The following is a 57,671-nucleotide window of genomic DNA, read 5'->3' as shown; positions in this document are numbered from 1 at the left end:
AGGATAACAAGAGCAGGGCAACAAGCTTTTGAAGCCGTTAAGGCAAACCAAATCCGAATCGCTGAAAGGGGTTAACCACAAATGATCTCAAATGCTGCATTGAAATGGATTCCGGACAAGTTCGAAAGATTCGCACGCTACGGGCAGTTCCAAGGCCCAGGTGAATTGATTACAAACGAGGACTACAAAGCCCGTGTTGAAATAGCCAAGAAAAAAATAGCGGACGAAGGACTGGATGCGCTGATCGTCTTCGGCGACTGCTACCGGATGTCAAACATCCGCTGGCTGGTCAATTACCGGACCATCGACGGCGTTTATCCGCAGCCGATGTTGCTGTACATCGTGCCTGACCGCGATCCCGTATTCTTCCTGCCGATGAGCGAGATTCCTTCGGCGCACACCAGCTCGGCGATGTCGGTGCTGGGCGGCGACATCCGCGAGATCCGCAAGGACTGGGCGCCGTTCCTGAAGGAACGCGCGGCGAAGGACAAACCGAAGAAGGTCGGTATCTGCGGCTACACGTACATGGATCTGGAGTTCTGGTTCCCGATCAACGAAGCCTTTGGCGACAGCGTAACCCGTTCGATGATCATCGAGCAGCTGAAATCGAAGAAAAACGAAGCGGAAATCGCCTCGATGAAACGCGCGGCTAAAGTGTGCGACGCCGGGATCGAAATGCTGATGGATCTGCTTCGTGACAGCGAAGGCATCACGGAGCTTGAAGCGACCTCCCTTGTATACGCTGCCATGTTTGCCAATGGCGCCCACGCCATCGCTTATGACATCATGATCCAATCCGGCGAGAACACCGAGGTCCTCTTTAAGCGGCCGACAGAGCGCCCAATCAAGCGCGGCGATCTGGTGATGATGGACTACGGCATCCGGGTCAACGATTACGCGTCCGACAATGCGCGTACGATCTGTTACGGCGATGTAGGGAAAGAAGCGCGGCATCTGATGGAAGCGTGCTCGATGGGATACGAGGACTGCCTGCAGAAGATCAAAGCCGGCATGACCGGGATCGAAGCGGATCTGATCATCCGTGAGGCCTTCCGCAAATACGATGTGGAGCAGTACCTGGTGGAAGTAAGTGAAGGGCGGACCGGCGCGCATGCGACAGGGATGGACCCTGAGGAGGATATTCCGGAAATCGGCCCGGCCTGCGACAACGTGCTGGAAGAAGGCCAGACCTTTGCCTACGAATTGTCCCTGATCGTTCCGGGCATCGGCGGTGTTCGTACAGAAGACCAGGTGGTTGTGCGCAAGAACGGACTGGAGCCCTTCCATACCTTCAACCGCTTCCTGTATGTTGACTAGTTGCTGATTTGAAACAATATCCGCGTCTGCCCTGCTGCAAGAAACCGGCAGGGCAGATGCTTCAGATGATTTGGATGGGAGTGAAGGAAAACACATGGAAACGGCAGACGATCAAGTCCTTATCTCGCTCAGCGGAATTACGAAGAGATTCCCCGGTGTGCTTGCGCTTGAGAATGTCTCACTGGATGTGCGCAAGGGAGAAGTGCTGGCGCTGGTAGGAGAAAACGGCGCAGGTAAGTCCACGCTGATCAAGATTCTTTCGGGTTTATACCAGAAGGACAGCGGCGAGATCACCGTAAAAGGCCAATCTGTAGAAATTAACAGCACCAAGGATGCGCAGTCGCTGGGCATCAGCACGATTTTTCAGGAGCCGTCACTCGCTCCGCATCTGAACGCCGTACAAAATGTGTACCTCGGGCGGGAACTGCTGAATCAGGTAATGGGGAAAGCGCTGCGGTCGTTGAACGAGAAAGCAATGTACCAGGAAACGGCCAGGCTTTATAAGAAGTTTTTCCCTACCGTAGAGGACCTTGTGAAGCCGGTCAGTGAATTGGATGCGCTGAAAAATCGTGTCATCGAAATTGTGAAAGCGCTATCTATTGAATGCTCGGTCGTGATTATGGATGAGCCGACCGCAGCTCTGGCCGAACACGAGCGGGAAGTTTTGTTTGACTTCATCCGGCTGCTGAAGGCGCAGGGCGTATCGATCATTTACGTCTCGCATCACCTGCGTGAACTGTTTCTGTTGGCTGACCGCATCACCGTCATGCGTGACGGGAAAAACGTCGCTACCGTAAATAAGGATGATACCAATATCGACCAGCTCGTCTCCATGATGGTTGGCCGTGAATTGTCGAATCACATCGTGAAGGAAAAGGTGGCGCTTGGCAAGACGGTGCTGGAGGTTGCCGATTTGAACCGCGACGGCTATCTGCGTGACATCAATTTCCATATCCGACAAGGGGAAATCGTCGGCATTGCCGGACTGGCCGGATCAGGAAGAACGGAGACGGTCAGGGCGGTGATCGGTGCGGACCCGAGCTCGGGAACCGTAAGGGTAGATGGACGGGCGCACCGGATCCGGTCGCCGCGGGATGCGATCAAAGCGGGGATCGGCCTTTTGCCGGAAAACAGGAAATTGCATGGCGCACTCATCGAGCTGTCGGTCGCGAACAATATTACGATGGCTGCTATGGACCGCGTGGTAAGCAATAAGCTGGTGCTGAAGAAAAAGAAAGAATCGGCAATCGCCGAGGATTATGTGGAACGGCTCGGGATTAAGACTCCGCATGTGAATCAGAAGGTCCGATTCCTCAGCGGCGGCAATCAGCAGAAGGTTATTTTGGCCAAATGGCTCTTTACACAGCCGAAGATACTGATCTTCGATGAACCGACGCAGGGTATTGACGTAGGGGCCAAAGTAGAGGTTTACCACCTGATCGCAGAATTTGTGCGAAATGGAGGGGCAGTGCTGATGGTATCCTCGGAGCTGCCTGAGCTGATGGGACTTTCCGACCGTATCTATGTCATGCACAAAGGGAAATTTGTTCATGAGTTTTCACGTGAAGAAGCGACTGAGGAGAATATTATGATGTACGCTTCGGGAGGACATGAATGAGCACACAAACCAAAAAATTAGTAAGGCTAAGCTCCCGTGAGGGACTGGGTGTAACGCTTATCCTGGTCGTATTGTTTGCATTTTTATCCCTGTCGTCACCGTACTTTCTGACCGTCGAAAATGTAACGAACCTGCTGATGCAATCCGTGTTCGTCATGATTGTGGCCTTGGGAGTGATGTTCGTACTGTCGATGGGTGGCATCGATCTGTCGGTCGGTTCGGTACTGGGCCTCTGCGGAGGGGTTACCGGCTGGCTGATGATGAACGGTATGAACATGTGGATTTCGATGCTGGCCGGATTAATCCTGGGTGCCGTAATCGGTATGTTTAACGGGTTCATGATCACCAGGCTGCAGATATCGCCCTTTCTGGCAACCTTTGCGATGCTCTATATCGCTCGCGGCCTGCTGCTCCTGCTTACGATCAAAGAGCCGATCCGGGATTTTGCAACACCGCAATTTAAATTCATTGCACAGGGGTATTGGCTCGGTATCCCGATGCCGGTCTGGATTACCCTTATCATCTTAATCATTTGCTACTTTGTATTCAATTGGACCCGCTTCGGACGTTTTGTGATCGCCGTAGGCTCCAACAAAGAAGCATCGCATTTATCTGGCATTTCCACGAACAGCATTAAAATCCGTGTGTATGCGCTCTCGGGATTACTCGCTGCGGCAGGCGGTGTTGTGCTGACCTCGAGGTTAACGGCCGTACAGCCGCTTATGGGAACATCCTATGAGCTCGATGCGATTGCGGCGGCCGTCATCGGCGGAACAAGCATGTTCGGAGGCAAGGGAAGCGTAGTCGGCGTTGCTATCGGCGCCATCATCCTTGCGCTTGTATCGAACGGGCTGGATCTTCTGGCGGTAAATCAGTTCTACCGATTAATTATCACCGGCTTAATCATCATTATCGCGGTGGGCGTCGAGCGTTACACATCCACAAGAGCGAAGTCGGCCTAATGCTAACCTGAATCCATGCAGCCGCTTCTGAAGGAGGCTATGAAATTGGCTAATCAAAGTCCAGAACCGCTCGTCCAATCGCATTCTGATGAAAGTAAGGAGTTACGTTTACCGCTGAGATTCGATCGGCAAGTTATTGGCCTGATTCTTTTCCTGGCGGTCATCATTATCGGGATGTCCTTTGCTTCAGAGCATTTTCTAAGCTACAACAACCTGTTAAACGTTCTGCAGCAGTCGGCATTTGTTATGATCCTCGCTTTTGGAATGACCTTTGTTCTCTCTACAGGAGGTATCGACCTGTCCGTCGGTTCCATCGTCGGGATCTCCGGCGGAATGACGGCGTGGCTGCTCTACAATGATGTGAATATTGTGCTGGCCATCATCGGCGGAATGATCGTCGGTACGGCAATCGGCATTATTAATGGACTTGTCATAACCAAGCTTGGGATCTCTCCCTTTATCGCGACTCTGGCTATGATGATTATGGCGCGCGGCGTACTCTATGTCTGGACGCGAGCGATTCCATTCCGGGAGTATATGAAAAGTAATTTCGATTTTCTCGGTCAAGGACGCATTTTGGGTATCCAGTTCCCTGTCATTCTTGCGGCCGTGCTTTTGCTCATCCTCCTGTTCGTTTTCCGCCGCATGAAATTCGGCCGTCACGTTCTGGCGCTGGGCAGCAGCGAGGAAGCTGTCCGCATCTCAGGGATCAAGGTCGACCGGCTGCGCATCAAGGTGTACGCTTTGTCCGGACTAATCGCAGCCATCGCAGGCATTCTTCTGGCTTCCCGGCTTACGACCGTTCATCCGGAGATGGGCAAAAATTATGAGCTTGAAGCCATTGCTGCCGCGATCATCGGCGGAACAAGCTTAACCGGCGGTAAAGGAAGTCTGGTCGGAACAGCCCTTGGAGCGATTATTTTGTTCATGATCAAAAATGCGATGAATCTGCTCAATGTGCATCCGTACTGGGAAACCATCGTTGTCGGTGTCATCATTCTTGTCGCCGTGTCCATCAATAACTGGGGCGGCATAAGCAAGCCCAGGCTGTTTACCCGTAAGTCATTAAAGGAGGTGAAGCAAGAACTAACTTGAAATCTGCATGAGGAAGGCAAGGGAGCGCCGGTTATACCGGAAGCATCGCAGATAGAATGCATGAACATTTCGAGGAGGTCAAACGTATGTCACGTACAAAAAAGGGTCTGAAGCTTGTATTATTTGCAGTCCTCGCCGCGGCATTAACCATTACCGGATGCAAAAACAGCAATAATGCGTCAACAGCGACAGCTGAAAATGAAACGACAAATGTCGTGCAAAAAGGCTCATCCACCATCTACCAGTGGGGTGACCAAAATTTCGAGCAATTCGTAAGAAAAGCGGCTAATGGACGTACATTAAAAATCGGCTTTACACCTCCGGCAGCTTCGGAATTCTATGACATTATTGAGCATGGTGCCAATACGATGATGAACGAACTGAGCGATCGTTTCGGCGTGAAGTTCGAGTTCGAGATGTCTGCGCCGAATGAACATCAATCCGTTGAATCGCAGGTTGCAACGATTGAGAACTGGACGGCCAAAAAATACGATGCGATTATGGTATCTTCCGCCGGTGATTTCGATTCGATGAATGCCGTCTACCAGAAAGCGATGGATGCGGGAACGGCAATCTTCATGTTCAACATGCCTGCCGAGATGTGGGAAGAACACGAGCTTAACGCTGTGTCGGTTATCGGCTATAACAACAATACGCAATCCGGTTATATCGTAGGCAAGTATGCGGCCGAGAAGCTGCATGGAAAAGGAAAAATCCTCTTGGTCTGGGGCCTTCCAGGACACTGGTCCACTTCCCGTAAAAACGGTTTCCTTGATGCCATCAAGGAGTACCCGGATATGCAAATCGTCGGCGAGCAGCGCGGGGACTATGTACGTGACAAAGGAATGCAGGCTGCCGAGAATCTGCTTCAGGCCAATCCCGATGTTAACCTGATTTATGGTGAGAACGAAGAAATGGCGCAAGGTGCAGTGCAAGCAGTCGAAGCGCAGGGTCTGAAGCTGTGGGATGGTACGGACGGTATCATGGTCATCGGTGCAGACGGACTTAAATCAGGTTTTGATTCGATCCGCGACGGCAAGCTTACAGCTACCGTTAACGTGGGGGCGGTTGATATGGGACGCGAATTCATTAAATCGGTATTCATGAGTGAAGTGCTTGGCTACACCGTTGACAAAATTATTAACGTACCGACTACCGTCATTGATAAAGAAAATGTGGATGTCGCTGCCGCCTATACGGACTGGGCTCTTGGAACGAAACGAAAATAAGCGTAACGCTTCCTTTATCTCTAATTTTCGTTGGAGATTAAACAGTTTATCATTCATCTAATACTTAGGAGGTACTACTCATGATCTCAAATGCTGCATTGAAATGGATTCCGGACAAGTTCGAAAGATTCGCACGCTACGGGCAGTTCCAAGGCCCAGGTGAATTGATTACAAACGAGGACTACAAAGCCCGTGTTGAAATAGCCAAGAAAAAAATAGCGGATGAAGGACTGGATGCGCTGATCGTCTTCGGCGACTGCTACCGGATGTCAAACATCCGCTGGCTGGTCAATTACCGGACCATCGACGGCGTTTACCCGCAGCCGATGTTGCTGTACATCGTGCCTGACCGCGATCCCGTATTCTTCCTGCCGATGAGCGAGATTCCTTCGGCGCATACCAGCTCGGCGATGTCGGTGCTGGGCGGCGACATCCGCGAGATCCGCAAGGACTGGGCGCCGTTCCTGAAGGAACGCGCGGCGAAGGACAAACCGAAGAAGGTCGGTATCTGCGGCTACACGTACATGGATCTGGAGTTCTGGTTCCCGATCAACGAAGCCTTTGGCGACAGCGTAACCCGTTCGATGATCATCGAGCAGCTGAAATCGAAGAAAAACGAAGCGGAAATCGCCTCGATGAAACGCGCGGCTAAAGTGTGCGACGCCGGGATCGAAATGCTGATGGATCTGCTTCGTGACAGCGAAGGCATCACGGAGCTTGAAGCGACCTCCCTTGTATACGCTGCCATGTTTGCGAATGGCGCCCACGCCATCGCTTATGACATCATGATTCAATCCGGTGAGAACACCGAGGTCCTATTTAAGCGGCCGACAGAGCGCCCAATCAAGCGCGGCGATCTGGTGATGATGGACTACGGCATCCGGGTCAACGATTACGCGTCCGACAATGCGCGTACGATCTGTTACGGCGATGTAGGCAAAGAAGCGCGGCATCTGATGGAGGCGTGCTCGATGGGTTACGAGGACTGCCTGCAGAAGATCAAAGCCGGCATGACCGGGATCGAAGCGGATCTGATCATCCGCGAGGCCTTCCGCAAATACGATGTGGAGCAGTACCTGGTGGAAGTAAGCGAAGGGCGGACCGGCGCGCATGCGACAGGGATGGACCCTGAGGAGGATATTCCGGAAATCGGCCCGGCCTGCGACAACGTGCTGGAAGAAGGCCAGACCTTTGCCTACGAATTGTCCCTGATCGTTCCGGGCATCGGCGGTGTTCGTACAGAAGACCAGGTGGTTGTGCGCAAGAACGGACTGGAGCCCTTCCATACCTTCAACCGCTTCCTGTATGTTGACTAGCTTTTAAACGAACCATTTTACAGGACCTGATGTTGAACCTTAACGTCAGGTCCTGTTTTATGGATGGGCAAGGGGAGAGACATTATGGGGTGGATCTATTTATTTCTGGTCATCGTTACGAATGTAATGGCGGTAGTATCCTTTAAGCTCTATTCTTTACAGGCCAATTCTTTCTTTTTTTATTTAGGGTATGCCCTAACCGGAATCTGTTATTTCTGCCTGTCCTTAAGTATCAAACATCTGGGCATGACCTTGCCGTATGTGGTATGGTCCGGCGCAGCGATCGTGCTGGTGGCCATTTTAGGCTTTGTTTTTTTTGATGAATCGATGTCGGCCATGAAAATAATCTTTGCTTCCCTTATTCTGGTTGGCGTGGTCGGGATGGTCGTATCAGAGTAACAACTCCCTTATACTGAAAAATTGGGATTAAATGAAAGGGGTTCCAGTTCTTCGCCATACAAGGGAAAGCCCTTCTGAGCTAAGATAAACGTAGAGTTGTTCAAATATGAGGAGGATACTTGTCGATGAAACTAGTGAAATGGTTCGGTTATGCAGGGCTTGTTATTGTACTGCTTATTACGGTTGCCTGCCGCAATTCCGGCAGCACTCCGAACAAGAACACTAATGCAAACATTCCTCCGGGAGCTGCTGCGGATATCTCAGCGAAGATCGATTACGGATTGTTTTGCGGTGACGGCTGTCAAGAGGTACTAACACTGGAGGCTCCGCGAGAATCCATTAAAGGCAAGGTCGGCGTCGTTGCTTCAGGGACCTTTCCGTATGGCTCGGGGACGATGAGAATGGCGGAGGAAGCGGCGAAAAAGTATTTTCCGAATATGGAGGTCATCATCGGCAACGGTAAGAGCGATCCGGTCATCCAGAGTTCGGTCATCGATGATTTTATTGCCCAAAAAGTGGATGTACTGGTCATCGACCTCGTGGAGAAGGACACCGTTGATGCGGCGCTTAAGCGGGCTAAGGCGGCGGGCATTCCGATTATTCTGATCGACCGCTGGACCAGCGTGGAACCGCTTACGCTGATTAAAGCCGAAGATGTCGAGGTGGGCAGAAAAGCCGGTCAGCAGGTGGTGGCCTTGCTGGGCGGCAAAGGCAATGTCGTTGAAATCAAAGGCACGGCGGCTTCGACGACGACGATTGACCGTAATAAAGGAATTCTGGAAGCGTTCGAGGGTTATCCGCGGATTAAGATTATAGAAAGCATGAATGCCAATTTCGATCAGGGAATGGGCTTTAAAATGATGGAGCATGTGCTTCAGCGTTTTCCTTCCGGAGAAATCAGCGCAGTCGTCTCCCATGCCGACGTAATGACGATGGGAGCAATCGAAGCGATAAAAGCGGCCGGGAGAGAGGATGAAATCATCGTTGTAAGCGTAGATGCGCAGGAAACGGCTCTGGAAGCCGTGGAGAAAGGAGAAATTCATGCTACGGTAGCTTACCCGATCGTCATGCCGATGGGCCTCATCGCTGCGGCCAAAACAATCGCCGGCGAAAGCATGCCGAAATTCATAGAGCTGGAGGCACCTATCGTGACCAAAGAAAATGTTTCGAAATATAAGGGCATTACAGGTTATTAGGAAGGAGGGGAGTTGATGGCAGTCATCTTGGTTTCGAATGTAATAAAGGCATATGGAACTCAATATATGTTCCGTTTCCCTCAGAACTATCAATATGGTAGTAAGCCTGCTCGCCAAATACGATAATAAATCGGCGATATGCGTTATAGATACCCGTGTGTTGATGGAAAAAGGGGTCGGTTGTCTCACCACGGCTTTCAATCATCTGATGAAGCTTGTCCAGGACTTCCGCAGGCATGCTAATTCCCGTATTGTGAACACTAACACGTAAATAGTTTTCGTTCACCAAGGTAACGTGCACCTTTAAAAGAAATTCCTCGTTACTCATAGACGGACTCCAGCCGTATTTAATCGCATTCTCTATATAAGGCTGGATGCTCAGTTTCATCACCGGTACACTCATGGTGTCAGGATCTATGTCAAAATCAGCCCTCACATTCTTACCGTTACGGTAGTAGTGGATAGACATAAAGTTTCGGATGTAGTCCATTTCCTCTTTTAACGAAGCCCAACCGCTGTCATTCCGCACGGTGTATCTCATCATACGCGATACGGATTGCACCATTTCGCCGACTGCCTCGCCATTATTGCGGATGGCATAGGATTCGATCGTTTCCAAGGTGTTGAACAAAAAATGGGGATTGATCTGAGCCTGAAGCTGTAGAAGCTCCCGTTCCTTTTCATTCATTTTGGACTGGTAAACCTCAAGCTCCATGTCTTGCAGCTTGATTAACATCTGGTTATAGCTATGGATGAGGAAACCGATCTCATCGTGGCGGTTGGTCAAGAGAACTGGGACGTAAAGGCCTCGCCCCAGATTTTTCATCCCTTTATGTAAGCTGTAAAGGGGCTGAAGGATCTTGTTCATTACCGGAAAGGCCATAATCAGCGCTATGCTTAAGCTAACGGCCGCAATTAGAAGGGTCAAATAATAGGTTTGGGTTACTCCCGCTTTAATCCGGCTTAGGGGGGCCGTCCATATTAATGCCCACTCCGAGTCAGAGAGCTCCGTGTAGCTTGCTTCATATTCGATCTTGTCAGAACTAAACAAAAAATGGTTCTGCCCTTTTGGTTGAGTTTTCTGTGATTTCTGAAAATTCAGTAGCAGGGTTTGATCCACTGGCTCGCTCGATACAGCGCTTCCGGACGTTTTATTATATAACGTAAGTTGACCGCCTGCTTCCTTTTTACCGCTGCTGAGCATGCCGGTTAATTTATCCTCCCGAATCTCGATAATAAACCAGGACATGGCCTCCCCGGTATTGATGTTAATGATCGGACGCACATAGGAGAAAACAGGATCCTTTGTGTATGAGATATACTGCATCGGATGCGGAGACATAAGCTGTGGAGTTCTTATGGACAATAAGGACTCATACAGCTTATTGCCGGTAAAAGAATAGGTCGGGTCCAGGCTTTTCTGGTATGACTCGAAATATACTTTGCCCAATCGGTCCAGATAAAGGGTGCCAAGCACTTCGGGGTGGAATTGAAGCGAATTCTGAACGATAGAACGAAATTGAATGATATTATCAGCTTGATCTGCCAAATGATCGGCAGGTGTATTTACATACTTTTGAAATTGCTGATTGGTGAACAAATTATCAAAGGATTGATTCAGACTTTGTAAATAATTAGACATTTCTCTTGAAACAAATTGGGTATACTGATTAGAAATCTGCGCCGAATAGCTTGTGCTGGAGCGAAACATTAAATACTCAGAACTGGTACTAACCAGAAAAATGGGGATAATCGAAAGAAAAATGAGAAGAATAAACAGTTTGAGCTTTAAAGATAAATGGGTTAGTATTCGTTTTAGGGATTCCAAGAACCGCAATATCGTGTCCCCCTTACAAGATTATCCAAACAAGTCTAGTGGCTTGAAGGAGATGGAAGTATATGAAAATATGTGTGGCCGATGATGAGCTGGAGGTCAGGATCAGCATTATTCAGAAGTTGAAAGTCCTGTTTCCTCACGAGCAAATTTTTGACGTCGGGTTTGGCAGGCAGGCCGTGGAACAAATCACCTTGCTTCAGCCCGATTTGGTATTTCTGGATATCCGCATGCCTGAGCTGGATGGAATTGAAGTGCTTCGTTTACTAAGACAGACATATCCCCAATTATCTGTAGTAATTATATCAGGGTATGATGATTTTGAATATGCACGGAAAGCGCTTCAATATGGGGCGAAAGATTATCTCCTGAAACCAGCGGACCGTGCTAAGCTGTATGAAATTGTGGAAAAGGTAAAGATAGAGCGTGTCTCTGCTTTTCTGAATGAACTGGAAATGCTTATCACAAAAACGCCGAGAGCGCGTGCTATTCTTAAAGATATACATCCCGTCAACGTAAGTTCATGGTTTGATGAGCGGGAAACTAAGCGCATCATTATTGGAGATGAGCTTGCCGCAGATGAGGAGTCTCCCCAGAATATTTTGTTTACGTTCTCTACGGATGCCGGAGTGCAGGGAAAGGTTGTTCAAATAAGCCTGGATCATGGACAAGGATGTTTCTGGGACAGGGATTCGTTTGTGGATGCCCTGCTGGTTGAGAATCAGCGGCATAAGCAGCTCCGCTTTTTTCAGAATACCCATTTTGTAACAACCGCTAGTCCCAAGGAGCAGAAGGAAGCGGGGAAGCAGGCTGCTGAGTTGCGGCGGGATATGGTAGTCCGTGCAAGACTCGGTGATTTTTCGGGATTGGAGCTCTATCTTGAGCAGTGGTTTGGGTGCCTGGAGCGTGCAGGATATGAGGAGATGCAGAAGGAATGCGGCTATCTCATGTCTTTGCTGGACGAAGGGCTTAGTAAGCAAGATGTCATTTATCTCGAAGAAGATACCTTATATTATTGGGCGGATTGGGTATCGAAGTATCGTACCTGGGATGAGCTTAAGGGGAAAATCGAAAAAATCGTTCTTGGCGGAGTAAAGGCTTTAAAAAGTCTTGAGCAGCAGCCGGAGCAGCAGATTTCGGGTTCCCAGCATTGGTTCCAGCAAGCGCTTCAACTGATTGAAGCTTCCAATGATCCAAATCTAAGTCTGGAATCGGTGGCGGAGGCTGTAAATGTACATCCAGTTACTTTGAGCCGAATTTTTAAGCAGCAGACGGGTGTGAATTTCGTGCGCTACTTGACTCAAAAGCGGATGCAGCTGGCTCAGACCTTGCTGCTGCACACGAATAAAAGAATAATTGAAATTGCGGAAGAGGTAGGATACTCGGATTATCCCTATTTTCGCAACAAATTTAAGAAGGAATTTGGATTATCCCCGTCTGAGTTCCGAAAGAGTCATGGTCTTGTAACGGAATAATTCCAACATAATGATTCCTGGGAGAAGGAGGAATATATGAATAAAAACACTTGGTTGCGCTTACTATTGTTAATGCTCGTATGCGGTGTGATCGGAACAGGGTGCTTGAATCGTTGGATTCAACACCCTGAATCGGAGAATGCGGACAGTCATTCCCAGGAACAAGTACTGCACGTGCTGTACGCAACCAATGAAGCTGGCTCGGAGGCCATTATCGCCGCCACTCAAAAATATGAACGGCAGACTGGTATCCGGATTGAATTGGACGCGCTGCCCTATAATAATCTTCAGGAGAAAGTATTTTCAGAGCTCGCGCAAAAAAGCGGACACTATGATTTGATGGCTGTGGATACACCGTGGATGCCAAAGATCATTCAACATTTGGAGCCGCTGGGTTCCTACATTCAGAATACGGAACGGCCGAAATCCATTCAGTTGGACGATTTTATTACCAAGGTTTTTTTGGACACCTCTGTTTATAAAAAGGATAATCCGCAAGAGGATCCGCCTCGGTTGAAGTCTATTAATCAGAAAGACATTACAGCAGCCGGTTATGATATATGGAGTCTCCCGATTCAATCGAATATCTTAACGGTCAGCTATCGGAAAGACTTGTTTCAGGATCTCAACTATCGCAAGGAATTCCGGGAACGGTATCATCGGGAGTTAGCCATTCCGCGTACATTCGACGAATACGTTGAGCTTGCTCAATTTTTCACTAGAGATACAGACCATGACGGGGAAACGGATTTGTATGGAACGACTTTGATGGGCAGCAAGCATGAAGCAAACTTTGTTGATTTCAAGTCGTTCCTCAATTCATTTGGCGGCCGGTTGTTTGATGATAAGCTCGAACCTGTTTTTCAAAATGATAAAGGAGTACTGGCTCTTGAGACATATGGGGGATGGATTCATCAATATAAGGTTACTCCGCCGGATGTTCTAAGCTACACTTGGGATGAGGTTTCCATTCGGTTCGAATTTGGTCAGGTGGCTATGGGCATGAACTACCACAACATGAAGCTGAATCCAGGAGTTGGTGGGGAAGTAGGCTATTTCATGTTCCCAGGATCCATTGTAGGCGGCAACCTGGTTCGGGGTCCTCATTTTGGTTCTTGGGGAATCGCTGTAAATCATTATTCGGGGCGTAAAGCGGCAGCTTACGACCTTGCGGAATATTTAACGAGCCCTGAGGCACAGCGTGAATATTTGCAATTCAATCAGCATGTTACACGTAAATCAGCTTATGAGCATGCGGAGAATTTAATGGACCCGGCGTTGCGTGAATATTATCAGGTGCTTGGCGATTCATTAAGTGTTGGAGTTGGCCGGCCTCGAATTACGAATTATGATCAGGTTTCGGAAGCGGTGACGAATGCTTTGCATGATTATTTAACAGGCAAGAAAACGGCCCCGGCAGCACTTTCGGAGGCAGCGGTACTTGTGAAAAGGCTTATGCAACAAGCCGGTTACAGTAAAGATTAATCTCGAAATCCCGGGGCGCCGTTCATTAGCGGCGTCACCGGGATTTTTTTCTTGTATCATCAACCTGTTAAAAAGTTCTCCCCTCCATGCTAAATTAGTCGGCTACCTCACACGTGAGCTAAGCCCTATACTTGGTTTATCAGCCAAGCAAGCTTAGCTTGTGGATGATAATAACAAATCATATACAAAGCGGGGGATAAACAAATGAAAAAGGGTTTATTTACAGGAGCATGCTTAGCGCTTGCGCTTAGTCTAACCATTACCGGCTGCGGCAAGAAAACAGAGGCAACCAATGAAAACCCGCAGCAGGAAAATCCGAACTACAGTGCAAGCACAGGGCCGCTGACGATCAATCCTAATATTCCAGACCTTGAAGTTCGCGATAAAGGGCCTAACGGTGAACAGGCTGTTTCAGCCAAATTACTTCAGCTAACAGCAGAAGAACTGCAGAAAATTAAAGATGGTAAATACAAAGCGGCGATTGTCATGCACTACTCGGGTACGGATTATATGAGTGCTTCTGTGAATGCGATGAAGGATACATTTGTAAAAATGGGTATCGAAGTTGTTGCTGTTACGGATGCACAGTTCAAAGCGGAAAAGCAGGTGAATGATATTGAAACTGTGCTTGCGAAAAAGCCGGACATCATGATTTCCGTACCTGTCGATTCGGTATCAACGGCGGGTGCTTACAAAAAAGCTGTTGATCAGGGAGTGAAGCTGGTATTTATGGATGGAGCAGCCGACGGAATGGTTGCTGGTAAGGATTATATAAGCATCGTATCCGGGGACAACTACGGCAATGGTGCATTGGCTGCTGAAATTATGGCGGAAAAGCTGGGCGGCAAAGGGAAGGTCGGCATTGTATACCACGATGTGAACTTCTTCGTGACGAAGAATCGCTCCGACGCCTTTGAAGCAACTTTGAAGGAGAAATACCCGGATATCGAAATTGTAACGAAAGGCGGTATTACCGATCCGAATAAAGGGGAGGAGGTTGCCGCAGGTATGCTTACCAAATACCCGGATATCGACGGTATCTTTGCTCCATGGGATGTACCAGCGGAGGGAGTAATGGCTGCTGCACGTACGGCAGGAAGAGATGATCTTATCGTAACGACTGTAGATTTGGGTACGAACGTAGCCATCTCCATTGCTTCCGATGGCATTGTGCAAGGACTTGGAGCGCAGCTTCCTTATGACCAGGGTGTAGCGCAGGCGATTCTTTCGGGTTATGCCTTGCTTGGCAAGGAAGCACCAGCTTATGTGGCTTCTCCAGCTATTAAAGTAACTAAGGAGAATGTACTGGACAGCTGGAAGCTGATCTACGGCACTGATGCTCCGGCCAGTGTTCAGGATGCTTTTAAGAAATAAGTACACAGGCAAAAAAATAACTGAAGCGAAGGCTGCCCTTGCATGCAGCCTTCCGCTTCAAGGCAAAGAGGGTGAACAATCATGGGGCAGCCCATCCTTGAAATGAACGGCATTAACAAAGCGTTCAATGGTATACCGGTTCTCCGCGACGTTGAATTTTCTCTGGAAAAGGGCGAAGTTCACGCTCTAATGGGCGGGAATGGCGCAGGGAAATCCACACTGATGAAAATACTGACCGGAGTCTATAGCGCCGACCAAGGTGAGATTTATATCGATGGTGCTGAAGTAAGTATTAATAGTTTTGAAGACGCCCAGAAAAATAAGATATCGATGATTTTTCAGGAGTTCAGCTTAATCCCGACGTTAACGGTGTCCCAAAATATTTATTTGGGGAGAGAAGCCAAGACCGCGTATGGTTTTTTGGACGATAAGGAAAATGAGCGTAAAACGGAACAGCTGTTAAAGGAACTGGGTGTTAATATCCAACCTACGGAACTGGTGCAAAATCTGGGTGTCGGCTATTGGCAGATGACGGAAATTGCTAAGGCTCTCTCTCAGGATACCAAAATTCTGATCATGGACGAACCTACCTCTTCGTTAACCAAAAGCGAAACGGAAATTTTATTCTCTTTTATTAACCAATTGAAAGCAAAGGATTATTCCATTATCTACATTTCCCACCGGATGGATGAAATCTTTCAAATATGCGATCGCATTACAATCATGCGGGACGGCAGAAACGTGATTACGGAAGCTTGCGCCGAGACAGATATGGATAGCGTGATCCAGCATATTGTTGGGGCGGAGTTCAACAAGGCTTTTGAATGGAAGGAGCGGAGCTATCGGACTGACGTGGCGCCCGTAATGGAAATTAGAAATCTTACATCGGGAACGAGGGTGCGGGACATCAGCCTGTCTGTGTATCCGGGCGAGATCGTCGGCATCGCAGGTCTGATGGGAAGCGGAAGAACTGAACTGCTGAGAGCCATATTCGGAATCGATCCAAAAGAAAGCGGAGAAGTGCTTGTGGAGGGAAGGAAGCAGGGAATCAAAAATGTACAGGACGCCATCGAGGCGGGATTAGCGCTGATTCCTGAGGACCGCCGAATGCAGGGCTTGGTGCTGCAGCACAGCGTGAAGGATAATATGGTCCTGCCTATTCTGTCTAAAGTGAAAAAAAGGATACTGCTGGACAACAAAAAAGCCAATGACATCAGCAAACGTTTTGTCGAAAAGCTCAATATAAAAACGGATAACATCTTTAAACAAGTCAACCTGTTATCAGGGGGGAATCAGCAAAAAATCGTTCTGGCCAAATGGCTGGCTAATGAACCGATGGTGCTATTACTGGATGAACCCACGATTGGTGTGGATATTGGAGCGAAAACGGAAATTATTGAAATCATTCGTGAAATGGCAGACAGCGGCAAAGGTATCATTGTGGTTTCTTCAGAACTCTCCGAGCTTCTTGCGCTCAGTGATCGGGTGATTGTACTGCATGAAGGATGCGTGAAAAAGGAACTGAGTCGCATGGATATTAAATCAGAGGAGGAGCTGCAGTATGCAATCCAGGGATTCTAACGTACAGGTAGCGAAATCCGCCTTTAACTTGAAAAAGTTTGAATGGCGAAATTATATTGTTTACTTAGCATTTTTCGGAGTGTTTATCTATTTTTCTGTATTGCTGTTTGACGATGGATTCCTTACTTCAGGCAACCTGCTCAACATCGTTAGACAAACAACGACGATTACGTTAATGGCGCTCGCAATGACGTTCGTAATTAGTACCGGGGAAATCGATCTCTCTGTCGGTTCCATCACGGCATTATCTTCGTTGGCCGGGGCATTGGCGCTCGAATCTGGCTTGGGTATTGTGGGTGGTTTTGTCGCCGGAGTAGGAACAGGAGTCATTGTCGGATTGATTAACGGTCTGCTTGTAACGAAGGTTGCAATTCCTTCTTTCCTCGTAACGTTAGGGACGATGGGAGCAGTCAAAGGGGTTGCGATGTGGATCACGGGAACGGCACCGGTGGCTATTGTGGATACGAAATTTAACTATGTATTTGGATCGGGTGATATCGGTCTGATACCAATTTTGCTGATTTGGACGATTATATTCGCAGTAATAGCCCATATTCTGCTTCGCAAGACGTCATTTGGACGTCAGGTTCTGGCTACTGGCGGGAATGAGAATGCGGCCCGTTTCTCTGGTGTGAAGACCATGAAAATAAAGCTTCTGGTATTTCTGGGCACAGGGTTTATGGCAGGTCTGGCCGGTTTATTGTATGCGGGACGGATGAACGCTGGACGCTTTTCCTTTGGTGAGGGCGATGAGCTGTCGGTTATTGCCGCAGTAATTCTGGGAGGTACCAGCTTGTTCGGCGGAGTGGGTACGGTAATCGGAACGGTCGTGGGCTCCCTGATGATTGGAACGATAAATAATGGGCTCATTATTATGGGATTGGATGTCAGTCAGCAGATGATCATTAAGGGATTAATTATTATTCTGGCGGTTGCTTTCGGCAAGAAAGCATTGAAAAAATAAACAAGGGGCGGGGGGCTGGAGATGAAAGACATTATAAAAGTTGGCATCATTGGAACGGGGTTCATCGGACCCGCTCATATTGAAGCCATCAGGAGGTTGGGATTTGTTCGAGTCGAAGCGATTGCCGAGCACGGCTTGGAAAGAGCGCAGAGCTTGGCGGAAAAGCTGAGCATTCCCAAGGCTTATGGGGACTATAGGGAAATGCTGAATGATCCCGACATCGACGTGGTTCATAATTGTACACCGAATCATCTACACTACGGAATTAATAAAGAAATCATGCAAGCGGGCAAACATGTATTGTCCGAGAAGCCGCTTGCGATGAACAGCGAGGAAAGCGCGGAGCTGCTTAGATTAGCGAAACAGTATGGGATAGTTCATGGAGTCAATTTCAACTATAGAAAGTACCCTATGATGAAACAGGTCTCAGAAATGGTTAAACATGGGGAACTGGGAAAAGTAAATCTTGTCCACGGCAGCTACCAGCAGGATTGGCTCCTGTACGATACGGATTTCAATTGGCGGCTTGCCAAAGATGTAGGCGGTAAATCCCGTGCAATTGCCGATATCGGATCTCACTGGTGCGACACCGTGCAATATGTAACGGGGAAAAAAATCGTAGAGGTGTTCTCCGATTTATGGACTGTTCATCCGATACGAAAAAAACCGATGGCGATTGGCGCGACGTACAGCAGGGAATCTCAAAATAATATAGACTATGAGCCAGTTGAGGTAAGCACGGAGGATTATGGATCGGTTCTGATTCATTTGGAAGACGGCAGCAGAGGGGTGTTCACAGTGTCACAAGTGAGCGCTGGCCGGAAAAATAGATTAAGCTTCGAATTGAACGGCAGCCAGAAGTCCGTGTTTTGGGATCAGGAAGAGCCGGGACAATTGTGGATTGGTCACCGCGATCAGCCGAATCAAAGGCTTACTGCTGATCCTGCCCTGTTTCATGATGGAGCCAAGTCTTCGATTCACCACCCGGGCGGACATACTGAAGGCTGGCCGGATTCGATTAAAAATATGATGCTTGGATTTTACACGTTTATCCGGGAGGGGAAGAACCCTTTGCACGATATAACGGATTTCGCCACCTTTAAGGACGGTCATTTCTCCATGTGTATTACAGACGCGATCCTGCAAAGTCATGAACAAAAGAAATGGGTCACAGTCCAGCAGCATTCATAAAAAAATGGAGGGGTAAAAATGTCTAAGACAATGAAAGCGGTAGTATTTCCTGGCGACAAAGTAGTGGAAATTCGTGAGGTGCCGATCCCGGCTCCGGGTTCTGGTGAGGTTCTGATTAAATTAAAAGCATCGGCTATTTGCCGCAGTGATATGAGCTTGTATTACGGCAATCGTGGCGTGGTCGGGCAGGGCCATTCCGGATGTGTACATCCAGGGCATGAGCCGGCAGGGGAAATTGTTCAGGTGGGCGAAAAAGTCAGCCGTTACAATACCGGTGATCGTGTCGCGGTCTACCTGGCCATTGGCTGTGGCGAGTGCGAGTATTGCAGAAGCGGCTACCGAATGTTTTGTAAGGAGTGGCAGTGCATTGGCTTTGACCAACATGGCGGTGATGCGGACTACATGGTTGTACCTGAGGAAAACTGTATGAGAATTCCGGATGGGATGAGCTATGTCACCGCTGCAGTATCCACGGACGCTGTAGGCACTCTCTACCATGCGCAGAAAAGACTGGCCGTAAATGGGCGTGACACGATTGTTATTTTTGGACTTGGGCCAATGGGCGGCGCCGGCGTAATGGTAGCAAAGGGTCTGGGAGCAACCGTTATTGCTGTAGATATGTTGGATGAGCGCCTGGAAGTAGCCAAGGAACTGGGTGCAGATTATACGATCAATGCAAAATCCAATGTACTGGAACAGCTTATGGAGATTACGAATGGTCGTGGCGTGGATGTAGGGATTGATTGCTCAGGTAGCCCAATTGCGCAAAACACGATTCTAGACAGTCTTCGTCCTCACGGCAGGGCAGCGTTTATTGGGGAAGGGAAGGAAGTAACGATCAAACCGAGCGAACAGTTGATCCGCAAACAAATTACGGTGATGGGCTCATGGTACTTCCCGATTTTCGAATTCAATGAGATCACAAGATTCATTATGAACAAGAATCTTCCGGTAGAAAAGCTGGTATCCCATACCTTCAAGATTGAGGAAGCGGAAACGGCCTTCCGCATGTTTGATGAAAGAAAAACAGAAAAAGCTGTATTTGTCTGGGAATAGAAAGTTGAAATTCAATTCTTCATTATAAGGAGAGGGTATTCATGAAAGGCATCTCTTTTAACACTTGGACGTACAGCGGTTTTCCTGTGTGGGTTCCTTCCTATCCGCTGGAGGAAACGATCCGCAGAATAGCTTCTTTCGGCTACGACGGCATTGAAATCGGCTGCGCCAGCCCGCATGCTTGGCCGGATCATGTGACACCAGAGCGCCGCGTTCAAATTATGAAGCTGCTGCGGGCGGAGAATCTGAAAGTGTCGTCCATGCTGCCAGCACCCGGGGGCGGACCCGGTAATAATCCGAGCTCGCCGCTGTCTGAGGAACGCAAATATACTATTAATCATTACAAGGATGTGCTTCGTTTAGCCCACGATTGGGAGTGTCCGACTGTAATGTACATTGCCGGATGGGTCGTGTATGGCACCACTCAATCAGATGCATGGAATTACAGTCTCGAGGGACTCATCGACATCGGTAATTATGCCAAGGAATTAGGCATTACCATGGTGGTAGAGCCTACCCCTACAGACAGCAACTTGATTGAAACGGCAGATGATGCGCTGCTCTTAAGTGAGCAATCGGGCTTGTCGAACGTCAAAGTGATGTTTGATACGTTCCATGCGCTATACCGTAATGAAGTGGTCAGTGATTATGTATACCGGATGGCGGATAAGCTTCACCACGTACATCTCGCCGATAGCGACCGTTTGCCTCCGGGACAAGGCCGCTGTGATTTTACGGAAGTATTCAAGGCCCTCAAGGCGATCAATTACGACGGCTATCTCTCCATGGAAGTCGGGTTCCATACCAGACAAGCAGAACCGGATTGGTATGCGAGAACATCAATTGAATACGTTAAAGCCAAGTTGAATGAATTGGATTGGAAGTATTAATAGATTCATCAAAAAGCCGTCGGGCCAGTAACCGACGGCTTTTCATTATAATGATCTGCCGAAGAAGACAAAACAGGAGGAATTTATTCATGAAGTTAGGTGTTTTTACGGTATTATTTCAAGATCTGATGTTTGAAGATATGCTTGATCGAGTGAAAGCATACGGAATCGATGCGATTGAAATTGGCACAGGAGGATACCCGGGAGATTCACATTGCCCAGTTGATTTGTTATTGTCGGACGAGCAAAGCCGAAAAAAGTATATGTCTGCTATTCAACAGAGGGGATTAACGATTTCGGCCTTAAGCTGCCACGGCAATCCGCTGCATCCCAATAAACAAACTGCGCAAGGCTATCATGATTCCTGGAGAAAAACGGTTATGTTAGCTTCCAAGCTTGAAGTGGAGACAGTGATCGGGTTTTCGGGATGTCCGGGAGATTCACCGCTTTCCAAATCGCCGAACTGGGTTACTTGTGCCTGGCCGCCCGATTATCTTGAAACTTTGGATTGGCAATGGCAGGAAGTCGCTATCCCTTATTGGAAGGAAGAAGAAGAGTTCGCCAGGAGCCTTGGAGTAAAAATAGCACTTGAAATGCATCCCGGGTTCTTAGTGTATAATCCGGAAACCTGTCTGAAATTACGTGAGCAGACGGGACCGAATATCGGTGCGAACCTAGATCCGAGTCATCTATTTTGGCAAGGAATTGATGCTGCGGAAGCGGTTCGGATTCTTGGGCAAAAAGAGGCGCTATTTTATTTCCATGCGAAGGATACCAGCATTTCCAAGAGAAATGTGGCCCAAAATGGCGTTCTTGATCCTAAATCTTACACGGATTGGTTGAATCGCTCGTGGACTTTCCGCAGTGTAGGCTGGGGGCATGATACACCGGTTTGGAAGGAGATCATAAGTTCTTTAAGAATGGTGGGTTACGACAAGGTTATCAGTATTGAGCATGAGGATGGATTGGCTTCAACACATGAGGGTTTATCTAAATCTGTTGGTTTTTTAAAGGAAATCATACTGACAGAAGACCCAACAGACGCTTGGTGGGTGTGAATAACTGTAACGGCAAGAAAGACCATCCCTTTTGGGATGGCCCTTCCTGTTAATGAACCTCTCTTAATTCGCAGTTTCCAATAATCTGGAGACGATTGTTGCAAACTCTGCTCTGGTAATATCTTTTTCAGGCTTAAATGTATTGTCTGCGTAGCCTGTAATAATATTATTGGACGCGAGTGCATCAATGGAAGCATAATATCAGGCATTTTTTTGAACATCTGTGAGCATCATCCCATGCTCTGCCAACAAGCTGCATAGAGATAGAATATCCGCTGTCGTTCGTCCCTACAGGAACTACTACAGTAGGCAATCCGACAGTAACGTTAGTACGCCCGTTCCACGGTCAGAACTTAACTGAGAAGCTGCTGCGTCATTGTTATATACGTCACTAATAAATCCTGCGTAAACAACAGCATCAACTTTATTATCGTCCATCCACTGTCTGATAACTTCCTTATAGTCCGTTCTATACTTGATATAATCTTGAACAGCCTGTTCAGTCATACGAGTTGGAGTACTGTATGCTCTTTGATTATAAATAAGCACCTTATCTGAAGCTAATACACTTGCTATACCGTCTGTACCGCGGAAGTTAGTTAAGCTTGCGCCTGTAGATGGCGCATATAGAGATACCCCTGTTTGTGATCCCATTGCCGCTGCTGCGAAATCAGCAGCGACAGACACTGCCGATCCTCCACTGGAGCAAAAATATGTTTTGGATGGATATAGCGCATTCCATGTTTGCATCCAGCCACTTTCACTAAAGCTTCCGCTGTTTGAAACGGAATGACTCCCGAAGCCATAACGGATAACGCAATTGAAGTAGCTATAACTAAAGTCAATAAATAATATAAAATTTAATATAGTTCAGACTTTTAATACAAAGTAAAAGGTTTGTTTACCACTATTTGTAATATATAGCAAGCACGATTGGGGGTAGATTTGAAGATCGGGAAGAGCAAGATATATCGAAATATCTTATATACTGCATGAACGTGAGGTTACGTATCGCGGATAGAGAAGAGGGCGCTGATGAAGCTTTATCATGAGTTTTATAAGGCGAAGCGTTTACTAATAAATAGCCTGTAGGAATGAGACATTAAATGCCTCGATCCTGCAGGCTATCCCAAGTGATTTGCCGGAGATTTTTTGCCAATCTGCTATTGTACAGGCACTGTAAATTCAAGCTCAGGAATATATACTTTATTTTCTCTGGAGCGGATATACGGCTTTACGGTGACCGTTTTCGGCGTGGCTTCCATCGGCTCAAACATGGTTGTGTAGGATAAATAATCTCCTTCACCCGAACCGCTGCCTCCAATAGATGCCGGGGTTCGCCCATGCTCATCGGTAAGATCAAAATCAATATTCAGTAACCCTGAAATTTTATATTTTTCCGGAATCTTTTGCTGAAGCTCCTTAATGTCTTCACCGGGCTCACCCTTAATCTCGACAACCAAACGCGTCGTCGTTTGGCTAAGCTCAATTCGCTTAATTTTCATATGGATCTGATCGTGTGTCTTCATCTCTGCCGGGGTCAGCACGATACTGTTCGCAGTATTCTTTTTCACCGGAATATTGAATTCGAAATCCTGACTTAGCTTTGCTAATCTGATCACCATGGAAAAATCGAACTCGTCGGGCACCTCCAACGATTCGAAGGTGGTAACAATGATGGAGTCAGGGGCCTGGTCTCCGCCGGGGGAGATCCCCCAGCTGGTATTTACCAGTTCACCGTTGATAAAAAAGTCGATGTTGTTCACAAACCCTTCCGGACTCTGCTCGCTCCCCCACAAATCATAAAAAGTTTCATTCGTGTCCTCCGGCATATCACGGGTCAACACCAGAGATAAACGGCTCCCGTCATACATCAGTTCGGACACACTAAGCGTTACTCCTTGATGGATAACCGTCTGGTGGACAGCGGCAGTCATCCCTTTTTCATTCGCGTTTTGCAGCCCGAGGTCTCCCGCCAATCGGAAGACACTGTCTACGAAGGGGATTTGTTTCAAGGTTTGAGCCATCGCAGGTGAAATGAATCCCAAACCGATGAAAATAATTCCCGCAGCCGCCACACTTGCCGTTATAATCATAACATTCCGCAGCCAGCGGCTTTTTTTCTTGACAGGGACAGGCTTCGGGGGCACGCTGCTCAGCATTTGATAGGTTTGCTCCATACGGGCACGTACTAACTCCGGCATTTCTTCAATCCTCTGCTCTTTCAAAATTCCCAGATCAAGTTCAATTTCTGGATTACTCATGCGTTCACCTTTCTTTCTGCGGGGTCTGCAAGCCATCCATGTAACGTTTTCCTTGCCCTGTGCAGCCGTGTCTTGACTGCGCTCTCGGACAGCTCCAGGATGTCTGCAATCTGCTGCAGTGGAAGATCCTGAAAATAATGCAGGATAATGATCGTCCGCGACACTTCCTCCAGCCGGTAGACTGCTTCACGAAGATCGATAGCTTCAACTTCTGTGGAAACCGTTTGCCTCTGGGGCAGGTCAGCCATCGTGATATTCTGCGCGCGCTTACGTAAAATCAGATTGCATTCGTTGATCAAAATACGAAACAGCCATGTTTTAAAAAAACAGGGGCTGTGCAGCGTTGAAATAGCCTTGTAAGCCTTCAATACCGTTTCCTGCATCGCGTCCGCACAATCCTCATCCTTCTTCACAATGGATTTCGCCACATTGTACATTTGCAGCTCCAGCCTTTTCACAAGCTGGATGAAAGCTTCCTCGTCTCCTTCCTGCGCGTGCCTGACTTTTTCCTCTTGATCAATATCCAACCGTCACCCTCCATTCTCTATGAGGTCTTATTGTTCATTCGTTGTCGCCGTTTCTGCTGATTAGATGTACGAGAAGGGTAAAAGGTTACATCTATATTCTTTTATTCAGGTAATTCGATGTTAGAAAAGGGAAACGTACCCGGCGTCTTCTTATGTTAAACCAAGTGTGAGTGCGCTCTCCGTTATCTTAACCTTGAGCTGCATCCGTGTTCATGCAGTTGATTGCCCACATATGGCCGTCCAGGTCCTCGAATGCCCAATGAACATGAAGCCGTAATCTTCAGGCTCTTCGTACGATTTCCCGCCCAGGAAGACCGCAGTGTTCACGATTGCATCCACCTTTTCCCGGCTCTCGAAGGCCAGTGCGATCGTCATTTGCGCATACTTTTCTGTATCAACGGGATCACAATGGCTAGGACAGTATATCAACGAATATAATCCAGATTCTGCTTGTCGGTGTAGCATATGATTCGCAAAGGTACCGATGGGACGCGAAGCGTACGCCATCAGTCAGTCTTAGTGTAGAACGGGTAATGGCTGATTCCGGAACGATTATCAAGGATCGAACTTTGCTTGACGGTTATGGTAAGGGTGAGGTGGATGTTGATGATTTCTGTCATGTGCTTGCGAGGGTTGAGGGTGGTGTCTCGTCCACAATGGCCATCTGGGTGATTGAACCGGGCCATCCGATTGCAAAGGGAATTGGAGAGTATATTGAAATTCCAAAGGAAGAAATGTATGGCGAACGTTTTGGGATTCCGGCACCGGATGAGCTTATCTTTATTTCCTGGTTCGAAGGCGGAGAAGTGTTCCGCAGCGGCTGCTGCTACAAGCGCGGACAGGGCAACATCTTTTACTTTAAACCCGGGCATGAGACTTTTCCGGTCTATCATCAGCCTGAGATTCTTCAAGTCATCAGCAACAGCGTCCGGTGGGCAGCCAAAAGCAGCCTTGCTAAAGTCTCATACGGGCGCGTGGCCCCGCTTGAGCTGATTCCTTAAAACACAATCTCCATCGGCACCATCGGGCTGATTAAGGCGATTGCGAGCTATCGCCCGAATAAGGGAATGAAGCTCGCCACTTTCGCAGCCCGACCAGACATTATATATATTTGTTTATATTCAAATAGCCTTCTGGTGTAACACTATACTTATACACCGGTCTGCCTATAGAACCGTAGCTAAGCTCCATCTCAAGAATTCCGGCATCGGTCAAAAAAGCCAAATATTTGCGGATTGAAATCCGCGAAATTGGAGTCTGGCTGCTGATATCTTCTGTTGAAAATATGGGACTCTTAAGCTGAATAATCGTATTCCAAATGTTTTCAAGTGTGCTTTCGGCAAGTCCTTTAGGGATAGTTAGAATAGGAGAGGGATCCTCCTCGGCCCCCAATGAATAACGCAACAGCTTATCAAGCTGCTCCTGGTTAAGATTCTCCGTATGCATTAGATGGAAGTCTTGCTGATAGGCAGTCAGAGCAGCTTGAAAACGGGCAAACTCAAAGGGCTTGATTAAGTAATCAACAGCCCCGTTGTGCAGCGCCTTGCGGATACTTGCATTGTCGCTGGCTGCTGATATCACAATAATATCGACCTTACTTCCTTGCTCCCTTATGGATGAGAGGAGCTGGAGTCCACTGGTATGAGGCATATAAATATCCAGCAGGATAAGGTCTACTTCTTGGTGTATCAGCATCTTTAGAGCCTCATCACCTGATGCGGCCCAACCTACATACTCGAAGCCTTTAATTTGCTCCAGATAATAACGGTTGAACTTCGTTACCATCGGATCATCCTCAACAATCAGTACTTTTATGTTCATTCGGTATCTTCATCCTTTCCACCATAGGGGACATGGACTATAAACTTGGTTCCAAATTTTTTAGCAGCCGTTACATGAAGATGTCCTTGCAGTTTGTCTACACTTTTACTAACCAGATACAATCCAATCCCTCGATGTTCTCCCTTGGTAGAGAAGCCCTGGACAAAGATCTGCTCCTGCAGTGTCACAGGTATTCCCGGGCCGTTGTCACTAACTTCGCATATTAAATGATTATCTTTATAATGAAAAGCTAATTCAATTCGCTTCTTCTTCCCGTGTTCGCATGATACTTCCAGCGAATCTATTGCATTATCCAGCAAATTACCAGTAATGGTGATTAACTCATGAATAACATGCGGATCAGAAGACTCGGGCAGATAGCTATCTTCTGTAAGCAGTAACTCAATTCCCGTTTCGCGCGCCCGGCTTAATTTACCGAGAATGAATCCTGCCATGACCGGGTCTTTAATCTGTCTTGTAATGGATCCGATCTCTTTTTGATAGTTGCCCACGGTTCCTAAAATATATTGTTGAAGATCATCATAGAGTCCCATATGTGTCATGCCCATAATAACATGTAGCTTATTCATAAACTCATGGGCACCTGCTCTTAGAGCATCTGCGTATACAGAGATACCGGATAACCTTTCAGCCAGAACAGCAAGCTCTGTCTTGTCCCGGAAAGTAATGATAGCCCCGACTATTTCACCGTTAACACGTACCGGCAGACTGCTTATAAGCAGTGATATGCCACCCAGTTCCAACTCCTGATCCTGATTTCCTTCACCGCTAGCTAGAACGCGTTCTAGCTGCAGCTCTGGCCAATAATCGGCAATCATTCGGTTTATTAAAGAACCTGTGATCCCTGACTCTTTTAAAAGCCTCTGCGCCTCTGCGTTAATAAGGGTAGTGCGTGCTTCCTGGTCAACTGCAATGATTCCTTCACGTATTGACTCCAGCATAGCACTACGTTCTTGCAATAGTTTGGAAATGTCCACCGGCTCCATACCAAAGATCATTTTCTTAATCCGATCTGCCAAGACAAACGCACCCCCTGCTCCGAGGAAAGCTCCTGATAACAGGATGGCGATAATCGTCCATTCATTTAGCCGGACCAGGCGCTTAACTCTATCTAAGGAAAGACCAGCGATAACAGCTCCAAGCTGATGACCTCTTTCATCATAGACGGGAACGAATCCCCGTAATGAAGTGCCTAAGGGTCCTGCTCCTTCTGAGATGCTTTCATGTCCGGCTAGAGCCAATTCCTGCCCGCCCCCTGCAAAGGGGTATCCAACAAAGGAGGGATCAGGATGGGAGTACCGGATACTATTCATATCTATTACCACCACAAACATAATATCGTTACGTCGGGTAATCTTGGAGGTGTAGGCTTGAATCTCCTTGTTGTTTCCAGTCTTTAGCCCCTCTGAAATCATTGGCATAAGAGCGATTGTACGGGCAATCGTAATTGCCTTGTCCTCCAGTGCATGCCGGGTCTGTGGAATGATCTGATTACGGAAAATAATATATAAAACAAGTAGCACCAGAATTACAACGGCAGATACCATTATTGCTACCGTTGTTCTAAGACCATATCTTTTTCCTTTGGCCAATCGTACATTTCCTCCTGTAATGAGTTGAACAAGCCCAGCTCTTCTTCTGTCAGGGACAGGAGTGCTGGGCTTATTGTCTTTCTAAATGTATTAGAGCAGCTATTTCTTTTTGGCTTGTTCCAATGCTTGTGTTACCGCTTCTATTATACCGCCACTGGAACCGGAAGCGCCTGAGAGGGCGTCTACTCCTTCTGTGGTTTGCTTTTCTATAATCTCGGGGATCGTATTCTCGATAGCAGCATCAATCATTGCCTGTGTTTCCTTATGTTCTTGCACGGTAATGGCTTCGATTTTTTCATCTTTTATTTCGACAGCTACCTTAATGTCACTCTTTACCCCTTTACCCGTACCATCATAAGTTCCATCTACATACTGGCCTGAAGAAGAGCAGCCTGTCGAGATTATAGCTAAGGCTGCAAAAGCAGAAAGCAAAAGAACCTTTGTCCACTTATTCATATCAATTCCTCCTTATTGGTTCAATGATTTCACGGCTTCGTCTGCCGCGATTCGTCCAAAGGTGATGATGTCCGCAAGTGCGTTTCCACCAAGCCGGTTGCCGCCATGTACGCCGCCTGTCACTTCTCCGGCAGCATACAGTCCCTTGATAATTTGGTCATTAGTATCCAGCACTTGAGCTTGAGTATTGATAACTACTCCACCCATAGTGTGGTGAATTCCCGGTGTTACCTGAATGGCATAATACTTGCCTTGCTCAAAAGACAACACAAGATCCGCCCGCTCGAAATCTGTATCTGTGCCGGAAGCAACAAATCCATTGTACCGTTCCAGTGTATCTGCCAGCGCCACAGCATCAATACCAATTTGTTGTGCAAGTTCTGCCGGAGTTGAGCCTTCTTTAACTAAATCCATTCCAAAATATACTTCAGTCGCTTTCAAATTTGCACGCAGCTCATCGTTAAAGATGAGGTACGCTACTTTTCCGGGTTGAGCCAGTATATTTTGAGAGACGACATCACGGGTCAATAATTCATTTGTAAATCGCTTGCCCTCGGTATTGACGAGGATTGCCCCGTCTCCGCGTACTCCTTCTGTTATTAACACGCCTTGGCCTGGGATAGTAGTTGGATGAATTTGAATTTCTTTCATATCAACAAGTTTGGCGCCAATTTGTTCTGCCATCGTTGTACCGTCACCTGTCGCACCTGGATGGTTGGTTGTGGAGAAGTCTGCAAGTTGCGGCTGGTAACTCTTAATCATCTCCATATTAGCTCCAAATCCGCCAGCAGCCAGGATAACGGAATCGGCATTAATCGTGTACTGCTTATTTTCTTTATCGGTAACTTTCACGCCGGTTACTACACCGTCTTTATTCTTGATGATTTCATTTGCAGTTGTTTGTAATCTTACATCAATGTTGTACTCTTCCAGCTTTTTCTTCAGTGCGACTACAATGAAATTCCCGGCAGCTTCGCCGCCGGCAGGGCGGTGGATACGATTAACACTTGCGCCTCCAGCGCGTCCCACTTCTGAGAGCTCGGCGCCATTCTCTTTCAGCCATTCTACTGAAGCTGCTGCACCGTTCGTAAGCGTTCTGACCAGATCGGGATTATTCAGGTTTTTGCCGCCCTTCATAGTATCCTCATAATGAAGCTCTGGACTGTCAACGATCCCTGCTGCCGCCTGATAAGGTGTTCCCGCAGCATTTAGTCCGCCTTCCGCCCGGACTGTATTTCCTCCAAGCATGGGCATTTTTTCAATTAAAATGACTTTGGCTCCCTGGTTATGTGCTTCAATGGCTGCAGTCATCCCGGCACCGCCACCACCAATAATAACAATATCTGTAGACTCCCCTTTATCAGAACATCCAGGCAGTACCACAAGACTTGCCAGTAATAATCCTTTGCCTAACAGAAACGCCAACTTTTTTCTATTCATAATTCTCCCCCCAAAAATGATTGTGCATTATTTCACAATTATCATAACTTGAATGCGGAGCTCTTGAAATATTTAGTAACTAAAGAAAGGATTAAATTACTAAAAAAACTATTTAGGAAATCTGTTTAATGATTGAAGAGATGGTACTAAACGTTGATCGATATCCTCGGCTCGAAGACAACCTGTAATAATATTATTGGATGCGAGTACATCAATGGAAGCATAATACCAGGCATTTTTTTGAACATCTGTGAAGGATGCATTTCCAGTACCTGTTAGCTTAAAAGCTCTAGTTATCAGCGCCGCTAATTCACTACGACTGATCTTCTCATCCGGACGGAAGCTTCCACCACTATAACCGTTCATCAAGCCTGATCCGGTAGCTGCCCAATAAACGTATTCGCCAGCTGCATCCGTGTTCATGTAGAAGCCGTAATCTTCAGGCTCTGCGTACGCCACCTCATCGTCAGATTGGTTACACGTAAGCCAGATTTTGCTTGGGTACACTATAGTTATGAACGGGAAAGTAATACCGTCCATTTATTGCTGCTCGGCAAATCTCCACCAGGCAAATGTTCCAGCTATTCCGGCTATACCCGTATACGTAAGGATCATTATACTGCTCTGTTTTAAAGAACCGGTGCTTTGAAATACCGACGGGATGGTCCATGGGAAATAGGGGGCAAATCCAAAAGAGGCCAACACACTGGAGAGAATGACGATGATCAGGATGAGTCCCAGTGGCGCCAGGTATCCCTTGGTCACATTGGCCGAAAGTGTGCTTGGTGTAGTAACAAAAATGTACAACAGTGATGTTAAAAGGAACCTCAAGAAGAAACTCCAAGTGAAAGAAGCTGACCCTAGATTTACAGCTTGCAAGGCCCAGCCCCAGCCCCAGACCGCCCTTTTGAATTTGCCGCGATTTATCCACAGTGAAAAATTTAAGGAACAGCGATCCGCCTTTTCGTTACCGGGACTCAGTTCTTCCCACTCTTTAAACCAGGCTTCACGATATCCATAACGATGAAATCAATGTGGTTTTCTTCCAATGCAGCTAAGGCTTCTTTCCCGGAGTGTGCCGGAATTATTGCGAATTGCTCGTACCTTAAGCTGTCTGTGATGAGTTTTACGATTTCCTTGTCGTCGTTTACAACTAATATCGTTTTTGGCATTATATACCTCCTAAGCTCCTGTACCCGGTAGCCGTCATTCCATAATATTTTTTGAACGCATTACTGAATTGTTCCGGTGTGGCGTACCCCACTTGTGCTGCAATTCCGCTAACAGAAGTGTCTGTTGTGAGCAGAAGGCGTGAAGCGGCGCCCATTCGCGCCTGCAGTTTCTTATCTTTGAAGGGCATGCCGTATTGCTTGTATACCATCCGTTCCGTCTGTCTGGTGCTTAGGCCCAGCTGGTCTGCAAGCTGCTTCAGTGTAATAGAATCGTAATGGTACAAAAAGCTGTTTTCAATCGTTAGTAGTCTGCTATCGTCAAGGGTCTTCAGCGGAAGGGACTTGGTGGACGCGTGGTTTTTACTATATTGTCTTATCACCCGGATCACAATCATCTCAAGAATATTAGTTGCCATATGATGAACACCGGCCTGCTCCAGAGAGAGCTCATCCGCCAGCATTTCAAACAATACCATCATATTTCCGCTGTCCAGTCCGATCCAGAAGGGAGTGGACAGGAGCAGCTCCGGAAGGGACGGCTCCTTCACGAAGGTTCGCTTGACTAGCGGGAGAACGGAGTTGCTAGGCAAAATCTCAAAAAAGATGCAATATTCCGCCATCGGATCCTCCGGGTGGGGAATCTGTTCATGAGCGACCTCCGGTCCAGTTACATATATCGTCCCGGGTGTGATTGCATAACGTTGCCCTTGCGCGTACAGAGTGCCCTGTCCTGCCGGGATATAATGAAGCTCATAGCTGTTTTGGCTGTGGCTGTGCTCAGGCATAGGTCTGTAGAAATAGCCGAATTTGACATACAACACGTTCAGCACCATGCCTTCAAGGTTCAGCTTGATATCCATATTGTCAATGTTGATGCTGGGTAATTTCATGCTCACAGACGTTCCCTCCTGTAAAAATGCGACAGCTTTCCGGCTTCCTTGTCATCTCTAAGGATAACGAATCAAACCCCCCATTGATATAATAATTTTGCATTCAGCCTCAGCCGATCAGGAGGATACCAGATGACAAGAGTACCAGACACGAGACGCATGTATCAGAAAGGAAATTATGCTAACACGTATACAGAGGTTCCTGCTGTCCATCCCGGTAATGCGTGGCGGGAGGGCATGATCAGCGGAAACGGGGAGAACGGATATATCACCTCCGGCTCACCTTACTCGGACAGCTTTATTTTTCAGAACATGTGGTTTAATTATCCTTCCAGAGACCCCAGAGTCATTCCGGAGGAATTAACCGCTCAGCTCCCGGATGCCCGGCAGAATGTCTTCAGCCAAAATGATAGCTGGAAGATTACGGACGAGACCGGCGGGACGAGGAAAAGAACCTTTTATTATAGCTACCATCCGGGACATCAGCTCAGAGTTAATATACCCAATAAAGGAAGCTTGTCCGGTTATGAGAGATGGACGAACTATGAAACGGCAGAGACGGGTGTGCGCTATAGCAATGAGGACGGGGAGTGGGTCCGTACCTCTTTTACCTCCAGGGAGGATAATGTTTCGATCACGCAGCTCACTTCATCCTCTGCAGGGACCAAGCTTCACTTGACCCTCTCCATAGACGATATTACGGCTTTGAGCGGGGCATACGATGGTTTCAATGATTTGAAGTCACTCCAATATAAAAAGCTGGCGGATTCTAATGCGGATTATCTCGCGCAAGTCGTCCATTATCCATCCTATCCGGGAAGCGAGCTGGCCTATGGAGGATACGCAGGCTTGACCCAAGTTGTTGTAGTTAACGGTACAAAGGAAATAGTACTGCTGGCTGACAGCAGCCTTGAACCGATGAAAGTGTCCGGGACAGCAACCCCTGCGGTTCAGGTTAAGGATGCCGATGCCGTATATTTGATTACACGCTCCAGAAGAACTCATTCCATGGGGAGAATAGAAGATTTCTCCGCAATGACACAATACGATATTATAGACCGGCTCTTCCAAGACACGAATGCAGTTGTGCACAAATATTCGGCTCCGGGCGGCGGGTTCGATTATGATGCGGCGCTTGCTGCCCATGCGGAGAAGCATTCAGCAGAGTTCAACGCGGTAAGCTTCAGGATTGAAGGCGACGGGCAGGATAAGGACGCTGATAACCTGGCCTTAATCCATGCGCAAAAGTCAGCTCCGCAGAGAGTCAATCCTGCTTTTATGGAGCAGGTGTATAACCAGGGGAGATATGCCATGATCTGCTGCAGCGGTGCAAGCGCACCGCGCTTGTATGGAATGTGGACGGGAGAGTGGAATCCTGGCTGGCGCGGGATTTATACGCTGGATGCCAATGTGAATCTGCAGGTTGCCGCCATGAATACAGGCCATTTGACACATGCCCAGCTTGGATATATTACTTTTTTTCTGAGAAATACTCCCGATTTCGAATATAATGCGCGGATGGCGTACGGCATGCATGATGCGCTGCAGGTATCCGTTAACTCTGACGGCGACCGCGGGATGCATGTAGAATATGACAATGATTACCCGTTTGAATATTGGAACGCGGGGGCAAGCTGGTGTCTTTTGCCTATTTATGAGTACTGGCAATGTTACGGCAATCAGCAGATTCCGATTAACGATAACATGCGGTTCGATGAGCTGAAACCGGTTCTTGGTGTTCGTGATGGAGGCCTGAATGATGAGGAATTCGCACAGCTTAAGGACAAAGGCTATTTGAATCTTGCAGAGGATATTCTGCTCCCCCTGCTGACCAAGCAGGCTAACTTCTGGGAGCAGCTCTGCACACCGGAATACTACACGGATGTTAACGGCAACGCATGTCACCAGCATGGCAAAACCGCGCTCAATCCGGGTGAGAAATATCTGATCATTCCGGCATATTCACCCGAGAATCATCCCATCGGCTACAACAGCACGATCACAGCTAATGCCACGATGGATATTTCAGCAGCGCGGGATGGTCTATCCATGGTTATTGCAATGGAGCAGGCAGTCAAGAGAGAAGGCTATGAATATGCAATAGCCAGATGGGAATCATTGCTTAAACTGCTGCCGGATTATAAATACGATTCGGATGGGGCCTTACGCGAGTGGGCCATGAATGAATATATGGAGAATAACAACCACCGGCATTTGAGCCATCTCTATGCAGCATGGCCTGCCTATGAAACGCAGAACGATCCCGGGTTGGCCCGGGCTGCCAAAACCGCGATTGCCAACAGGGATCAGTATAACACCGGGGATGATACCGCAGGACATGGCTGGATGCATAAAGCGCTGGTTCAAGCCAGGCTGAAGAATGGTGACGGCGTACTCTCCTCCCTGCTTCCGATGATGAGGGATGCCGGGTATTACAGCTCCTTGATGACAGATCATGATTCGAACAGAAGATGTAACTGCTACTGTTCGGATACCTCCTTCGGCACAGTGGCAGCCGTCAATGAAGCCTTATTATTCTCGAATACCGGAGAAATAGAGGTTCTCCCGGCCTTGCCTTCCGATTGGCAAACCGGCTCCATAAATGGGCTTATGGCTAGAACAAGGGTCGAGGTTACGGCGTTATCCTGGGAATTGCCCGCAAGAACCGTACACGTGACACTGAACTCTCTCAGGGAGGATAATACCATCCGCTTAAAGCTAGGCCTTCCATGGACAAAGGCTATGGTTAACGGGAGCGAAGCCAAGATAGAACAGAATGAGCAGGGGAAATATATTCAATTCATTCTTAGTGCAGGTGTAGAGGTTGATGTTGTGTGGCAGCTGGGTGCAGAAAGTTAAGGCCAAATAAAAGCAAAAAATAAACCAATCCGAATCGGGAACGACCGGAAATGGTTTATTTTGATGTCCTGAATTATTTCTGCTAGTAGTTCCAGCTTTAGTTTTTCACTCCGGCCGGTTCCGGTAAATCAAAGCTCCAGTCCACATCAGTATACCTTTTATTAGTAACTGTCCTGATCAGCGTCAGCTTCTCTGGTATGGCGGTCAGGCCGGGAATATCGAAGTACGAGGGACTGTCAGAACCTGCTTGGGGCGCATTAATGATTACAATCTCTCCAAGCTGTGTATGGCCTGTAAACTGGGCGTCATATGTTTTGCCCGATTCATCCTGAACAACCCAGCGGTCCTCCTGGAAGCTGTTCACAAATTCACCGCTAATCAGCAGTCTGCCGGAAGGCACGCTGCCTGCCCCGTTATCTTTGATCTCAAAATCATGCAGCTGCAATACATCTCCTTGTCCTTTAAAGACTGCAGGCTGGTTCTTTAAATCCTCAGGAACAAAGGTTACTGAATCGTCTGTCTGAACGGGTAGTGAATAACCGTCCAGCACGAGCCTGATGCTGCTGCTGTCAAAGGGCAGGTAAGGAAGGGCGAAGGTCCATTGCTGGGCTCTGCCGGCAGGGTCATCGCTCTTGAAGTATCCAATGTCCCAATAGGAGTATCCGTCAAAACCATAATTATTGATGCGGCCGATTTCCTCGCCTTGTTCATTCTCCAAGTGAAACTGCAATGCAAGCTTCTCACTGAGCTCCGCCGGACTACGCTCACCGGTTTCAGCCGATAAACGGGTTTCAAGCTGTAGTAAGGCACCGGTAGGCGTCTGGACAAGACGCTGGGCCGTAACACTCAATCCTGCTGGCGTCGTATAAGACTGATCCATTTCAATGGAAGTGGACAGCTCTTTTGACTTGCTTATATCCACTTCATAACTAAAGCTCCAGTCACCGTTCAATCCGGTTGAAGCACCTGCTCCTTCCTTAACATTGAGTCTGTTAACATTGCTCTCAATAATGATGTGGTCTCCTGGGAGCTGATCGTACGCATAGGTTAACCAAAGCCTGTCGTTCTCATAGGCCGGGGATTGTTCGTCCCCTCCATCCTGCATGGGAATAACAGACCGGAAAAAAGCAATTTCCTGGTCGTTCTCATCTTTGATCTGAATCATACTATGATCAATAGTATTCTTCCAATTGTGATTCGTCTGTCCCGAGGAATCTGTCAGCAGAAGTGAGAATACAATCCGTGTATCATCAGCAATCACCTCTTCGAGTGACAGTGTGTAGCCCTGATCTGTGATGCTGACAGCAGGCATTTGTATAAGTCCCAGCGATTGGGCATTCTGCATTCCGGGATCTGTCCAATGCATGATCTTGTTAGCCGGCATCATCGTGTGCGCCTGGAAAATTCGTTTGCTTCCTGTTTCATAAGAGACATCCGGTTTCGTCAAACCATAGAGCACCAGAATAATTGCCAGTCCACCGAGTATGCCCGCTCCCCAGCGCAGTCCGGCGAATCGTTTTTGCTTGTAGGCTGAAGGGAGGAGGGAAATTTCTGTTTGCCGTACCTGATCCATAACTTGCTCCGTAAAACGTCCGTTAAGCGATGCGGATGTAGATTTTTTGTAAGCATGCATTTCATTATCCAACCACTCGTCAGCATTCGTATGATTTGGTTTGGCCATAAGCATCCTCCTTCATGGTCTTCCCGGGCCATAGCTTTTTTAGTTTTAGGCGCGCCTGATACAGACGGTTTTTCACCTGATGCATGGTCAGGCCTGTCACTGCTGAAATCTCCTCGTAACTTAAATCCTCTGTGTAGTACAGAAGCAGTACAATGCGGTAGCGCTGCGGCAGCTTTTGGATCATACGTTGAAGTTCGACTTCGCTTTCTCTGCGCATGTACCGCTCTTCCGGAGTAGGGGAGTTGTCGATTTGAACATTCAACAGGTCATTTGCAAAGCTGAAGCGCTTGCGCCGCCCGGCTTCTCTGAACACATTGACAGCGATGGCATACAGCCAGGCTGAAAAGCTGGATTGTAAGCGATGGCTGCGCAGCTTTCTGTAGGCTTGAATAAAAGCTTCCTGAGCCTGGTCCTGTGCATCCTGAGGAGAAGAGCCCATCTCCAGCAGGAAAAAATAGAGCCTTGAGCTGTATTTATCAATCAGCACTGCAAATGCCTCCCGGTCTCCCCCCAGCACCCTTTCGATGATCAATCTATCTTCGACTGGTTCTGTCATTACAGCCCTCCCATTGTGACGTCTATATCTATAAGACGGGTTGATGCGTTAAATCTTCTTAGTTTATTTTGTTTAGTTGAATAGATATTTTTAATGCTTCTAGTTAAAAAAAAGCAGCCCGGATATACACTTTAGCATGTATACCCGGGCTGCTGCTGCAAAGGCTTGTACTCGTGAGCCTCCAGAGTCACGATGATGCTGCGTTTTAATGCTGCCGCTGATGGCTGCCTACACTATGGCGGCGGATGATGGTGCGCGTAATGGCCTTTTCGATTTCAATAATGATGAATACCGCAGTCCCCACATACGGCCCGTCTGCTTCTCAACAGATGTGGATTCGACCGGTCAGCGCCGATGCCTCGACCTTATTAAGGGAGGAGTTCTGCCGTCAGCCCGATATTCCCGCTGCACGTGAGGATGGCGGAGCTTTGATGTCAAGGCAGCGCAGATGAGGATTGGTCAGGCCGGCGGTCAGGCATACAGCAAACAGGGCAGCGGCAATTGCGAAGCAAATGGCCACACCGATTCTGTCGGCCAGAATCCCTACTCCGCCGTAGGTTAACGGGATGGAGAGGTTAAAGGCCATGGAGCTGATGCTGTTGACGCGTCCCCGAAGCTGGGACGGAACCAGGAGCTGAAACAGTGTGCTCATCGGGATTACTGTAACGGTCACGCCAAAGCCAAGGAGCAGGTTGCCGAAGCAGGCCGGCCAGAGTGCAGGAGATATTGCGATCACTCCCATGCCAAGGCCTTGAACCCCCAGTCCGCAGGAGAACCAGAGGCCGATTCGCCGCGGGGATTGGCTGCCGACAAAGAGTCCGCCCAGAAGCAGTCCGGCTCCTATAGCGGCATTAAAAATACCAAGCTCGCGGGAGCCGCCCTGCAGCAGCTCCCCGATCAGCATGGGGGGAAGCACATTGCTCGGACCCAAGGCAATATTGCTGAGCGTGCCGAGAAGGATGATGAGCAGCAGGGCGGTCTGCCCCCGCAGCCATCCCCAGCCCTCACGGATTTCCGCGAAGATGGACAACCCGGCACTGCCGGGTTGTCTCTTTGTCTTGCTGCGGAATTTGATCCGCTGAATCAGGGCGAGCGAGAGGATAAAGGATACCGCATCCATAACTACGGCCCCTGAATTTCCAATGGAGGCCACCAGTATTCCGCCGGCAACCGTACCAAGAATGCGGGTGATCTGCAGAGAAACAGACATCAGTGAATTGGCCGAGATAAGATAAGCTTTATCTGCAATGAGCTCGGGCATCAAGGAGCTCTGTGAGGTCCCGAACAGATTGCCCATTACCGCAAGGGCGGCTGTAATCAGATAGATATGCAGCAGCTGCAGCTGTCCGGTTAACATGAGTACAGCAAGGGTTCCGGTGAGCAGGGCCTGAGCGGCATCGGAGATCTGCATCAGGTTTTTTTTGTTCAACCGGTCAACCCAGGCACCGATGAATAAGCCGAGAATCATTTCCGGGAGGAATTTGGTGACAATCACAAGCCCCACCTGGAGCGAGGAGCCGGTCATTGAGTACACGAGCCAGCTGATTGCCAGATTGTATAAGGAATCCCCGAAGAAGGAGCAGGCACGGGCCAGCCATAGATAGCGGAAGTCCGCATTATGCTGCAGCAGGAGCCTGTAATTAGGCTTGCTTACTACGGAATTCAACTGAATACTCCTCCTCTATTTAAGGCTCCATGTGCCACCATTACCGGAGGCTGCTTCAGCCGCAGAAACCGGTTGCTGATAGAATGCTGCCATAGCTTGGTATGGAACTCTAGCTGCGAGGAGTGCTGAAGCAGCTCCGTTAAGCTTAAGCCATGCTCGAACCTGCGCAAAAAAGCGATCATCGGTGCGGGAAACGGAAAGAGAGTACCGTCCCGCCGGACGAACAGCTGCTGTTCCTGCGGCTCCGTGTAGCTTGGGGCATCCGGTTTCCACTGCTGAAGCAGCTCCGTTATATTCTGCGCGTTGACTGCCTTGCCTTCGCGTTCGGAGGAATCCAGAATGTTATCCAGGTTCTTTTTGCTGAACAGCTTGTGTACAGGAAGGTAATAATGCCCCTCAAGGAGATGGCCGTTTAATTCCATGACTGTGTCCGCATTAGCCGGCGGATGATTTGCACTGCCGATGACACTCAGGATATTATTTCCGAACCTGTCATGGTAGAACATCGAATGCGCAGTATCCACTCCCCCCACCCAGGGACGGTCCAGCAGACCTCCCCGCAACGAGGCTTTGGCCTCAGTCAGCTCCTTCGACCCGCAGCGTGAAGAAGCGGCAAGCAGATCCTCAGGCTCACTGTAATGTAGCCGCCATGCGACATCCTCCCCCTCAAACGGCCGGACACCAAGAATGTTGAAGCGTTCCGGCTCCTTGGCTATAATAGCGCCTTTGGTTAAGACGAACTGGCCGAGTCCACCAAAGGTCCAATGCCTGGTATTCTCCTGCAAAAAATCAACAGAGCTCAATGCATCTTCAATCGTTTCGGTAGGGAAGCCGGTAAAGCCCATAATTTGCACGCCGATGCCAGCTTCGCTGAACATTTGAATCGTTTCCTGCAGCCGGTCGACCTTGGTTCCTTTATTAATGAGATTGAGGATCCGCTGGTTGCCGGATTCAAAGCCGACAGAGATGGCGGTACAGCCGCTTTGCTGCAGCAACCCGCAGCGCTCCGGTGTCCAGTATTCCTCAAGCCGGATCTCTGCTCCCCAGCGGATATCGAGCCCTTCTTCCAAAATTGCCGCTGCAAGCTTCAGGAGTAAAGCAGGAGAAAGCACATCTACTGAAAAATATATATATTTGTAGGTGACGGCAAGCGTCCTCAAATCTTCCATAATTTTATCGAGCGGGTATTGCCGCCAGGGACTGGTAGGCGAATCGGTATTCAAGCCGTAATCACAAAAGGTGCAGCGGTTCCAGTAGCATCCCCGCGAAGGAGAATAGTATATGAACGGATACGGGGACAGGTACTTTTCCCAGGGCAGCTTGCTGTACTCCGGCACTGGAAAGGAGCAGATATCCTCATATTTGATTTCGGGCGTAAAGGGATCAGTCGCAGCCTGATGCCTGGGGTGCAGGGCAATATTCGGAGACGCAGGTATAGAAGTGTCGTGCTCCAAGGCTTGGAGAATAGAGACAAAGGCACTTTCACCTTCACCGATGATGCAGGCATCTGCCGGGTCAAATACCGCATAAAAATCGTTTTTGTCCAAAATGTATTTCCAGTAATCCGAGACGGCGGTACCGCCGAATATCATGCGGATTCCCGGACAGCTTGTCCGGATGTGACGTGCCATGCTTAGTGCGAAGGGGATTTGGGCGACATAGGTGATGCTGATGCCAACGAGGGAATAACCGCCTGTACTAATGCCGGGGATCAATTCCTTGCTATAATAATCAGTGAACGGCCGGGAGATCACTCCGGTAATTTCAGGATCACGCATATCCAATGAGCTGAAAATATTATAAAATCCGCTGGTCGCCAGGCTGAACCCCCGGAACTGTCCCGGGAAGCCCGTTAAAGATAAGGCATCCATCCAGAGCATTACAGTCTCAACGGCACTTGTATACATCGTGTAGTCAAAAAAGGCTGCTTCATTCCTGAACGTATGCAGTGCGGCCGGAAGCTCCTCAGCAAAATTCACGCCTTGCACTTTGAGCGCGTAATGAAGCTCCATCTGTTCAACAGGCGTAAGGTGTTCCCGTGCCTGAAGCTGTGCAGTCCGTTCATTAATAGCCTGCATCGTTCTTTCGATTTGCTCAGGGGCTGTAGTATATAGCCATGAATCAATATTGCTGTCAATAATATCAATATCGGCAAAGCCGAATTGCCGCGCATAGCCCGCCAAACAGCAAAGGCTGTGATAACCCGAGGTAGGATCACTGACAGGCGGGTAGATAAGCGCAGTTTTTACCATTTCATGACCTCCATATTCAAGAGATACCTCCCCAATTGAAGGATTCAATGAGGAGGCCGGGCTGCGGAATGCGGTTAGTGAATATTATTGATATTGTTCTCACGTGTAACAACGCTGTCAAATTCTTCGGTGATCTCCAGAATGGCTGCAACCAGCTCCTGTTCTTCCTTTTCCATACAATCTCACCTCCTTTGGGTATTAAAGAGATTATATGCTAAAAAATACCATTTGATATATGAGCTAGCAGATTGACGCTAAATGAAATAGCAGATAAACTATTAATTTGGATAATAATGAGATTTTTTGGAGAGAGGGGCACACAAATGATAAGAGCTTCTGAGGATAACCAGTATTATGAGCTGTCGAGTCCGACGATTCTGCCTAAGGCTTCGGGCTTCCTGTGGAATGAGCAAATGATGATCCATATGAACTGCCGGGGATATGCTGTGGCCCAGTACATGCAGCCTGAGCCTGCCAAATACTCGTATGCACCGAACCTGGAAGCCAAGACCTTCATGCAGCCGGAGCAGCCTTATTATGCCCATCATCCCGGCCGGTTTGTCTATGTGAAGGATGAGGAGAGCGGTGAGGTGTTCTCTGCCCCGTACGAGCCTGTCCGCATGCCTCCCGATCACTACACCTTTGCTGTAGGGAAACATAATATTGTCTGGAAAATAGAGCGTAACGGCATTGCTATTGAAATGACGCTGAGCCTGCCCAAAAATGAGCCAATGGAGCTGTGGCGGGTGAAGGTGACCAATCTGTCCTCTGCTGCCCGGAAAATTAGCATTTATCCCTATTTCACCATCGGGTATATGTCCTGGATGAACCAGTCCGGTGAATATAAAGAAGCTCTGCAGGGGATCGTTGCTACAGCCGTCACACCTTACCAGAAATATCAGGATTATGACAAGATCAAACACCTGAAGGACAAGACGTTTCTGCTTGCCGATCAAGCGCCGGCGGCCTGGGAGGTAAATCAGGAAGCCTTTGAAGGAGAGGGCGGAATCGGCTCACCGTCAGCACTTACAGGTGGACTGCTGGCCAAAGGGGAAGCACGTTATGAAACACCCGTAGCTGTTCTTCAGTACAGCATCGGCCTTGCTCCGGGCGAAGATCGGGAATACCGTTTCGTGTTTGGACCCGCTCATGATGAGCAGGAGATTGCCGATATCCGTCAGCGGCTGTTCCAGACTGCCAACGCAGCCGGTGAAGACGGATTTGTGCTCGCTGAACAGGAGTACGCGGAATACATTAAGGAAGGCAGAGGCATCATCGAAATCACCACTCCGGATGCCGATCTAGATAATCTGGTTAACCACTGGCTGCCCCGGCAGATGTACTATCACGGGCAGACGAACCGCCTGACGACAGATCCCCAGACCCGTAATTATCTGCAGGATAATATGGGCATGAGCTATATTAAGCCGCACATGGCGAGGGAGGCCTTCCTGACAGCCCTGAGCCAGCAAAATGTAAGCGGAGCCATGCCGGATGGCATTATTTTGCACGAAGCGGCTGAACTGAAATATATCAATCAGGTTCCGCATACCGATCACTGCGTCTGGCTGCCGATCTGCCTCATTACCTATCTGGAGGAGACGGATGATTACACCCTTCTGGAGGAGCAAGTTCCTTACTCGGGCGGAGAGGAAAGCGGCACTGTCTTCGAGCACATCGACCGGGCGATGCACTGGCTGATCCATGAGCGGGACGGGAGAGGTCTGAATTATATTAATCAAGGCGACTGGTGCGACCCGATGAATATGGTCGGCTATAAGGGCGCTGGCGTATCCGGATGGCTGACGATAGCGGCGGCGTATGCTTTTATGATCTGGGCGGATATCTGCGAACACAGCGGCCGGCCGGAGAACGGGCAGGCATTCCGCCTGGCTGCGGATGAGACGAATGCTGTAGTCAATCGGTATTTCTGGGACGGCGAGTGGTATGCGCGGGGAATCACCGATGACAATGTAGTGTTCGGCATCAGCGAAGATAAGGAAGGACGGATCTTTATTAATCCGCAGGGCTGGGCGCTGCTCAGTGGTGCGGCCGATGAGGAGAAGCGGGAGAAGCTGATGAAATCGGTCAGTGAACAGCTGGAGACCCCTTATGGTGTGGAAAAGCTGGCCCCCTCCTATACCGCTATGCGGGAAGATGTGGGCCGGGTAACGCAAAAACATCCGGGAACAGCCGAGAACGGGGCGGTCTATAATCATGCCGCAGCCTTTTATATCTATGGCCTGTATGCCGTTGGCGAGCAGGATGATGCCTACCGCCTGCTGCGCAAAATGATCCCGGGACCTGACATCGAGGATATCATCCGCCGGGGCCAGCTGCCGGTCTTTATTCCGAACTATTACCGCGGAGCCTACAGACAGTTTCCGAAGACGGCCGGACGCTCCAGCCATCTTTTTAATACAGGAACCGTGCCGTGGGTATACCGGTGCCTGATAGACGGCCTGTTCGGATTACAGGGTAACCGTGAAGGACTGCAGGTGCAGCCGCAGCTGCCTTCGGATTGGGACGAGGCTGTGGTAAAACGCATCTTCAGAGGCGCGCAGCTGCATGTTGAAATGAAGCGTGAAGCCGGGGTTACGGCTACAGAGGTTTATCTGGACGGTGAGCTTGTCCGGGACGGTGTGCTTAAAGGGCTGGAAGCTGGCGGACAATATAAGGTGCTTGTTAAGCTTCCTGCAGTGACTGACTGAGCAGCATAAAATGCCCAACCGGTTACAGGGACAGCAGAATCCCGGAGCCGGTTGGGCATTAACACTTTATTTAGTAGATTTCCTTTAAAAGGGCAATCACTTCATCCATCGTGAGGCCGAAGGATTTGTAATAATCCGTATCGGTCACCATCTGCTTCAGGATCATTTCATTGCGCTTCTTAACCTTCTCATCGGCCGACAGACCGGCGACAAAACAGCCTTTACCCGTCACGGTATAAATCAGACCGCTTCGTTCCAGCTCCTCCCAGGCTTTTTTTACGGTAATGATACTGACAGACAGCTCGACGGCTGCCTGACGGATGGGCGGCAGAATATAGCCGCTTTCCAGCTCACCTTTAAGAATCTGGGCACTGATCTGATCAAATAGCTGTTGATAGATTGGTTTATCCGAGGTGTTTGAGATTGCAATATTCATTATATTTCCACTTTCAAGAATCGTTTGTAGCCAATATGATAAGCTAAAAATGTGAATATTGCAAAAATAGCGATACAGGCAAGTAGGATGGAGAGCTGAGTAGTCATGCTGTCAGCGCCGCTTCCCTTAAACAGGTCATGCACTAACGGGCTTTGAATGCCCAGCCATTCTGCAGCCCCGGCGAACAGGGTAGCAGCAGTAATCGATACGATGGAGGCCGCGCCGTATTTATATGCTGTTTTGTAATACATAGTAAAAAAGATAAGATTGAAGATTGCAAGCATCACCAGACATAGCGCCCAGAACCCAATGGACGGCGCAAAGAAATAGTAGGTCATATTCGGATATAAGCGGACACTGATCAGACCGTAGATTATGGCGATTACAATATGCAGCAGCTCCAGAAGGACGATGAAAGTCACCTTCGCTTTGACAACATCCTTTTTGGCTACAGGCAGCATGCCGGTGAACATGAGATCATTTTGGCTTTTATACCCGCTGAACATATTCGGTACCGTTAAAAAACAAAAGTATAGGATAACAAGGAAATACAGCCAGCCCGGGATTAACATCAAGGCGCCTGTCAAAAAGGGTAATATGTAGAAGAACGGATTTACGCCTAATTTGAGTTCTTTGAGCAGTAAATTATACATAAGCTTCCTCTTTTCTTGAGTAGTAGATCATAATTTCCTCGAGATTCGGAATTGCAGAGACAATGCCCGGCGACGGTTCAAAATCTTTCGTATGAATCAGGCCGGTAAAGCCGAAAGAATTCGTTTTATAGGAAATCAGCCGGTCTTTGACTTGTTCCAGCTGCTCTTTTGTACCATTCAGCAGGCGAAACGCATCGACGAACGCTTCCTTCTCGGCACTGTTAACAATTTGTCCGTCATGGATGTAAGTAATATAGTCGGCGCATTTTTCCAGGTCAGATGTAACATGGGTTGAAAAGAGAATACTGATTTCGCCGTCCTGCACAAGCTCCTGAAAAATACTCAGAAGATTATCTCTGGCAGCGGGATCAAGGCCGCTTGTCGGCTCATCCAGGATAAGCAGCTTGGCACCATGCGACAAAGCGAGGGCCAGACTGTATTTGACTTTCATTCCGGTTGATAATTCGGCGATTTTTTTATCTTCAATCAGATTGAATTTTTTCAGATACTTGCGGTAGGTGTTGTCATCCCAATTACGGTAAAAGGTTTTGATTACATTCGTTAACGTCTTGATTTTATTGCGGCTGTAAAAGTTGATGTCTCCAAAGGCGTATCCGATTTCCTGCTTCAGCTCGACTTCGTGCTGCGTTATGTTTTTCCCAAGGGCATGAATCTCGCCGCCATCCATGCTGATTAAATTCAAAATGGATTTGATGGTCGTTGTTTTACCCGCACCGTTAATTCCGATGAAACCCATGATATAGCCCTTTTCCAGTTGAAAAGACACATCTTTTAATGAAAAGTGTTCATAGTGCTTATTTAAATGTTTGATATCCAATACCAGCATGAGATGTACCTCCTTATTAAAATTGTGTATGTCGTGCATACACAATATATCACCGGGGGATTATGGTGTCAATTCCTATGCGCACACCGGAGCTTAAGGAATACGCATTAGGCTGGGCAATTCCCGGTTCAACGGGAACGATATACACTCATAACGGGGCGATAAATGGTTTCTCCTCGGAGATCTGGCGGGATATGTCCAAGGGGACGGCGGTTATTCTGCTCAGCAATGCGGAGGGGGAGCTGGGGCATAGGAGAGATGTATTGTTGCGTATGCTTGATAGTGCTGAATAGGCATTGCTTTTTGGCGTTGCACAGCCTTGTTTATCTTCTCAGGCCGGGTTACCGCCCGCATTCAAAAGAACCCGGACGCTTGTCCCGAAAAAGGATCAGCGCCCGGGCTCTTTTCATTTACGCTTACAAAGTTATTATGCTAACCGGGTTACCATGAGCCGTTACGATATTAAGCAGGTTTTCGGGCGTAAGCCACACGGTAGCGGTGTTCTCGTTGGGATGGACGCCGACGGTTTCGCCCTTTTGCAAATCTGCATCCAGGATATATTTCACCGTGCGCTCCTTGTCGTTCAGTATGCCAAACGGGGAGACGGCGCCTTTAGTGAGGCCGAGTAGCTGCATTAAATCTTCTTCAGAAGCAAACGTAAGGGGACGGGACTCCAGCAGCGTACGCAGCTGCTTCAGGTTAACGGACTTATCCTTCTGAATCGACAGCAGATAATAATTTCTTTTTTTGTCATCACGGATGAACAGATTTTTGGCTATCTGATCTATTCTGGGGAGCCCGAAGCGCTCCATGTCTGCGATGGTGTAGGCGGCAGGATGGTCAATCACTTCATGGCTTACGTTCTGCTGCTTTAACAGCTCTATAACGGCTTCGCGGTTCATCATTATCACCTTTATCTTCGGATTTTGTAGAGTGGTCACTGCAACTGGACATAATAATATCATTATTATTGGATTTGGATAAAGAGTTTAGAGATATCACTAAAAGTGTAGTAATATCGTCATTAGAGGTGAGGTGTTTCCTCTACAGTAACTCAGATTATACAATCAGGAGGAAACAGGATGACGATCAAGCTCATTGCAGTGGATATGGATGGAACCTTTCTAAATAAAGAGATGGGATATGACAAAGAAAGGTTCGCTAAACAGTATGCAAAGATGAAGGAGCAGGGAATCCGGTTTGTTGTGGCCAGCGGCAACCAGTACTATCAGCTGAAGTCCTTTTTTGGTGAGATCCAGGATGAGATCAGTTATGTGGCTGAAAATGGCGCCTTTATCGTCGATCAGGGGCAGGAAGTGTCCGCTGTTGATATACCCAAACAGGATGTGCAGCTGGTTCTGAAAGAGCTGGTATCCAATAATAAGTTTCAGATTGTGTTATGCGGCAAAGAAAGTGCCTATGTGCTGGATAGTGTATCGGACACCTTTTTTACTATCGTAAACAAATATTATCACCGGTTAAAAAGAGTGAAGAGCTTCGATGAGGTGAACGATCAGATTCTGAAATTTGCATTGTCCTGTCCGGATGAGGAGACGCTTCAGCTAAAAGATCTGCTGCAGAGCAGCATCGGGAACACAGTAACTCCTGTCTCCAGCGGACATGGATATATTGATCTGATTGCGCCGAAATTCCATAAGGCTTCCGGTATTCAACTGCTGCAGGACAAATGGGATATCAAAGATGATGAAACGATGGCCTTTGGTGACGGAGGCAATGACATTGAAATGCTGAGACATGTAAAGTACAGCTTTGCCATGGAGAACGGATCGGATGAAGTGAAAGAGGCGGCAAAATATATGGCACCGGCTAATATTAACAGCGGTGTTTTGGAAGTGATCGATCAGTATTTTGCGGGGCAGGGGCCATTTAAAAATTAATTGGTTATGTGATCAACAAAGAGGGGCTCTTAGCCCCTCTATTTTTTATGATCAAATATAGTAAACCTTACGGCAAAACAGTAACCTTCTGCGCAATCATTTTCGTCATGGCGTGTTTATGGGGGATGCCGGATGAGTTACAGTCGAAGACGACTTCCGAGCTATCCTTAATCAGCCAGTCGTGATAGTGCGTGAGCAATTCGCCGGAATGCCATTTATAGGAGTTGGATTCTTTTTCAGGCGGCGGGGCAATGAACGGCTTGTTAACAAACACATTAAGGACATGCAGGCCGCCTTCATTGGTATAATGCTTGTAATTATCAAAGATTTCTTTGCGGAAATCCGGTTTTATGTAGTTAAGCACGCCGCTTGAGAAGATGATGTCATAGTGAGCATTCAAACGGTGGTCCTGGATATCTGCTTTAAAAACATTTACATGCACACCGTTCTTTTCAGCGAGCCGCTTTGTTTTCTCAATGCCTGCATCTGAAATATCCAGGGCACTGACATCATATCCGTTCCGGGCCATGAAGACGGCATCCTTTCCCTCCCCGCAGCCTATATCCAGCACTTTCAAATGCCTGGTAGGAGGCATCAGCTGGAGCACCTGGTAACATACCTTGTTGGGCTCAGTTCCCCAGTAATATTCCGGCGTTTTGTAGACATCCTCGTAGATGGAAATCGGCCGGTCCTGTGATGCATAACCCAGCAGCTTATCAATGCTTACCTCCAGGGTTGCCGACAGCTGGGGCAGCAGCGAAATATCCGGCATGGACTGGGCATTTTCCCATTTGGACACCGCCTGAAAAGACAACCCGAGAATTTGTGCAAGCTCCTCTTGTGTAAGTCCCTTTTCCTTGCGGTAGATGCTAATGTTTCTTGCTAATTTATCCTTCATGATTCAGTATCCACGCTCCTTATCTGTGTAGTCCAATTTTATTGGAGATTTATGGAGCGGACAATAACCGGTTGTTTGATATTTTGGGGATTTCAACTGATGGTTGAGTGCAGTTCGGATTGTTCAGATTGTGCTATCAGTTGAGAAGAATCGTTCTACACGAAACGGCAGCCTCAGTGATAGAATTATTTACTGTAGTGTGAAAATTTACTAATCACAAATGAGCTGGAGGGAAGTTGAATGGATCACAAGGATTTCAGCAACTTTAAATGGCTTAATGAAAGCAGCATCAGATTCGAGAATGAAGAAATGGTATTATACGCTCCTAAGGATAGTGACTTTTTCTGTAACAACGGGACTGTATCAGAAGAAGGAATTACGCCAAGCTCGCTTACAAACGCTCCGTTTTTTTATACAGAGGTTTCCGGTGATTTTGTAATGCGGGTTAAGGTAGGGCATGATTTCAGGGATGTATACGATTCTGCTTCGGTTATGGTTATGAAGGATCTAGAGGTATGGGCCAAGCTGTGCTTTGAATTGACGGATTTCGATACGCATGCGGTTGTAAGTGTAGTAACAAATCCGTTATCAGACGACGCAAATGGAAACAATATTGACGGCGATTCGGTATGGCTCCAGATTACCCGTGTCGGCCAAGCCTTTGCTTTTCATTATTCATTAAATGGTGACCAGTTCTATATGGTGAGATTCTTCAATTTACCAGTGGAAGAGACTGTAAAGGTGGGCTTCGTTCCGCAGGCTCCCAATGGCAACGGCGGTGACAGACGCTACTCTGGCTTCTCATTAGAAAAGAAAACCGTGAAAAATATTAGAGCAGGTGTGTAACATTTGTCCGAGCGGTGCTCCTTATTGTGGGCACCGCTTTTTTTTCCAGAGAAGCTATAAAAAAGTCTATGCTATACACTAAACTATCTTAAATGATGATCTAAATGTTTGTTTTGATGATATCACCTTTCTAGTCTGATTTTTCATAGATATATTACCCCGTGTAATGCTACTATATATTGAAATAAACTGGCTGCGGGAGCGGTTATATGAGTGTTTACTCAGTTCACGACATCATACAATATTCGCTGTTTTCTTTTGCCGAGTACAGTCCTGATCCTATTTACATTCTGGGCAACGATAAAAAGGTGATCTACGCCAATCCTGTCTTCGTTGAGCTTTATGGATGGTCAATGGAAGAGCTGAATCAGCTTGATTTCCCGCATATCCCTCTGGAGCTTAGAGAAGAGCTCGCCCAGATGTATATTTTCATCAATCAGGGACGGAAATTGTTTGCCCTCGATACGTTCCGCATTAAACGAAATGGGGAGCTGATCAGTGTCAAAATAACCATTTCTCCAGTAAAGGACCCGGAAGGATGCATTAAGGCTTATGTATGTGTACTGAGGGATGTAACGGAGATTAAGTTCTCTGAGCTAAAGTATTACAAATTATTTAATGAAGCGAATGACCCCATTTTTATCTACGAACAGAACCCGGACGGGAAGCCGTCAACCTTTCTGGATGTCAATGAAGCAGCCTGCCGGATGCTGGGGTATACACGCCGGGAACTCCTGGACAAAACACCGTATTCCATAGCAGCAGAGTCGTTGCAGAGCGAGGTTGACAATCTGTTTGAGAAAATCCTTGAAGGAGACGGGATATTCGTCGAATGGATTCAGGTAACAAAGGAAGGGAAGCAAATTCCTGTAGAAATCAGCGCCAAGCCGTTTAAGCTGAACGGCCGCAAAATGGTCATTTCGATCAGCCGTGATCTGACTGAACGCAAGAGAACCGAGGAGTTTCTCCGGTATACGGAGAATATTTCCATGATCGGCGAGCTGTCTGCAGGCATTGCCCATGAAATCCGCAATCCGCTCACCAGTATCCGGGGATTTGTTCAGCTTCTGTTCGCCCAAACCGCAAAAGGCAGAGAGTATCATCAGATTGTGGTGTCGGAGGTAGACCGGATCAATTCGATTATCGGTGAACTGCTGCTGCTGGGCAAAGAAGCCCCCTCCAGTCTGGCTGACTATAATCTGGTCCAGCTGTTAAGACAAGCCGTCGTGCTGCTGAATGCCCAGGCGCATATGACGAACATAGAGATTCTCATGCATACCCATCTCGACTGCCTTACGCTTAAAGGATCAGCCAACAAGCTGAAGCAGGTCTTCATCAATGTTCTTAAAAATGCTATTGAAGCAAGCCCGGACGGAGCAGAAATTATCGTAGAGCTGGACCGCACAGAGCATATGGCCATCATTCGGATCAGCGATAACGGACGGGGCATTCCGGCAGAATACATAGATCAGATCGGCTCGCCTTTCTTCACTACCAAATCGGGAGGGAACGGGCTCGGGGTGATGATCAGCAGAAAGATTATACATAATCATAGAGGAACGTTTCTGTTCAAGGCGAATCAGCCGACGGGAACGATTGTTGAGATTACACTGCCTATTATGTAGCGGTACGCGCTATAATGAAAGGGTTCAGCTTGCAAACGGCTTCATGACAAAAAAGGAACTAGAACAAGAGAAGACTGCGCCGGTTGATCCGTCCTGAGTTCTCTCTGATAAAATGGAGGCTATTATGTTTCAGGTAACAGAAGCAACAGGATGCCCTTTTGACAGAACCTATTTATTGAAGGAGAAGCGCAGGTTTGATATCCGGGATTATGGGGCGGGGGCGGACTGTTCTCCTGTGGTGAATACTGCGGCAATTAATAACGCGATCCAGGCAGCGGCTGCAGGAGGGGGGACAGTAGTTATTCCTGAAGGCAGCTTCAGAGTATACACGGTCCGTCTATTGAACGGCGTCAATCTGTACTTGTCCGCAGGCAGCGTACTTTCTGCAGCCAGAACGGACATCACCCGGTCCTATGAGCTGCAGATTGGAGAGGGCGGTAATGTTGAAGAGCCTGAGGTCAATCTGTATGTCGGCTTGCAGGATCACGGACATACTTATTTTGCCAACAGCCTGATTTATGGCGCGGATATCCGTGATGTAATGATTTACGGGCCAGGGCTGCTGGATGGAAGCTCTCTGAATGATAAGGGGGAGCTGGAGCAGATCCTGATGGGCGGGGACCCTCATGAGCCAATCCGCCGTAACGGGCCTGGACATCAGGGAGAATGGTTCGGGAACAAGGCGATTGCATTGGTACGGTGTGAAAATATAGCCTTTTGCGACTTTTCGATTCTGGCCGGCGGTCATTTCGCCATTATTACGACCTGTGTAAAAAATATGTACGTAGAGCGCATTCTGGTGGATACGAACCGCGATGCGTTTGATGTGGACTGCTGTGAGAATGTGACGATTGTTCACTCCACCTTCAATTCCTTGACCGATGATGCCATTGTGCTAAAAGCCTCCTACGGCGGCGGAATATTCATGCCGCTGCGGAATGTGCTGATTGAAGACTGCATCGTTAGCGGCTACGACATGGGCTCCGTATATGCGAAAACGTATACACAGGACAAGCTGATTGCTACTGACCGTTGCGGCCCTACCGCCCGGGTCAAGCTGGGTACGGAATCTACATGCGGATATGACCTCGTTACGGTACGGCGCGTCCAGTTTAAAAGATCCAGAGGCTTTGCCCTTGAAGCCGTCGACGGGGCGGATTTGAGCCATATTATTTTTGAGGATTCCACTATGGAGGGTGTAAGCAGCTCGCCAATCTTCATTAAAGCAGGAGACCGCGGCCGGTTTCCTGTTACGGGGAACAGCACCGGGGAAGACTTCATCCCAGGAGGGGATGCCCCGCCGAATGTGCGGCTCGATCAGACGCACTGGGTACTGCCGGCCAAGGAGCCGTATCAGGTGTACCCGGCGAGGCGCTATCTTCCGTCCTATAATAGAACCCGTAAGGTTTCGGCGGACGGCGCATCTTCCTTTTACATTGTAGACGCTGAGCAGCCTCTCCGGCTGAATCCGGCCAATGTCCATGAAGAGAACGGCAGATGGTATGCTGTCTGCTACGATGAGCTGACGAAGAAATATGTTCCGGATTACAGTAAAGAGCTGCAGGAAGGCGAGCTTCCGCTGTATGCCAATGCGAACGGCAGTGAGCACATTGCTTATGTTCACGACATTATCATCCGGAATATTACGGTTAAGAATGCCGATCCCCGCTATCCGATTGAAATCATGGGGCTGACAGGCAGCCGGATCAGGAATGTATCTATTACCAACATTGAGGTGGAGTACCGCGGCGGTCTGAGCCTGGAGCATGCGGTGGAGCAGCGCCAGCTGAATACCAACTGGGAATATGCCCAGTATGGCGGGAGTAAACGCAGTGTGCAATCGCTGCCGTGGCTGGTAAACACCTTTTTCCTGAAAAATGAAGGACTGCTGCCCCGGGTGGAATGGGATCCGGAAGCCGGAGTGTGGAAGGATGCTCCCTTCAACGTACCGGAGCTGCCGGAGGTTTATCCGGAGCCGAGCAACTGGGGAATTCTCCCGGCATACGGGCTGTATGCAAGACATGTGGAAAATCTGGTTCTGGATGAAATCGAGCTGCGCTATCTTACAGTAGATACCCGGTATCCCATTGTGCTTGATGATGTCGTAAACGGCTCGCTTCAGAATATCCGTGTAGACCATGCAGAAGGTGTTGAAGAAATTGTCCTGGTGAAAAACCGGTTCAAGCGGCCTGCAGGACTGGAATATGTGCCGGATTATCCGTATCAGCAGACTAAAGTTGAACATGTAGCTCTGGACAGCCGTTTGTCTGTCAAGGCTGTAGAAATCGGTGCACCTGCTCCGGGAACGCCCAAGGATTCGTTGTATCCGTATGAAACGGTTGCCATTCCTGAGAGTGGATACAGCTATCCGGTTGCCACTCTGGAGGTTCCTTTGCCGCAGACGGTATTCCGGCCGTTCTTCGCCTTTGTTCCGGAACAGAGTGTCCGGGCGGGTGAACGCCTTTCCTTTGCCGTTGTGGCCAGGCAGCCCGCATACGAGGCTTCCAGCCGTGAAACGGACGGCAAAATTTATAATGAGACAGCCCCGGACAGGGACCCGGCAGTACTGGGGATTGCGGAGCCGATGATGTTGACAGCTGGTAAGCTGCCTGAGGGGGCGAGCTTTGCCCCCTCTTCTTTTGTACCGGGTAAGGCCTGTGTGTTCAGCTGGACACCTGGTGCAGATGATGTGCGGAATGAACCCTATATTGCAGAATTCATTGCTGATGACGGGATAATCCCGGCCAAACTGGAAGTCAGCATTAAGGTGACGGGATGAATTATATGATGAGGTATATTAAAAGCGTGGATCCCAGACGACTGATCATTATGGTGATTGGTAACATCTTTCTGGGAATGGGCATCAGTATTTTCAAGCTGTCCGGCATGGGGAACGATCCCTTCAGCGGCATGGTGATGGCCCTTGCAGATCTCAGCTTTATCTCCTATGCTAATTTTCTGATTTTACTGAATGTAGTGCTGTTCGTAGTTGAATGGATCACCGGAAGGAAGTTTATCGGAGCCGGAACGTTCGTGAATGCTATCTTTCTGGGGTATATCGCTACATTCTTTTATGATATCTGGATAGATATCCTGGGTGAACCTCATGTGCTCTGGCAACGGGTAATTACTGTGGCGATTGGTGTTGTAGTGTGCAGCTTCGGGGTATCCTTGTATCAGAGTTCGGATGTCGGAGTAGCTCCCTATGACGCACTGTCCCTGATCATGAAGATCAGAGCGCCAAGGATTTCTTACTTCTGGCACCGGATGTTTACCGATGCGCTGTGTGCGCTGATCTGCTTCCTGGCAGGCGGCATCATAGGCCTGGGCACGCTGGTATCCGCATTCGGTCTGGGTCCGATCATTCATTTCTTCGATGTACATTTTACGAACAAGCTGCTGGGCAAAACGGGTGCAAAAGCAGGCGGCGGCCCCGTTTCGCTGTAAAGGTTGCTGAGCGATAGTTGTACTAAGCGATAATTATACAGAGCGATAATTGTACTGAACGATAATTATACAGAGCGAAAATTATACAGAGCGATAATTGTACTGAACGATAATAAGGTATCCCGGACTCCGCAGCCTGCTGCGGACCGGGATACCTTGTTTTTATTGCGGGCCCCCAATGCTCCGTTTGCTCCGTCCGAGCCTGAAGTTGCCCCGACCGGGCCGCAATAGAGGGAAAAATCCCACTAAGTGGGCCAAAGTTGCCCCGCCCAAGCCGCAATAGAGGGAAAAATCCCACTAAGTGGGCCAAAGTTGCCCCGCCCGGGCCGCAATAGAGGGAAAAATCCCACTAAGTGGGCAGAAGTTGCCCCGCCCGGGCCGCAATAGAGGGAAAAATCCCCCTAATTAGGCTGAACAGCCCCATCCTGACCTGCCCTACTAAACAGGGCGCCCGCAGATTTACGGACAGCTGTTCAGCCTCTGCGGTCCTCTTGGTCCTCATGATCCGGGGCAATCCCGGGAGCGGTTACCTCAGGGTCATCTCCGAGCACTGCGCCGACGATTTCATCGAGCTTACCCGCTGCTCCTGTATCGCTATCCGCCTTGGAATCCGGCTCAGGGATCGGGTGTACGCCCGGTTTGCGTCCGTCCAGCGGGGCTTCCTTGTTGTCCTTCATTTGGATAATCTCCTCTCTATGTGCAGACTCTATCTTAGGATGTGTCACCAAAAGCCGTTCTATGTAACGATAACCGCCAACGGGCACGGTGAACCATTTTGCTGTTGTCCATTACCCAAACGCTCTCCGTCTGGTGAACCACACTGCCGCTGCTCTTTTGCCTAAACGGCCTAGCCATTTGCTAATAAAGTGATAAATATTATAGACTGTTTTCTGTGAGCTTTTTTGTAAAAGGAAAATTTATTCAGAAACGGGGAAGTTTAATGAATGTAAGAAGACAACCGAAGTCCAATAGGCTGAAGATTTTTTCAAAAGCAATATTAGTAACCATCGGAGCCATGATCGCTGCTTACGGGCTGGAGGCTGTGTTAATACCCAACAACGTCTCGGATGGAGGCGTGACCGGTCTCAGTATTGTGGGCTCGGAATTGTTCGGACTGCCGCTGGGGCTGCTGATTGCGGTCATTAATATCCCTTTTGTGTGGCTGGGTTATAAACAGATCGGTAAAAGCTTTGCCCTTTATTCCATTCTCGGAATTGCTTCATTAGCGGTCGGCACTGTCCTTATGCATCATGTACCGACCATTATTCAGGGGGATACCTTGCTTGTTACAGTGGTCGGCGGGATTATTATCGGTTTCGGGATGGGTCTTGCTTTGCGTAACGGCGGGGCGCTGGACGGGATCGATATGCTGGCTGTGCTGCTGTCACGGAAATTGCCTTTTGGTACGAGTGACCTGATCTTGTTCCTGAACACCTTTGTGTTTATTGTCGTGTCAACCGTGTTTGGTCTGCAGGGGGCGATCCTGTCCGCACTTGCCTATTTTATTGCTTCAAAAGTTATACATATCGTAGAGGAAGGTCTGAGCGGCTCCAAAACGTTTAAGATCATCACCAACCAGCCTGAAATGATGGTCGAAACCATCCGCGACCGGCTGGGCCGGGGAGCAACCTATACTGATGCATACGGCGGCTATTCCAATGAGCAGTTCAAAGAAATTACCTGCGTCATCAACCGTCTGGAGGAGAGCAAAATCAAAGACATCATCCATGAAATTGACCCGGGTGCTTTTGTCGTAGTGTACGATGTGGCAGAAGTGAAGGGCGGTAACTTTAAAAAGAAAGACATTCACTAATCACCATATGACGCGCTTGCAGGAGGATCATTTGATTGCTGTTCTCCCACAGGCGCGTATTTTTTAACAGCATCCTATTATTCTTTGACAAACAACCGGTTCTGAGCTATCATCAGCTTAAAATGTCAGTCAGTACTGACAGTCAATCAGGCAGGTAACGGCAGACTTATCTTATAGAAAAGAGGCCCTTCAATGCAGACAAACACCAGCATAACCGCCAATAACGGCGAGCAGCTTATGCGAATTCTTGTATTTACACTGATCATCTCGGTGATGAACGGAACGATGTTTAATGTGGTGCTCCCGGTGATCAGCAGGCAATTTCAGCTGTCTCCGTCACAGGTAAGCTGGATGGTATCGGGATATTTGATTGTATACGCAATCGGCACGGTGACCTTCGGCAAGCTGACAGACAAATACAGCCTTAAAAATCTGCTGAGTTTCGGCCTGATCTTTTTAGCAGCGGGCTCCATATTCGGAATCGTGTCCACCCAGTACTGGATGATGATTGTGGCCCGTTTGCTCCAGGCCGTCGGGGCATCCGTCATTCCGGCGCTGGCGATGATCATCCCGATCCGTTATTTTTCACCGGAAAAGCGCGGACGCGCCCTGGGCACTTCCGCCATCGGGGTAGCGCTTGGCTCCGCACTCGGCCCGATTATTGCGGGGTTTGTGTCTACGGTGTGGAGCTGGCAGGTGCTTTTTGTCATTCCGCTGCTTGCCTTGTTCACATTGCCGTTCTACCGGAAATACCTGGGCGATGAAAAAGGGTCTGAGAGCAAAATCGATTTTATCGGCGGTATTCTGCTGGCAGGAACTGTAGCTGCCTTACTGCTTGCATTAACGAATGGAGGCTTAGGATACGCTGTCAGCGGGATAATACTGCTGATGCTCTTCATCCTGCGCGTCCGCTATGCGGCTCATCCGTTTATTGATCCGGTTGTTTTGCGGAACAAGGCGTATACCTCAGGTCTGGCTATTGCCTTTGTTTTGACAGCGATCAGCTTCAGCACACCGTTCATTACGCCCCAGCTCCTGGCACAGCTAAACGAGCTGTCACCGGCTGTAATCGGGTTGATCATGCTGCCCTCAGCGCTTATAACGGCATACATGGGACGAAAAGGCGGGAAGCTGGCTGATGAAAAAGGCAATCCGTTTCTTTTGACACAAGCGGCAGTCCTGCTGATCTTTGGCTTTATCTGCCTGTCATCAGTCGCAGGTATGGCACCGGTCTTTATTGCCGTCTCATTAATTTTCACT

At 48.3% G+C, this 57,671-nt stretch carries 49 protein-coding genes and 3 pseudogenes (1 of these 52 cut by a window edge); 29 read left to right on the top strand and 23 right to left on the bottom strand.

Annotation, left to right across the window (positions count from 1 at the left end; translation table 11 throughout):
- Nucleotides 1-81 precede the first annotated feature (81 nt).
- From M2108_RS12635 to M2108_RS12600, 8 genes are all read left to right on the top strand, one after another.
- Entirely contained in the window at nt 82-1,317 is a 1,236-nt protein-coding gene (locus tag M2108_RS12635) for a M24 family metallopeptidase (RefSeq protein WP_277469686.1), read from the top strand.
- A 94-nt stretch (nt 1,318-1,411) separates the two neighbouring features.
- Complete coding sequence (locus M2108_RS12630; RefSeq protein WP_277469690.1) at nt 1,412-2,935, top strand: sugar ABC transporter ATP-binding protein; 1,524 nt, start codon at nt 1,412-1,414, stop codon at nt 2,933-2,935.
- Nucleotides 2,932-3,897 (top strand): ABC transporter permease, encoded by a 966-nt coding sequence (locus M2108_RS12625; RefSeq protein ID WP_277469689.1) that lies wholly within the window; start codon nt 2,932-2,934, stop codon nt 3,895-3,897. Before M2108_RS12630 ends, M2108_RS12625 begins: the two co-directional genes overlap by 4 nt.
- 45 nt (nt 3,898-3,942) lie before the next feature.
- A complete protein-coding gene (locus tag M2108_RS12620) occupies nt 3,943-4,992 on the top strand; it encodes an ABC transporter permease (protein ID WP_277469688.1) in 1,050 nt (349 codons plus the stop codon).
- Between the two features lie 86 nt (nt 4,993-5,078).
- A complete protein-coding gene (locus M2108_RS12615; RefSeq protein ID WP_277469687.1) occupies nt 5,079-6,221 on the top strand; it encodes a sugar ABC transporter substrate-binding protein in 1,143 nt (380 codons plus the stop codon).
- An 80-nt stretch (nt 6,222-6,301) separates the two neighbouring features.
- Entirely contained in the window at nt 6,302-7,537 is a 1,236-nt protein-coding gene (locus M2108_RS12610) for a M24 family metallopeptidase (protein ID WP_277469686.1), read from the top strand.
- An 84-nt stretch (nt 7,538-7,621) separates the two neighbouring features.
- Entirely contained in the window at nt 7,622-7,936 is a 315-nt protein-coding gene (locus M2108_RS12605) for a DMT family transporter (RefSeq protein ID WP_277469685.1), read from the top strand.
- Nucleotides 7,937-8,061: 125 nt separating this feature from the next.
- A complete protein-coding gene (locus M2108_RS12600; RefSeq protein WP_277469684.1) occupies nt 8,062-9,132 on the top strand; it encodes a substrate-binding domain-containing protein in 1,071 nt (356 codons plus the stop codon).
- Between the two features lie 22 nt (nt 9,133-9,154).
- Here M2108_RS12600 and M2108_RS12595 read toward each other — a convergent pair whose 3' ends face one another.
- A complete protein-coding gene (locus tag M2108_RS12595) occupies nt 9,155-10,969 on the bottom strand; it encodes a sensor histidine kinase (RefSeq protein WP_277469683.1) in 1,815 nt (604 codons plus the stop codon).
- A 74-nt stretch (nt 10,970-11,043) separates the two neighbouring features.
- Here M2108_RS12595 and M2108_RS12590 point away from each other — a divergent pair, with 74 nt between their 5' ends.
- The 9 genes from M2108_RS12590 to M2108_RS12550 all read left to right on the top strand — a co-directional run bounded on the left by M2108_RS12590 (nt 11,044) and on the right by M2108_RS12550 (nt 22,040).
- Nucleotides 11,044-12,441 carry a response regulator transcription factor gene (locus tag M2108_RS12590; protein ID WP_277469682.1) on the top strand — a complete coding sequence of 466 codons (1,398 nt, stop codon included), beginning with the start codon at nt 11,044-11,046 and terminating at the stop codon, nt 12,439-12,441.
- 36 nt (nt 12,442-12,477) lie between these two features.
- Nucleotides 12,478-13,926, top strand: coding sequence for an ABC transporter substrate-binding protein (locus M2108_RS12585; RefSeq protein ID WP_277469681.1), 1,449 nt, complete (start codon nt 12,478-12,480; stop codon nt 13,924-13,926).
- A gap of 204 nt (nt 13,927-14,130) precedes the next feature.
- On the top strand, nt 14,131-15,300 hold the full coding sequence (locus M2108_RS12580) for a substrate-binding domain-containing protein (protein WP_277469680.1): 1,170 nt from the start codon (nt 14,131-14,133) through the stop codon (nt 15,298-15,300).
- 81 nt (nt 15,301-15,381) lie between these two features.
- A complete protein-coding gene (locus M2108_RS12575) occupies nt 15,382-16,881 on the top strand; it encodes a sugar ABC transporter ATP-binding protein (protein WP_277469679.1) in 1,500 nt (499 codons plus the stop codon).
- Nucleotides 16,862-17,845, top strand: coding sequence for an ABC transporter permease (locus M2108_RS12570; RefSeq protein WP_277469678.1), 984 nt, complete (start codon nt 16,862-16,864; stop codon nt 17,843-17,845). Before M2108_RS12575 ends, M2108_RS12570 begins: the two co-directional genes overlap by 20 nt.
- Nucleotides 17,846-17,866: 21 nt before the next feature.
- Nucleotides 17,867-19,036 (top strand): Gfo/Idh/MocA family protein, encoded by a 1,170-nt coding sequence (locus M2108_RS12565; protein ID WP_277469677.1) that lies wholly within the window; start codon nt 17,867-17,869, stop codon nt 19,034-19,036.
- Nucleotides 19,037-19,054: 18 nt separating this feature from the next.
- Nucleotides 19,055-20,092, top strand: coding sequence for a zinc-dependent alcohol dehydrogenase family protein (locus M2108_RS12560; RefSeq protein WP_277469676.1), 1,038 nt, complete (start codon nt 19,055-19,057; stop codon nt 20,090-20,092).
- A gap of 41 nt (nt 20,093-20,133) precedes the next feature.
- Nucleotides 20,134-20,982 (top strand): sugar phosphate isomerase/epimerase family protein, encoded by an 849-nt coding sequence (locus M2108_RS12555; protein ID WP_277469674.1) that lies wholly within the window; start codon nt 20,134-20,136, stop codon nt 20,980-20,982.
- 89 nt (nt 20,983-21,071) lie between these two features.
- Nucleotides 21,072-22,040: a sugar phosphate isomerase/epimerase family protein gene (locus M2108_RS12550; protein ID WP_277469673.1), complete on the top strand. Its 969-nt coding sequence runs from the start codon at nt 21,072-21,074 to the stop codon at nt 22,038-22,040.
- Between the two features lie 63 nt (nt 22,041-22,103).
- Here the strand turns inward: M2108_RS12550 and M2108_RS12545 are convergent, their stop codons facing one another.
- From M2108_RS12545 to M2108_RS12530, 4 genes are all read right to left on the bottom strand, one after another.
- Nucleotides 22,104-22,229, bottom strand: a complete 126-nt coding sequence (locus M2108_RS12545) for an S-layer homology domain-containing protein (protein WP_277469708.1) — start codon at nt 22,227-22,229, stop codon at nt 22,104-22,106.
- 111 nt (nt 22,230-22,340) lie between these two features.
- Nucleotides 22,341-22,727: a hypothetical protein gene (locus tag M2108_RS12540; RefSeq protein ID WP_346780556.1), complete on the bottom strand. Its 387-nt coding sequence runs from the start codon at nt 22,725-22,727 to the stop codon at nt 22,341-22,343.
- A 476-nt stretch (nt 22,728-23,203) separates the two neighbouring features.
- Nucleotides 23,204-24,304 carry a DUF4179 domain-containing protein gene (locus M2108_RS12535; protein WP_277469671.1) on the bottom strand — a complete coding sequence of 367 codons (1,101 nt, stop codon included), beginning with the start codon at nt 24,302-24,304 and terminating at the stop codon, nt 23,204-23,206.
- Nucleotides 24,301-24,825, bottom strand: a complete 525-nt coding sequence (locus M2108_RS12530; RefSeq protein WP_481856903.1) for a sigma-70 family RNA polymerase sigma factor — start codon at nt 24,823-24,825, stop codon at nt 24,301-24,303. Before M2108_RS12530 ends, M2108_RS12535 begins: the two co-directional genes overlap by 4 nt.
- Nucleotides 24,826-25,493: 668 nt before the next feature.
- On the opposite strand from M2108_RS12530, the pseudogene M2108_RS12525 reads away from it, so the two are divergent.
- Together M2108_RS12525 and M2108_RS12520 are read left to right on the top strand one after the other, a co-directional pair.
- Nucleotides 25,494-25,832, top strand: a pseudogene (locus tag M2108_RS12525) (ThuA domain-containing protein); the annotation flags it as partial.
- Nucleotides 25,833-25,838: 6 nt separating this feature from the next.
- Nucleotides 25,839-25,925 (top strand): annotated as a pseudogene (locus M2108_RS12520) (RNA polymerase subunit sigma-70); the annotation flags it as partial.
- Between the two features lie 7 nt (nt 25,926-25,932).
- On the opposite strand, the gene M2108_RS12515 reads toward M2108_RS12520, so the two are convergent.
- The 8 genes and pseudogenes from M2108_RS12515 to M2108_RS12480 all read right to left on the bottom strand — a co-directional run bounded on the left by M2108_RS12515 (nt 25,933) and on the right by M2108_RS12480 (nt 32,223).
- A complete protein-coding gene (locus tag M2108_RS12515; RefSeq protein ID WP_277469668.1) occupies nt 25,933-26,652 on the bottom strand; it encodes a response regulator in 720 nt (239 codons plus the stop codon).
- Nucleotides 26,649-28,265, bottom strand: coding sequence for a DcuS/MalK family sensor histidine kinase (gene dcuS / locus M2108_RS12510; protein ID WP_277469667.1), 1,617 nt, complete (start codon nt 28,263-28,265; stop codon nt 26,649-26,651). The genes M2108_RS12515 and dcuS overlap by 4 nt, the downstream gene beginning before the upstream one ends.
- A gap of 99 nt (nt 28,266-28,364) precedes the next feature.
- The gene (locus M2108_RS12505; RefSeq protein ID WP_277469666.1) at nt 28,365-28,721 is read right to left on the bottom strand and encodes an FMN-binding protein; all 357 of its coding nucleotides are present in this window, start codon (nt 28,719-28,721) and stop codon (nt 28,365-28,367) included.
- A gap of 12 nt (nt 28,722-28,733) precedes the next feature.
- The gene (locus M2108_RS12500) at nt 28,734-30,161 is read right to left on the bottom strand and encodes a flavocytochrome c (protein ID WP_277469665.1); all 1,428 of its coding nucleotides are present in this window, start codon (nt 30,159-30,161) and stop codon (nt 28,734-28,736) included.
- Nucleotides 30,162-30,269: 108 nt separating this feature from the next.
- The gene (locus M2108_RS12495; RefSeq protein WP_280777039.1) at nt 30,270-30,701 is read right to left on the bottom strand and encodes an S-layer homology domain-containing protein; all 432 of its coding nucleotides are present in this window, start codon (nt 30,699-30,701) and stop codon (nt 30,270-30,272) included.
- Nucleotides 30,702-30,992, bottom strand: a complete 291-nt coding sequence (locus M2108_RS12490) for a hypothetical protein (protein ID WP_280767988.1) — start codon at nt 30,990-30,992, stop codon at nt 30,702-30,704. It abuts the gene before it with no gap.
- A gap of 164 nt (nt 30,993-31,156) precedes the next feature.
- Nucleotides 31,157-31,333 (bottom strand): annotated as a pseudogene (locus M2108_RS12485) (response regulator); the annotation flags it as partial.
- Entirely contained in the window at nt 31,333-32,223 is an 891-nt protein-coding gene (locus M2108_RS12480) for an AraC family transcriptional regulator (protein ID WP_277469707.1), read from the bottom strand. The pseudogene M2108_RS12485 and the gene M2108_RS12480, both read right to left, overlap by 1 nt.
- Nucleotides 32,224-32,355: 132 nt before the next feature.
- On the opposite strand from M2108_RS12480, the gene M2108_RS12475 reads away from it, so the two are divergent.
- Nucleotides 32,356-35,082 carry a glycosyl hydrolase family 95 catalytic domain-containing protein gene (locus M2108_RS12475; RefSeq protein WP_277469661.1) on the top strand — a complete coding sequence of 909 codons (2,727 nt, stop codon included), beginning with the start codon at nt 32,356-32,358 and terminating at the stop codon, nt 35,080-35,082.
- Between the two features lie 97 nt (nt 35,083-35,179).
- Here the strand turns inward: M2108_RS12475 and M2108_RS12470 are convergent, their stop codons facing one another.
- The 4 genes from M2108_RS12470 to M2108_RS12455 form a co-directional block, all read right to left on the bottom strand.
- A complete protein-coding gene (locus M2108_RS12470; protein ID WP_277469660.1) occupies nt 35,180-36,763 on the bottom strand; it encodes a DUF4179 domain-containing protein in 1,584 nt (527 codons plus the stop codon).
- Nucleotides 36,735-37,319, bottom strand: a complete 585-nt coding sequence (locus M2108_RS12465; RefSeq protein WP_277469659.1) for an RNA polymerase sigma factor — start codon at nt 37,317-37,319, stop codon at nt 36,735-36,737. The genes M2108_RS12470 and M2108_RS12465 overlap by 29 nt, the downstream gene beginning before the upstream one ends.
- Before the next feature lie 388 nt (nt 37,320-37,707).
- Nucleotides 37,708-38,985 (bottom strand): MFS transporter, encoded by a 1,278-nt coding sequence (locus M2108_RS12460; protein ID WP_277469658.1) that lies wholly within the window; start codon nt 38,983-38,985, stop codon nt 37,708-37,710.
- Entirely contained in the window at nt 38,982-41,237 is a 2,256-nt protein-coding gene (locus tag M2108_RS12455; protein WP_277469657.1) for a B12-binding domain-containing radical SAM protein, read from the bottom strand. Before M2108_RS12455 ends, M2108_RS12460 begins: the two co-directional genes overlap by 4 nt.
- 323 nt (nt 41,238-41,560) lie before the next feature.
- On the opposite strand from M2108_RS12455, the gene M2108_RS12450 reads away from it, so the two are divergent.
- Complete coding sequence (locus M2108_RS12450) at nt 41,561-43,948, top strand: GH36-type glycosyl hydrolase domain-containing protein (RefSeq protein WP_277469656.1); 2,388 nt, start codon at nt 41,561-41,563, stop codon at nt 43,946-43,948.
- Between the two features lie 70 nt (nt 43,949-44,018).
- Here M2108_RS12450 and M2108_RS12445 read toward each other — a convergent pair whose 3' ends face one another.
- Genes M2108_RS12445 through M2108_RS12435 form a run of 3 tightly spaced genes read right to left on the bottom strand, consistent with a single transcriptional unit; the run spans nt 44,019 to nt 45,884 of the window.
- Entirely contained in the window at nt 44,019-44,384 is a 366-nt protein-coding gene (locus M2108_RS12445; RefSeq protein ID WP_277469655.1) for a GntR family transcriptional regulator, read from the bottom strand.
- Nucleotides 44,384-45,037: an ABC-2 transporter permease gene (locus M2108_RS12440; protein ID WP_277469654.1), complete on the bottom strand. Its 654-nt coding sequence runs from the start codon at nt 45,035-45,037 to the stop codon at nt 44,384-44,386. Before M2108_RS12440 ends, M2108_RS12445 begins: the two co-directional genes overlap by 1 nt.
- Nucleotides 45,030-45,884 (bottom strand): ABC transporter ATP-binding protein, encoded by an 855-nt coding sequence (locus M2108_RS12435; RefSeq protein WP_277469653.1) that lies wholly within the window; start codon nt 45,882-45,884, stop codon nt 45,030-45,032. The genes M2108_RS12440 and M2108_RS12435 overlap by 8 nt, the downstream gene beginning before the upstream one ends.
- A 77-nt stretch (nt 45,885-45,961) precedes the next feature.
- On the opposite strand from M2108_RS12435, the gene M2108_RS12430 reads away from it, so the two are divergent.
- Entirely contained in the window at nt 45,962-46,177 is a 216-nt protein-coding gene (locus M2108_RS12430) for a serine hydrolase (RefSeq protein ID WP_277469652.1), read from the top strand.
- A gap of 123 nt (nt 46,178-46,300) precedes the next feature.
- Here the strand turns inward: M2108_RS12430 and M2108_RS12425 are convergent, their stop codons facing one another.
- Nucleotides 46,301-46,789 carry a prolyl-tRNA synthetase associated domain-containing protein gene (locus tag M2108_RS12425; RefSeq protein ID WP_277469651.1) on the bottom strand — a complete coding sequence of 163 codons (489 nt, stop codon included), beginning with the start codon at nt 46,787-46,789 and terminating at the stop codon, nt 46,301-46,303.
- A 177-nt stretch (nt 46,790-46,966) separates the two neighbouring features.
- Here M2108_RS12425 and M2108_RS12420 point away from each other — a divergent pair, with 177 nt between their 5' ends.
- A complete protein-coding gene (locus M2108_RS12420) occupies nt 46,967-47,782 on the top strand; it encodes a Cof-type HAD-IIB family hydrolase (RefSeq protein ID WP_277469650.1) in 816 nt (271 codons plus the stop codon).
- Between the two features lie 67 nt (nt 47,783-47,849).
- On the opposite strand, the gene M2108_RS12415 is transcribed toward M2108_RS12420, so the two are convergent.
- The gene (locus tag M2108_RS12415) at nt 47,850-48,680 is read right to left on the bottom strand and encodes a class I SAM-dependent methyltransferase (protein WP_277469649.1); all 831 of its coding nucleotides are present in this window, start codon (nt 48,678-48,680) and stop codon (nt 47,850-47,852) included.
- Between the two features lie 240 nt (nt 48,681-48,920).
- Here M2108_RS12415 and M2108_RS12410 point away from each other — a divergent pair, with 240 nt between their 5' ends.
- The 4 genes from M2108_RS12410 (at nt 48,921) to M2108_RS12395 (ending at nt 54,598) form a co-directional block, all read left to right on the top strand.
- Nucleotides 48,921-49,526, top strand: coding sequence for a DUF1349 domain-containing protein (locus tag M2108_RS12410; RefSeq protein WP_277469648.1), 606 nt, complete (start codon nt 48,921-48,923; stop codon nt 49,524-49,526).
- 209 nt (nt 49,527-49,735) lie between these two features.
- Entirely contained in the window at nt 49,736-51,151 is a 1,416-nt protein-coding gene (locus tag M2108_RS12405) for a PAS domain-containing sensor histidine kinase (protein ID WP_277469647.1), read from the top strand.
- Nucleotides 51,152-51,275: 124 nt separating this feature from the next.
- The gene (locus M2108_RS12400) at nt 51,276-53,930 is read left to right on the top strand and encodes a glycoside hydrolase family protein (RefSeq protein WP_277469646.1); all 2,655 of its coding nucleotides are present in this window, start codon (nt 51,276-51,278) and stop codon (nt 53,928-53,930) included.
- A gap of 5 nt (nt 53,931-53,935) precedes the next feature.
- Nucleotides 53,936-54,598 carry a YczE/YyaS/YitT family protein gene (locus M2108_RS12395; protein WP_280777035.1) on the top strand — a complete coding sequence of 221 codons (663 nt, stop codon included), beginning with the start codon at nt 53,936-53,938 and terminating at the stop codon, nt 54,596-54,598.
- A 473-nt stretch (nt 54,599-55,071) separates the two neighbouring features.
- On the opposite strand, the gene M2108_RS12390 is transcribed toward M2108_RS12395, so the two are convergent.
- Nucleotides 55,072-55,275 carry a hypothetical protein gene (locus M2108_RS12390; RefSeq protein ID WP_277469644.1) on the bottom strand — a complete coding sequence of 68 codons (204 nt, stop codon included), beginning with the start codon at nt 55,273-55,275 and terminating at the stop codon, nt 55,072-55,074.
- 263 nt (nt 55,276-55,538) lie between these two features.
- Here M2108_RS12390 and M2108_RS12385 point away from each other — a divergent pair, with 263 nt between their 5' ends.
- Together M2108_RS12385 and M2108_RS12380 are read left to right on the top strand one after the other, a co-directional pair.
- Nucleotides 55,539-56,411, top strand: coding sequence for a YitT family protein (locus M2108_RS12385; RefSeq protein WP_277469643.1), 873 nt, complete (start codon nt 55,539-55,541; stop codon nt 56,409-56,411).
- 192 nt (nt 56,412-56,603) lie between these two features.
- Nucleotides 56,604-57,671 carry the 5' portion of an MFS transporter gene (locus M2108_RS12380; protein ID WP_277469642.1) on the top strand. It continues 333 nt past the right edge of the window, so the window shows 1,068 of its 1,401 coding nt (coding positions 1-1,068); the start codon lies at nt 56,604-56,606; its stop codon lies off the right edge, out of view.

Source organism: Paenibacillus sp. PastM-3, from assembly GCF_029893965.1.
In the GTDB taxonomy this organism is placed as follows: Bacteria; Bacillota; Bacilli; order Paenibacillales; family Paenibacillaceae; genus Paenibacillus_AQ.
This window is presented reverse-complemented; position numbering and strand designations above follow the sequence as displayed.

Bases quoted from the DNA above. Each gene is read 5' to 3' on its own strand.
- M2108_RS12635 (WP_277469686.1), top strand. From the start codon at position 82: ATGATCTCAAATGCTGCATTGAAATGGATTCCGGACAAGTTCGAAAGA.
- M2108_RS12630 (WP_277469690.1), top strand. From the start codon at position 1,412: ATGGAAACGGCAGACGATCAAGTCCTTATCTCGCTCAGCGGAATTACG.
- M2108_RS12625 (WP_277469689.1), top strand. From the start codon at position 2,932: ATGAGCACACAAACCAAAAAATTAGTAAGGCTAAGCTCCCGTGAGGGA.
- M2108_RS12615 (WP_277469687.1), top strand. From the start codon at position 5,079: ATGTCACGTACAAAAAAGGGTCTGAAGCTTGTATTATTTGCAGTCCTC.
- M2108_RS12610 (WP_277469686.1), top strand. From the start codon at position 6,302: ATGATCTCAAATGCTGCATTGAAATGGATTCCGGACAAGTTCGAAAGA.
- M2108_RS12605 (WP_277469685.1), top strand. From the start codon at position 7,622: ATGGGGTGGATCTATTTATTTCTGGTCATCGTTACGAATGTAATGGCG.
- M2108_RS12600 (WP_277469684.1), top strand. From the start codon at position 8,062: ATGAAACTAGTGAAATGGTTCGGTTATGCAGGGCTTGTTATTGTACTG.
- M2108_RS12585 (WP_277469681.1), top strand. From the start codon at position 12,478: ATGAATAAAAACACTTGGTTGCGCTTACTATTGTTAATGCTCGTATGC.
- M2108_RS12580 (WP_277469680.1), top strand. From the start codon at position 14,131: ATGAAAAAGGGTTTATTTACAGGAGCATGCTTAGCGCTTGCGCTTAGT.
- M2108_RS12575 (WP_277469679.1), top strand. From the start codon at position 15,382: ATGGGGCAGCCCATCCTTGAAATGAACGGCATTAACAAAGCGTTCAAT.
- M2108_RS12570 (WP_277469678.1), top strand. From the start codon at position 16,862: ATGCAATCCAGGGATTCTAACGTACAGGTAGCGAAATCCGCCTTTAAC.
- M2108_RS12565 (WP_277469677.1), top strand. From the start codon at position 17,867: ATGAAAGACATTATAAAAGTTGGCATCATTGGAACGGGGTTCATCGGA.
- M2108_RS12560 (WP_277469676.1), top strand. From the start codon at position 19,055: ATGTCTAAGACAATGAAAGCGGTAGTATTTCCTGGCGACAAAGTAGTG.
- M2108_RS12555 (WP_277469674.1), top strand. From the start codon at position 20,134: ATGAAAGGCATCTCTTTTAACACTTGGACGTACAGCGGTTTTCCTGTG.
- M2108_RS12550 (WP_277469673.1), top strand. From the start codon at position 21,072: ATGAAGTTAGGTGTTTTTACGGTATTATTTCAAGATCTGATGTTTGAA.
- M2108_RS12535 (WP_277469671.1), bottom strand. From the start codon at position 24,304: ATGAGTAATCCAGAAATTGAACTTGATCTGGGAATTTTGAAAGAGCAG.
- M2108_RS12515 (WP_277469668.1), bottom strand. From the start codon at position 26,652: ATGAACATAAAAGTACTGATTGTTGAGGATGATCCGATGGTAACGAAG.
- M2108_RS12505 (WP_277469666.1), bottom strand. From the start codon at position 28,721: ATGAATAAGTGGACAAAGGTTCTTTTGCTTTCTGCTTTTGCAGCCTTA.
- M2108_RS12500 (WP_277469665.1), bottom strand. From the start codon at position 30,161: ATGAATAGAAAAAAGTTGGCGTTTCTGTTAGGCAAAGGATTATTACTG.
- M2108_RS12495 (WP_280777039.1), bottom strand. From the start codon at position 30,701: ATGGACGGTATTACTTTCCCGTTCATAACTATAGTGTACCCAAGCAAA.
- M2108_RS12480 (WP_277469707.1), bottom strand. From the start codon at position 32,223: ATGAAATTACCCAGCATCAACATTGACAATATGGATATCAAGCTGAAC.
- M2108_RS12475 (WP_277469661.1), top strand. From the start codon at position 32,356: ATGACAAGAGTACCAGACACGAGACGCATGTATCAGAAAGGAAATTAT.
- M2108_RS12470 (WP_277469660.1), bottom strand. From the start codon at position 36,763: ATGGCCAAACCAAATCATACGAATGCTGACGAGTGGTTGGATAATGAA.
- M2108_RS12465 (WP_277469659.1), bottom strand. From the start codon at position 37,319: ATGACAGAACCAGTCGAAGATAGATTGATCATCGAAAGGGTGCTGGGG.
- M2108_RS12455 (WP_277469657.1), bottom strand. From the start codon at position 41,237: ATGGTAAAAACTGCGCTTATCTACCCGCCTGTCAGTGATCCTACCTCG.
- M2108_RS12450 (WP_277469656.1), top strand. From the start codon at position 41,561: ATGATAAGAGCTTCTGAGGATAACCAGTATTATGAGCTGTCGAGTCCG.
- M2108_RS12445 (WP_277469655.1), bottom strand. From the start codon at position 44,384: ATGAATATTGCAATCTCAAACACCTCGGATAAACCAATCTATCAACAG.
- M2108_RS12440 (WP_277469654.1), bottom strand. From the start codon at position 45,037: ATGTATAATTTACTGCTCAAAGAACTCAAATTAGGCGTAAATCCGTTC.
- M2108_RS12435 (WP_277469653.1), bottom strand. From the start codon at position 45,884: ATGCTGGTATTGGATATCAAACATTTAAATAAGCACTATGAACACTTT.
- M2108_RS12430 (WP_277469652.1), top strand. From the start codon at position 45,962: ATGCGCACACCGGAGCTTAAGGAATACGCATTAGGCTGGGCAATTCCC.
- M2108_RS12425 (WP_277469651.1), bottom strand. From the start codon at position 46,789: ATGATGAACCGCGAAGCCGTTATAGAGCTGTTAAAGCAGCAGAACGTA.
- M2108_RS12420 (WP_277469650.1), top strand. From the start codon at position 46,967: ATGACGATCAAGCTCATTGCAGTGGATATGGATGGAACCTTTCTAAAT.
- M2108_RS12415 (WP_277469649.1), bottom strand. From the start codon at position 48,680: ATGAAGGATAAATTAGCAAGAAACATTAGCATCTACCGCAAGGAAAAG.
- M2108_RS12410 (WP_277469648.1), top strand. From the start codon at position 48,921: ATGGATCACAAGGATTTCAGCAACTTTAAATGGCTTAATGAAAGCAGC.
- M2108_RS12405 (WP_277469647.1), top strand. From the start codon at position 49,736: ATGAGTGTTTACTCAGTTCACGACATCATACAATATTCGCTGTTTTCT.
- M2108_RS12400 (WP_277469646.1), top strand. From the start codon at position 51,276: ATGTTTCAGGTAACAGAAGCAACAGGATGCCCTTTTGACAGAACCTAT.
- M2108_RS12395 (WP_280777035.1), top strand. From the start codon at position 53,936: ATGATGAGGTATATTAAAAGCGTGGATCCCAGACGACTGATCATTATG.
- M2108_RS12390 (WP_277469644.1), bottom strand. From the start codon at position 55,275: ATGAAGGACAACAAGGAAGCCCCGCTGGACGGACGCAAACCGGGCGTA.
- M2108_RS12385 (WP_277469643.1), top strand. From the start codon at position 55,539: ATGAATGTAAGAAGACAACCGAAGTCCAATAGGCTGAAGATTTTTTCA.